The 55,857-nt window shown below is 63.4% G+C and carries 51 protein-coding genes and 3 tRNA genes (1 of these 54 only partly in view); 21 read left to right on the top strand and 33 right to left on the bottom strand.

The features are described 5' to 3' along the window. The 13 genes from ACREB4_RS15460 to ACREB4_RS15400 all read right to left on the bottom strand — a co-directional run. A protein-coding gene (locus ACREB4_RS15460; RefSeq protein ID WP_431589120.1) for a tetratricopeptide repeat protein crosses the window boundary here: on the bottom strand, positions 1–1,779 show its 5' portion. The gene continues 198 nt to the left of window position 1, outside the view; 1,779 of the gene's 1,977 nt are visible here — the first part of the coding sequence; the start codon lies at positions 1,777–1,779; its stop codon lies off the left edge, out of view. Positions 1,780–1,936: 157 nt separating this feature from the next. Then, on the bottom strand, positions 1,937–3,166 hold the full coding sequence (locus ACREB4_RS15455; RefSeq protein ID WP_431589119.1) for a lactonase family protein: 1,230 nt from the start codon (positions 3,164–3,166) through the stop codon (positions 1,937–1,939). A gap of 76 nt (positions 3,167–3,242) precedes the next feature. Further along, positions 3,243–4,625 (bottom strand): TolC family protein, encoded by a 1,383-nt coding sequence (locus ACREB4_RS15450; protein WP_431589118.1) that lies wholly within the window; start codon positions 4,623–4,625, stop codon positions 3,243–3,245. A 2-nt stretch (positions 4,626–4,627) separates the two neighbouring features. After that, a complete protein-coding gene (locus ACREB4_RS15445) occupies positions 4,628–5,860 on the bottom strand; it encodes an HlyD family type I secretion periplasmic adaptor subunit (RefSeq protein WP_431589117.1) in 1,233 nt (410 codons plus the stop codon). Between the two features lie 11 nt (positions 5,861–5,871). After that, the gene (locus tag ACREB4_RS15440; protein WP_431589116.1) at positions 5,872–8,178 is read right to left on the bottom strand and encodes a type I secretion system permease/ATPase; all 2,307 of its coding nucleotides are present in this window, start codon (positions 8,176–8,178) and stop codon (positions 5,872–5,874) included. Positions 8,179–8,278: 100 nt separating this feature from the next. Further along, complete coding sequence (locus ACREB4_RS15435) at positions 8,279–9,577, bottom strand: MSMEG_0569 family flavin-dependent oxidoreductase (protein ID WP_431589115.1); 1,299 nt, start codon at positions 9,575–9,577, stop codon at positions 8,279–8,281. Between the two features lie 27 nt (positions 9,578–9,604). After that, positions 9,605–9,895, bottom strand: a complete 291-nt coding sequence (locus tag ACREB4_RS15430) for an MSMEG_0570 family nitrogen starvation response protein (RefSeq protein ID WP_431589114.1) — start codon at positions 9,893–9,895, stop codon at positions 9,605–9,607. Continuing rightward, the gene (locus tag ACREB4_RS15425; protein WP_431589113.1) at positions 9,861–11,099 is read right to left on the bottom strand and encodes an MSMEG_0565 family glycosyltransferase; all 1,239 of its coding nucleotides are present in this window, start codon (positions 11,097–11,099) and stop codon (positions 9,861–9,863) included. The genes ACREB4_RS15430 and ACREB4_RS15425 overlap by 35 nt, the downstream gene beginning before the upstream one ends. Next, on the bottom strand, positions 11,092–12,075 hold the full coding sequence (locus ACREB4_RS15420; protein ID WP_431589112.1) for a sll0787 family AIR synthase-like protein: 984 nt from the start codon (positions 12,073–12,075) through the stop codon (positions 11,092–11,094). Before ACREB4_RS15420 ends, ACREB4_RS15425 begins: the two co-directional genes overlap by 8 nt. Further along, positions 12,072–12,620 carry an MSMEG_0567/Sll0786 family nitrogen starvation N-acetyltransferase gene (locus ACREB4_RS15415; RefSeq protein ID WP_431589128.1) on the bottom strand — a complete coding sequence of 183 codons (549 nt, stop codon included), beginning with the start codon at positions 12,618–12,620 and terminating at the stop codon, positions 12,072–12,074. The genes ACREB4_RS15420 and ACREB4_RS15415 overlap by 4 nt, the downstream gene beginning before the upstream one ends. A gap of 43 nt (positions 12,621–12,663) precedes the next feature. Continuing rightward, entirely contained in the window at positions 12,664–13,755 is a 1,092-nt protein-coding gene (locus ACREB4_RS15410; protein WP_431589127.1) for an MSMEG_0568 family radical SAM protein, read from the bottom strand. Next, positions 13,718–14,764, bottom strand: a complete 1,047-nt coding sequence (locus ACREB4_RS15405; protein WP_431589111.1) for a Nit6803 family nitrilase — start codon at positions 14,762–14,764, stop codon at positions 13,718–13,720. The genes ACREB4_RS15410 and ACREB4_RS15405 overlap by 38 nt, the downstream gene beginning before the upstream one ends. Then, positions 14,764–15,246: an MSMEG_0572/Sll0783 family nitrogen starvation response protein gene (locus ACREB4_RS15400; protein WP_230182357.1), complete on the bottom strand. Its 483-nt coding sequence runs from the start codon at positions 15,244–15,246 to the stop codon at positions 14,764–14,766. Before ACREB4_RS15400 ends, ACREB4_RS15405 begins: the two co-directional genes overlap by 1 nt. A gap of 354 nt (positions 15,247–15,600) precedes the next feature. Here ACREB4_RS15400 and ACREB4_RS15395 point away from each other — a divergent pair, with 354 nt between their 5' ends. Together ACREB4_RS15395 and ACREB4_RS15390 are read left to right on the top strand one after the other, a co-directional pair. Next, on the top strand, positions 15,601–16,995 hold the full coding sequence (locus ACREB4_RS15395; RefSeq protein WP_431589110.1) for a PLP-dependent aminotransferase family protein: 1,395 nt from the start codon (positions 15,601–15,603) through the stop codon (positions 16,993–16,995). 36 nt (positions 16,996–17,031) lie between these two features. Next, positions 17,032–18,081 (top strand): helix-turn-helix domain-containing protein, encoded by a 1,050-nt coding sequence (locus ACREB4_RS15390; protein ID WP_431589109.1) that lies wholly within the window; start codon positions 17,032–17,034, stop codon positions 18,079–18,081. Between the two features lie 9 nt (positions 18,082–18,090). On the opposite strand, the gene ACREB4_RS15385 is transcribed toward ACREB4_RS15390, so the two are convergent. The 4 genes from ACREB4_RS15385 to ACREB4_RS15370 all read right to left on the bottom strand — a co-directional run bounded on the left by ACREB4_RS15385 (position 18,091) and on the right by ACREB4_RS15370 (position 19,928). Beyond that, the gene (locus tag ACREB4_RS15385; protein WP_431589108.1) at positions 18,091–18,972 is read right to left on the bottom strand and encodes a metal-dependent hydrolase; all 882 of its coding nucleotides are present in this window, start codon (positions 18,970–18,972) and stop codon (positions 18,091–18,093) included. A 35-nt stretch (positions 18,973–19,007) separates the two neighbouring features. Next, a complete protein-coding gene (locus ACREB4_RS15380) occupies positions 19,008–19,457 on the bottom strand; it encodes a DUF2834 domain-containing protein (RefSeq protein ID WP_431589107.1) in 450 nt (149 codons plus the stop codon). Positions 19,458–19,681: 224 nt separating this feature from the next. After that, positions 19,682–19,755, bottom strand: a tRNA-Cys gene (locus ACREB4_RS15375). A gap of 97 nt (positions 19,756–19,852) precedes the next feature. Next, positions 19,853–19,928, bottom strand: a tRNA-Gly gene (locus tag ACREB4_RS15370). A gap of 148 nt (positions 19,929–20,076) precedes the next feature. On the opposite strand from ACREB4_RS15370, the gene ACREB4_RS15365 reads away from it, so the two are divergent. Then, positions 20,077–20,166, top strand: a tRNA-Leu gene (locus ACREB4_RS15365). Positions 20,167–20,194: 28 nt separating this feature from the next. After that, a complete protein-coding gene (locus ACREB4_RS15360; protein ID WP_431589106.1) occupies positions 20,195–20,542 on the top strand; it encodes a YggL family protein in 348 nt (115 codons plus the stop codon). 3 nt (positions 20,543–20,545) lie between these two features. Here the strand turns inward: ACREB4_RS15360 and ACREB4_RS15355 are convergent, their stop codons facing one another. Next, entirely contained in the window at positions 20,546–20,836 is a 291-nt protein-coding gene (locus ACREB4_RS15355; RefSeq protein WP_431589105.1) for a hypothetical protein, read from the bottom strand. 227 nt (positions 20,837–21,063) lie between these two features. Between ACREB4_RS15355 and ACREB4_RS15350 the strand changes: the two genes are divergently transcribed. Beyond that, entirely contained in the window at positions 21,064–21,264 is a 201-nt protein-coding gene (locus ACREB4_RS15350; RefSeq protein WP_431589104.1) for a hypothetical protein, read from the top strand. On the opposite strand, the gene ACREB4_RS15345 is transcribed toward ACREB4_RS15350, so the two are convergent. Then, entirely contained in the window at positions 21,265–22,380 is a 1,116-nt protein-coding gene (locus tag ACREB4_RS15345) for an acyltransferase family protein (protein ID WP_431589103.1), read from the bottom strand. A gap of 171 nt (positions 22,381–22,551) precedes the next feature. On the opposite strand from ACREB4_RS15345, the gene ACREB4_RS15340 reads away from it, so the two are divergent. Then, entirely contained in the window at positions 22,552–23,271 is a 720-nt protein-coding gene (locus tag ACREB4_RS15340; protein WP_431589102.1) for a mobilization protein, read from the top strand. Between the two features lie 6 nt (positions 23,272–23,277). Here ACREB4_RS15340 and fabR read toward each other — a convergent pair whose 3' ends face one another. Beyond that, a complete protein-coding gene (fabR, locus tag ACREB4_RS15335; RefSeq protein WP_431589101.1) occupies positions 23,278–23,967 on the bottom strand; it encodes an HTH-type transcriptional repressor FabR in 690 nt (229 codons plus the stop codon). Positions 23,968–24,075: 108 nt separating this feature from the next. Between fabR and ACREB4_RS15330 the strand changes: the two genes are divergently transcribed. After that, positions 24,076–25,179 carry a ferredoxin reductase gene (locus ACREB4_RS15330; protein WP_431589100.1) on the top strand — a complete coding sequence of 368 codons (1,104 nt, stop codon included), beginning with the start codon at positions 24,076–24,078 and terminating at the stop codon, positions 25,177–25,179. 24 nt (positions 25,180–25,203) lie between these two features. Beyond that, positions 25,204–26,319 carry a fatty acid desaturase family protein gene (locus tag ACREB4_RS15325; RefSeq protein WP_431589099.1) on the top strand — a complete coding sequence of 372 codons (1,116 nt, stop codon included), beginning with the start codon at positions 25,204–25,206 and terminating at the stop codon, positions 26,317–26,319. Between the two features lie 16 nt (positions 26,320–26,335). Here the strand turns inward: ACREB4_RS15325 and ACREB4_RS15320 are convergent, their stop codons facing one another. Together ACREB4_RS15320 and ACREB4_RS15315 are read right to left on the bottom strand one after the other, a co-directional pair. Beyond that, complete coding sequence (locus ACREB4_RS15320; protein ID WP_431589098.1) at positions 26,336–26,758, bottom strand: PRC-barrel domain-containing protein; 423 nt, start codon at positions 26,756–26,758, stop codon at positions 26,336–26,338. A 57-nt stretch (positions 26,759–26,815) separates the two neighbouring features. Continuing rightward, positions 26,816–27,211 (bottom strand): PRC-barrel domain-containing protein, encoded by a 396-nt coding sequence (locus ACREB4_RS15315; protein ID WP_431589097.1) that lies wholly within the window; start codon positions 27,209–27,211, stop codon positions 26,816–26,818. A 117-nt stretch (positions 27,212–27,328) separates the two neighbouring features. On the opposite strand from ACREB4_RS15315, the gene ACREB4_RS15310 reads away from it, so the two are divergent. Continuing rightward, positions 27,329–27,697, top strand: a complete 369-nt coding sequence (locus tag ACREB4_RS15310) for a hypothetical protein (RefSeq protein ID WP_431589096.1) — start codon at positions 27,329–27,331, stop codon at positions 27,695–27,697. A 16-nt stretch (positions 27,698–27,713) separates the two neighbouring features. Here ACREB4_RS15310 and ACREB4_RS15305 read toward each other — a convergent pair whose 3' ends face one another. Both ACREB4_RS15305 and ACREB4_RS15300 read right to left on the bottom strand, forming a co-directional pair. Next, on the bottom strand, positions 27,714–28,481 hold the full coding sequence (locus tag ACREB4_RS15305; protein WP_431589095.1) for a hypothetical protein: 768 nt from the start codon (positions 28,479–28,481) through the stop codon (positions 27,714–27,716). Between the two features lie 129 nt (positions 28,482–28,610). Continuing rightward, complete coding sequence (locus tag ACREB4_RS15300; RefSeq protein ID WP_431589094.1) at positions 28,611–28,988, bottom strand: hypothetical protein; 378 nt, start codon at positions 28,986–28,988, stop codon at positions 28,611–28,613. Positions 28,989–29,146: 158 nt separating this feature from the next. On the opposite strand from ACREB4_RS15300, the gene ACREB4_RS15295 reads away from it, so the two are divergent. After that, positions 29,147–29,434, top strand: coding sequence for a hypothetical protein (locus ACREB4_RS15295; protein WP_431589093.1), 288 nt, complete (start codon positions 29,147–29,149; stop codon positions 29,432–29,434). An 8-nt stretch (positions 29,435–29,442) separates the two neighbouring features. On the opposite strand, the gene ACREB4_RS15290 is transcribed toward ACREB4_RS15295, so the two are convergent. Together ACREB4_RS15290 and ACREB4_RS15285 are read right to left on the bottom strand one after the other, a co-directional pair. Further along, entirely contained in the window at positions 29,443–29,727 is a 285-nt protein-coding gene (locus ACREB4_RS15290; protein WP_431589092.1) for an H-NS family nucleoid-associated regulatory protein, read from the bottom strand. A gap of 76 nt (positions 29,728–29,803) precedes the next feature. Continuing rightward, positions 29,804–32,710, bottom strand: a complete 2,907-nt coding sequence (locus ACREB4_RS15285; RefSeq protein WP_431589091.1) for an ATP-binding protein — start codon at positions 32,708–32,710, stop codon at positions 29,804–29,806. Positions 32,711–32,850: 140 nt separating this feature from the next. On the opposite strand from ACREB4_RS15285, the gene ACREB4_RS15280 reads away from it, so the two are divergent. Both ACREB4_RS15280 and ACREB4_RS15275 read left to right on the top strand, forming a co-directional pair. Next, entirely contained in the window at positions 32,851–33,594 is a 744-nt protein-coding gene (locus tag ACREB4_RS15280; protein WP_431589090.1) for a metallophosphoesterase family protein, read from the top strand. After that, the gene (locus tag ACREB4_RS15275; protein ID WP_431589089.1) at positions 33,584–34,996 is read left to right on the top strand and encodes a protein kinase domain-containing protein; all 1,413 of its coding nucleotides are present in this window, start codon (positions 33,584–33,586) and stop codon (positions 34,994–34,996) included. The genes ACREB4_RS15280 and ACREB4_RS15275 overlap by 11 nt, the downstream gene beginning before the upstream one ends. 17 nt (positions 34,997–35,013) lie before the next feature. Here the strand turns inward: ACREB4_RS15275 and parC are convergent, their stop codons facing one another. Further along, positions 35,014–37,338, bottom strand: a complete 2,325-nt coding sequence (gene parC, locus ACREB4_RS15270) for a DNA topoisomerase IV subunit A (RefSeq protein ID WP_431589088.1) — start codon at positions 37,336–37,338, stop codon at positions 35,014–35,016. A 123-nt stretch (positions 37,339–37,461) separates the two neighbouring features. Here parC and ACREB4_RS15265 point away from each other — a divergent pair, with 123 nt between their 5' ends. Next, the gene (locus ACREB4_RS15265) at positions 37,462–37,680 is read left to right on the top strand and encodes a hypothetical protein (RefSeq protein ID WP_431589087.1); all 219 of its coding nucleotides are present in this window, start codon (positions 37,462–37,464) and stop codon (positions 37,678–37,680) included. Position 37,681: 1 nt separating this feature from the next. Here the strand turns inward: ACREB4_RS15265 and ACREB4_RS15260 are convergent, their stop codons facing one another. Both ACREB4_RS15260 and ACREB4_RS15255 read right to left on the bottom strand, forming a co-directional pair. Next, a complete protein-coding gene (locus ACREB4_RS15260; protein WP_431589086.1) occupies positions 37,682–39,685 on the bottom strand; it encodes a DNA topoisomerase IV subunit B in 2,004 nt (667 codons plus the stop codon). A gap of 18 nt (positions 39,686–39,703) precedes the next feature. Beyond that, positions 39,704–41,038, bottom strand: a complete 1,335-nt coding sequence (locus ACREB4_RS15255) for an alkaline phosphatase family protein (protein ID WP_431589085.1) — start codon at positions 41,036–41,038, stop codon at positions 39,704–39,706. 110 nt (positions 41,039–41,148) lie between these two features. On the opposite strand from ACREB4_RS15255, the gene ACREB4_RS15250 reads away from it, so the two are divergent. The 6 genes from ACREB4_RS15250 (at position 41,149) to ACREB4_RS15225 (ending at position 50,655) form a co-directional block, all read left to right on the top strand. After that, positions 41,149–42,264: a glycine zipper 2TM domain-containing protein gene (locus ACREB4_RS15250; protein ID WP_431589084.1), complete on the top strand. Its 1,116-nt coding sequence runs from the start codon at positions 41,149–41,151 to the stop codon at positions 42,262–42,264. Beyond that, positions 42,261–42,416 (top strand): DUF3096 domain-containing protein, encoded by a 156-nt coding sequence (locus ACREB4_RS15245; protein ID WP_431589083.1) that lies wholly within the window; start codon positions 42,261–42,263, stop codon positions 42,414–42,416. The genes ACREB4_RS15250 and ACREB4_RS15245 overlap by 4 nt, the downstream gene beginning before the upstream one ends. A 390-nt stretch (positions 42,417–42,806) precedes the next feature. Further along, positions 42,807–46,427: a P-loop NTPase fold protein gene (locus ACREB4_RS15240; protein ID WP_431589082.1), complete on the top strand. Its 3,621-nt coding sequence runs from the start codon at positions 42,807–42,809 to the stop codon at positions 46,425–46,427. A gap of 546 nt (positions 46,428–46,973) precedes the next feature. Next, positions 46,974–48,137 (top strand): DUF2235 domain-containing protein, encoded by a 1,164-nt coding sequence (locus tag ACREB4_RS15235; protein WP_431589081.1) that lies wholly within the window; start codon positions 46,974–46,976, stop codon positions 48,135–48,137. 36 nt (positions 48,138–48,173) lie between these two features. After that, positions 48,174–48,944 carry a M15 family metallopeptidase gene (locus ACREB4_RS15230; protein ID WP_431589080.1) on the top strand — a complete coding sequence of 257 codons (771 nt, stop codon included), beginning with the start codon at positions 48,174–48,176 and terminating at the stop codon, positions 48,942–48,944. A gap of 595 nt (positions 48,945–49,539) precedes the next feature. Next, a complete protein-coding gene (locus ACREB4_RS15225; RefSeq protein ID WP_431589079.1) occupies positions 49,540–50,655 on the top strand; it encodes a 3-dehydroquinate synthase family protein in 1,116 nt (371 codons plus the stop codon). Here the strand turns inward: ACREB4_RS15225 and ACREB4_RS15220 are convergent. The 3 genes from ACREB4_RS15220 to ACREB4_RS15210 form a co-directional block, all read right to left on the bottom strand. Continuing rightward, positions 50,652–51,851 (bottom strand): sugar ABC transporter substrate-binding protein, encoded by a 1,200-nt coding sequence (locus ACREB4_RS15220; protein ID WP_431589078.1) that lies wholly within the window; start codon positions 51,849–51,851, stop codon positions 50,652–50,654. The two genes, ACREB4_RS15225 and ACREB4_RS15220, sit on opposite strands and share 4 nt — an antisense overlap. 434 nt (positions 51,852–52,285) lie before the next feature. Continuing rightward, entirely contained in the window at positions 52,286–52,768 is a 483-nt protein-coding gene (locus tag ACREB4_RS15215) for a GreA/GreB family elongation factor (RefSeq protein WP_431589077.1), read from the bottom strand. Between the two features lie 6 nt (positions 52,769–52,774). Beyond that, a complete protein-coding gene (locus tag ACREB4_RS15210; protein ID WP_431589076.1) occupies positions 52,775–54,103 on the bottom strand; it encodes a M16 family metallopeptidase in 1,329 nt (442 codons plus the stop codon). A gap of 313 nt (positions 54,104–54,416) precedes the next feature. On the opposite strand from ACREB4_RS15210, the gene ACREB4_RS15205 reads away from it, so the two are divergent. Further along, positions 54,417–54,869 carry a YciI family protein gene (locus ACREB4_RS15205; protein ID WP_431589075.1) on the top strand — a complete coding sequence of 151 codons (453 nt, stop codon included), beginning with the start codon at positions 54,417–54,419 and terminating at the stop codon, positions 54,867–54,869. After that, a complete protein-coding gene (locus tag ACREB4_RS15200; RefSeq protein WP_431589074.1) occupies positions 54,866–55,522 on the top strand; it encodes a glutathione S-transferase family protein in 657 nt (218 codons plus the stop codon). The genes ACREB4_RS15205 and ACREB4_RS15200 overlap by 4 nt, the downstream gene beginning before the upstream one ends. 16 nt (positions 55,523–55,538) lie before the next feature. Here ACREB4_RS15200 and ACREB4_RS15195 read toward each other — a convergent pair. Continuing rightward, on the bottom strand, positions 55,539–55,857 hold a 319-nt coding region (locus ACREB4_RS15195; protein WP_431589073.1), incomplete at its 5' end, for a flagellar biosynthetic protein FliR.

The raw sequence follows: 55,857 nt of genomic DNA, 5'->3' as shown, positions 1-55,857 counted from the left end.
CGCCAGCGCCTCGTAGCCTTCGGCTGAATCGGCGACCAGTTCGGGCATGCCCACGGCGTGCAACAGACTGCCAGCCACGCGCGCCGGGAAAGCGCCCCCCATGAAGGTCACCACCGGCAAGCCCGCCATCAGGGCATCGGCCGCCGTCGTGTGGGCGTTGTAGGGATGGGTGTCCAGGAAGATGTCGGCTTGGCGGTAGCGCGCCATGTGGTCCTCGACCAGGGGAACCCGACCGGCGAACACCAGGCGCGACGGGTCGATGCCCCGCGCCTGAGCTTCCTTGCGCAAGTTGGCCTGCGAGACCTGGCTTCGCGACATCAGCCACAACACGCTGCCAGGCACCTTGGCCAGCAGGCGCATCCAGATGTCGAACAGGGGCGGGTTGATCTTGTAGTCGTGGCTGAAGGAGCAGAACACCACGCCGGTGTCGGGCAGGCCGCATTCGGCGCGGGTGGGCGTGCGTTCGGAGATCTTCAGGCCGGCGTCGGTGGGCAGGTAGGCGTCGGGCAGGTACAGCACCTTCTCGTTGTAAAAACGCTGGTGTTCGGGCGGGATCACATGCCGGTCGGCAATGATGTAGTCCATGTAGCCGGTGCCCAGGGTGCCGGGATAGCCCAGGAAGTTCGCCTGCGCAGGCACGGGGCGGTTGGCAAAGATGTCGGTGCGCGAATCGGCCGTGTAACCGGCCAAATCGACGGCCACATCGATTTCCATCGAGCGCATCAGCTCGGCGATCTGGCGCGAAGTCATCGCGCGGGCGTCCACGAACTGGTCGAAACAGCCCAGCATGCGCGAACGCAGGCGGCTCTTGTCGTCGATGCCGAGGGAGATCGCCACGGTTTCGAATCGCGATTTGTCGTGGTGCTCGAAAATGCCGCACATCAGGTGGCCGACCGGGTGTTCGCGCAGGTCGGGCGACACGTAGGCCAGGCGGATCTTGCGATGGCGGTAGCGTTCACCGGTCCACAAGGGCTTCTTGGACGGCGGGAAGCGCGCCGCGAAAATCTGGGCGCTGATCTGGTGGTCCGCGCAGTCGTCGGAGAACGCCATCAAGGGCAAGGATTTGCAGGTGCGCTGGCGAACCTTGATGCCGTCAATGATTTTCGCCGAGTTGTCGGCAAAGCCGTGCCAGTCGCAGGCATGCAGGCGCTCATAGGCCAGCAGGCCCAGGCCATAGTCGTAGTTCGGGTTGACCTTCAGCAGGCGCTCGAACATGGCAATGGCCTCTTCGCTGCGCTTGAACTCGGTCAGGATGATGCCGCTGTTGCCCATGGCGGCTTCGTGGTCCGGCTTGATGGCCAGAACGCGCTGGAAACGTTCCAGCGCCTCCAGGTGGCGTTGTTGCTCGCGCAGCAGCACGCCGCTGTTGAGCAGCACCTCGGTGTATTGAGGATTGATTTCCAGGGCCTTGTCGTAGCTGGCCAAGGCCTCGGCCAGCCGGCCGGTCGATTGCAGGGCATTGGCGTAAGCCATCCACAAGGGCGCGAAGGTGGGACAGGCCACCACGCCGCCTGAAAGCAATTCGATGGCCTGGGCGTGGTCGCCACGCTGCAACAGGATCACGGCCAGCGAGTAAAGCGCGGCGCCATCGGCCGGGTGCGTGCCCAGGTAGGTACGGAACAGGGCTTCGGCCTCGGGGATGCGGCCTTGGTTCTGCAGCTCGATGCCCCGGATCAAGGCCGAAGGATCATGGGTGAGCACCGGCGCGGCATCGTCGCCCTGCCCCTTCGCGGGCTGGTTGCGCCGGGGCGCGGTGGCGTGGAATCGATTTCCCATCATTGGAGGCCCTGTGACACGGCGCTATCGCCGCGACATCCAGCTTAGAGGAGGTAAAAATTCACGCTCGGGACAACAAAGCGGTGAAAACCGCCTTGATTCTGCGGCCAGGCTTGGCCTTATTCAAGGCCAGGGTGTTTCTCCCCGGCTTCGCCTTCGATCACTTGGTGATGAGGATGAACCGGCCGTCGCTGGTGGGCGGTGGGCTACCTGTTTCCGTCGCAAACTGGGTGGACATGGGGGTCAAGGCCCCCGTGGTGGCGTTCAGGGTGAAACCAGTGATCTGGTTGGTCGCACTCTGCACGGCGTAGATAAATTTGCCAGAGGGGTCTGCGGCCACCGAATAAGGTGCCCCCCCCGTCAGGGCGGCCGTGGCACTGGCGCCCCCCAAGGCCGTCAAAGCACCAGCATTGCCGACCGCTTGACCGATGCTGAAGGCGGCCACATTGCCCGTGCCTGGCAAGGACAGATTGGTCACGTAGGCGAACTTGCCGTTGGGCTCGACCGCCACGGAAGTGGGTGTCGTGCCACCCGACAGCGCGAGGCCTGGATTGGTCGGTGTCAAGGCGCCATTGGTCGTGTTGACGCTGTAGGCGGTGACGCTGTCATTCCCAAAATTGGCCACATAGGCATAGATGCCCGTCGCAGACGTCACGACGGTGATCGAGTTCGGCGAGTCCACCGTCGTGGTCACCGTGCCTTGGAGGATCAGCGCGCCTGGCACATGCCCGCCCGTGCTGCTGGTGTCGATCGAATAGATCGAGATCGAGGAGGAGGCGAAGTTCGCCACGTACACGAACTTGCCGGTGGGGTCCACCGCGATGCTCCGCGGATTGGTGCCAGTCGAGGCGAACGGCGAGCCGGCAATCGGGGTCAACTGGCCCGTGGTGCTGTTCAAGCTGTAAGCCGAGATGGTGCTGGCGGCGATGTCGCCATTGGCAACGTAGACATAGCGCCCCTGCGGGTCCACGGTCACGGCCGTGGGCTGGGAGCCAGCCGTTGCAGGCAAGCCGTTGGCGGTCAGGGAGCCGTCGCTGTTGATGTTGAACACCGAGACGTTGTTGCTGCCATTGTTGGCCACGTAGGCAAACCTGACCCCGGGATCCACGGCAATGGATTCAGGATTGGTGCCAGTGACCCAGGGCGAACCAGCACCGGCGATCGGCGTCAGCAGGCCCGAGGTTGCGTTGACAGAAAAACCTGACACATTGCTGGTCCCCCGGTTGACCACATAGGCAAATCGAGGCGGGGCAATGCCGGCACCCGGCACATAGACCGGTGGAGTCGGAGACGCGGAGGTCACATAGTTCGGGTTGTTGCCGCCACACGCGGTCACCAGGAGGCTGGCCATCCCGGCCGCCAGCACCCACGCCAAGCTGTGTCTGTTCATAGAACCCCTGCCATGATGTGCAATCGATTATGCGGCTTTCGAAGGGATATCGGCAATTGCAGGGCAGGCTTGATGGTCATGGCTTTTGCTCCGGCATGAGCCAAACGGACAAACCGCTGCCCAGCGAGCGCATCTGGGCACTTGCGGCAAAGCCATCGTGCAGGGCGTTGACGTAGGCAATGCGCAGGCCAAAGTGATCGGCCTCGGAAGACATCACGTCGAACAGGGAACGCTTGCCCAGCTGAGACCACTGCTGGAAGGTGAAGTTGCGGACCTTTTCGCTGTCACGCAACACATCGACATAACGCTTGGCCCGTTCAAGTGACGTGGTCGCGATGTCGTAGACCTCCGCCGTGCGGGCGAATTTCGAGGACAGCAACTCGGCCAGTTGCTGGCGCGCCGATTCGGCACGCTTGTTGGCGGCCATGGACGCGGCCTTGTCCGAGAAGCCATTGAACAGGCTGTACGAGACGCTCACGCCGGCCTGCCAGGAAGACACCTTGGCGGAGCCCGCCAGGCCTTCGGTCTTGGACAGGGCCCAGTTGAGTTGGGGCTTCTGGCCCGCGACGACGGCCTTGGCATAGCTCTCCATGGCATCGGCCTGGGTGCGCAGCTGTTGCGCATCGTTGCCGAATTCGATCTGGCGGTTGATTTCGCCGATCTCAGGCACGGCAGCCAGCGGCACGGTGATGCCTTCGCCCAACGCCAGCTTGTCGCCAATGATCTTGCGCAGGCGGAACTCGATCTGGCGGCTCTGCGCCAAGGCCGCATCGCGTGACAGTTCGGTTTGAGCCTGGGTCTTGCGGGCCTGCACCAGTTCACTGGCCCGCCCCTTGTCCTCGGCCACGATGCCTTCCAGGGCCTCGACCAGGCAACTCATCTTGCGGGCATATTGCTGGTAGACCTGGGCCTGCAGGCGAAACCGGTTCCGCTCGAGCGCCGTGGTGACCGCTTCCAGCACCACTTGCTCTTGCGTCACGGCCGCGCCGTACTTGGCCGACCCGGCCAGTTGGCTGCGCCACTCGGTCAGGCGGTTCAGGCGCCCCCCGTCGTACAGGTTGGACGACACATTCAAGGACACGTTGCTCTGGGTGCCTTTTTGCGTCGTGACACCGTCCACCTGGGTTCTGCCAGGCCCGACCGTGCCGCTGACGCTGACTTGGGGATAGCGTCCGCCCTTGGTCTCTTCCAGGTCGTAATCGGCGGCCTCGGCCAGCAACTTGGCCGCGCCCACTTCGGCGCTGCGGCGCGCGGCTTCGCGGGCAATCAATCGCAACTGCGTCATCGGGTCCAGCGGCGCTTCGGTGTCGGGTGCCGGGGTGGCGGCTGCGGCCTTGGCGCCTGACTTCGGGGGGGGCACCACATCGTCGGTGCAGCGCCCGGCCACCGCCTGACCGCAGAACAGACCTGCCAGGGCGCCCGCCAACAAGCTCAACTTCAGTGTTTCAACAAATTTCATGGCTAACGTTCCCGGAAGGCTTCCTGTGACTTGACGAGCGGCATGAGCAGGTACTCCAGCACCGTGCGTTCGCCGGTGCGCACCTCGACCGATGCCGTCATGCCAGGCATCACCATCAGGGGCTTCTTGCCCTGGTGCAAGGTGGATTGGTCGGACCGGATGAGGGCCCGGTAGTAAGTGGTGTCCTGCGCGGCAGCGGCCTTGGCCTCTTCGCCCAAGGCATCGGGGCTGATGTAATCGATCGTGCCCTTGAGGCCACCGTAGATGTAGTAGTCGTAAGCGGACAGCTTGACCGTGACCGGCAGTCCCACCTTGACGAAGCCGATGTCCGAAGGCTTGATGCGCGCCTCGATCAGCACGCGCGGACCGATGGGCAGGATTTCCATGATCGGCGAGCCGGCCTGGACCACACCACCCACCGTGGCAATGCGGATGTTCTTGACGAGGCCATGCACCGGCGACTTCAAAGTCGTGCGGGTCAGGACGTCCTGCTTGACCACCATCTGCTCTTCGAGCTGCGCCAGTTCCGTGCGGGCCTTGACCAGCTCGGTGCTGGCCTCCTGCCGGAAGCGGTTGATGCGTTCCTGGATCTGCAGCGTCAGGTCATTGCCCTGGCGTTGCAGGCGCATCACCTCGACCTCGGACATCAGGCCCTTGGCCGACATGCGTTGCGCCATGGCCAGTTCGCGGTTGAGCAAAGCCAGGCTGCGGCGGTTCACGGCCACACCCTCTTCCAGCGCCTGGCGGCGCGCGGCATAGGATTCGGATTCGCCCTGCACGATCTGTGGCTGGGCCAGCACTTCGGGCGGGAACAACAGACGTCGTCCGGTGGACTCGGCCACCAGCCGCGACAAAGTCCCCTTCAGGGCCACGAGCTTGGCCTGGCCTTCGTTCTGCTGGGCCTCGAAACGGGTCGGGTCCATCTGCAACAGGTCCTGGCCTTTCTCGACCAGCATGCCTTCGCGAACCAGCATCTTGTGCAGGATGCCGCCTTCAAGGCTGGCGATCACTTGTTCGCGGCCATCGGCCACCACCCGGCCTTCGGCCTTGGTCACCTGATCGACGCGGGCGACGCAAGCCCAGACCACGGCCGTGAGCACGGCGATGAACATCAGGTACAGCGCCCACGACGCACGCGGCGTGGCCTCGGTCAGCTGGGCTTCCTTGACGCCCGACAGGAAACGTTCGTCGCCCCGGAAGTAATGGCCCTGCACCTTGTCAGCGTGTGATGACATGCGCCCTTCCCTTACATCCCACCAGCAGCGCTCAGCTCACGCCGCGCCTGGGGAGCTTCGGCTTGCACCGGTTGGGGCGCCGCGGCGGTGGGCACGGGCTTGCCGGCCAGCAAGGCCAGCACGTGGGCTTTGGGGCCATCGGCCAGGATGCGGCCGGAATCCACCACGATCACGCGGTCGACCACGTCCAGCAAGGCCGGACGGTGCGTGACGACGACCAGGGTCTGGCCATCCACGGCGGTGCGCAGGTGGTTGATGAAACTGGACTCGGCCTGCGCGTCCATGGAACTGGTCGGCTCGTCCATCAGCAGGATCTGCGAGCGCGTCACCAGGCAACGGGCCAAAGCCACCAGCTGGCGTTGGCCGCCCGACAGCAAAGCCCCCATCTCACCCACAGGCAGGTCATAGCCCATGGGGTGGCCGGCGGCGAGCTTGTCCAGCCCCGTCAAGCGGGCCACGTTGATGAAGTGGCTCATGTCCGCGTTGGCGCGGCCCAGCATCACGTTGTCCTTCAAGGTCCCCTGGAAAAGCCTGGGTTCCTGCGACACGAATCCAACGTGGGTGCGGAAATCGGTGGGGTCGATCTGGCGCAGGTCGATGCCATCCACTTCGACGAAACCGTCGGTGGGCTGGTACAGGCCGCCCAGCAAACGCAGGATGGTGGACTTGCCGCTGCCGATCTTGCCCAGGATGGCCACGCGTTCGCCGGGGCGAATCTGCAGACTCACCCCTTTGAGCACGGTGGGCGAATGCTGGTTGTTGCCCTTGGGGTAGGCAAAGCTCACGTCGTGCAGGCCGACCTGGCCAGTCAGCGATGTGCGCGACAGGTAGCGCTTGCCGGGGTCACGCTCGGTCGGCAGGGCCATCAACTGGTTCAGGGCGATCAGGGCGGCCTTGGCCCCCTGGTAACGCCCCGCCAGCGCGACGACCGAGGTCAGGGGCGCGATGGCCCGGCCCGCGAACATCACGGCGCCGATCAAAGCGCCTCCGGAAATCTTGTTGTCTTCGATCAGCAGCACGCCCCAAATCAACATGCTGACCGTGACCAGCGGCTGGATGACCGTGGTGAAGTTGCTGACCCAACTGGCCACGGCGCGCGAGCGCAACGAGGAATGCGCTGCGGCGGCATTGGCCTCTTCGTAGCGCGTCGAGAAATAGCCTTGCGCGCCAGCGGCCCGCACGTCTTCCATGCCCTCGACGGCTTCGACCAGCACGCCTTGCAAATTGGCATGCTGGCTCATGTTGGCCGACATCATGCGGCGCAGGTATTTCTGGATGGCCCAGGACATGCAGAACACCAGCGGAATCGCCACCAGCAAGACGGCGACCAAGGGCCCGGCGATCACGTAGGTCATGATCACGAACAGCAGGATGAAGGGCATGTCCGTGACCACCGAGATGCTGGCCGAGGCCGTGAAATCACGCACCACTTCGATCTGGGACAGGCGGTGCGCGAAGGAGCCCGCCGATTCCGGCCGGTGCTCCAGACGGATGGCCAGCGCCTGGTTGAACAGCATGTTGCCCAGCTTCAGGTCGGCCTTCTTGCCGGCCATGTCGATCAGGTAGCTGCGAAGTTGCCGCGCCACCATGTCGAAGGCGATGCCCAGCAGCGTGCCGGCACCCAACGACCAAAGCGTCACCAGGGCCTTGTTGGGAATGACCTTGTCGTACACCACCGAGGTGAAGAAACCCGTCACCAGCATCAGCACATTGCTGATCAAGGCGGCCAGCATGGCCGAACGGTAGTAAGGCACGTAGTTGCGCAGCGTGGACCACAACCAGTGGGAGTCGGACTCCTCGACCTCGGGGGTGCCATGGCGCATGCCCGCCCGCAAGGCAGCGACCAGGGTGTAGCCCGAATACTCGGGCAGCAATTCTTCTTCGGTGGCGGTGCAGATCTCGTTGTCCGCCCCGGGCATGATCACTTCGTACCGCGCCCCGCCCGCGCGCTTGGAGCGCTCGCCGACACGGCGTGTCACGATGCAGGCGTCGCCGTTCTTGAGCAGCATCACCACCGGCATCAGCAAAGTCAGGATCTTGCTGGGGGGACGGCGCACCACGGTGGCATTGAAGCCTGCCTGGCGCAACAACTGAACCGCCTGCATGGCCGTCATCGGGCCATTCAATTGCAGGCCATTCAGCAGGGAAGCCGGCGTGCGGTCCACGCCATGGTGGCGGCACAGCCAGAGCAATGCTTCCAGCATCGGGTCGCTTGGAGGCGGGCCATCGTAGGAAGAAGGCGCACCCTCGCCTTCCACCAGAGGCTGCTCTAGCGCCTCGTGCGGATCGGCCAAGCCAGGGTCAACTGCGTCTTCCACCTAGGAAACTCCTTCATGTCGTACCTCTGCATGCTAGAGATCGACGCTCAGGACTTAAGGCGCAATAAAACCCCGTTGACCCGTCTATTCCGGGCCTGATTCAGGACAAGAGACTCAGCTCCTCCTCGTTTTGCACCTGGGCCAGGTTTTCCGGACGGCGGGCCTCGATCTGCTGGGCCAGGAACTGGGCATCCCGCGCCACCCCGGAAAATCGACCCGAGCCCCAGGTGTGCAGCCAAGGCAGGCCGATGAAGTACAGGCCCGGCACGGCGGTCACGCCCCTGACGTGGCCAGGGTGGCCCTTGCCGTTGAACACTGGCGCGTCCAGCCAGCTGAAATCCGGCTGGAACCCGATGCACCAGATGACCGAGGTGATGCCGGCCACCCGCAAATCGAGGGTGAGCCGTTCTTCCTTCGGTTGCCAAAGCGGTTGGTAAACCTCGCCGGGTGGGGCCTCGATGCCGGAAGCGGCGATGAACTGGTCGATCGACGCGTTGATGCCGTTGTAGATGCGGTCGGCGTGGTCCAGGTTCTCGCGCAAATCACCCTCGAACTGCAGCACCTGGCCATCCAGTCCTTTGAGCAGACCGAACAGCTCCATCCCCTCAAGGGCGAACTTGCGCAGGTCGATGTCGCGGCCACCATCACGGCCGGTGACGTAGTGGTTGGTGTTGTCGCGCACGCCCTCGCGCAACGGGTGCTCGTTGACGGATTTCTCGTAGTAGCCCATGTCGGCCAGCCAGTCGACCACGTCTTTGCCACGGTAGAAGCGCGCGCAACGGGGCGCGTTGCCCGTGGCCAGGAAAACCTGGCGGCCGCCCAGGTGCAGGTCCTCGGCGATTTGCGCGCCAGACTGCCCGCAGCCCACCACCAGCACCGCGCCTTCGGGCAAGGCTTGCGGGTTGCGGTACTGCTCGGAATGAATCTGCACGATGTGGGCGGGCAGGCGCTCGGCCATGCGCGGGATGATGGGCTGGTGGTAGCCCCCCGAGGCCACAACCACCTGGTCGGCCGTGAAATCGCCTTCGGACGTCGACACCTCGAAGCCACCCTGCCGGCGCGGCGCCACGCGCTTGACGGACACACCTTCGAGCATGGGCGCGTTCACGTGCTGCTTGAAGCCTTCCAGGTAGGCCAGGATCTCGTCCTTCTTCATGAAGCCGTGTGGGTCGCTGCCTTGGTACTCCCAGCCCGGCAGCTTGCACTGCCAGTTCGGCGTGACCAGGCAGAAGGCGTCCCAGCGCTGGGTGCGCCAAGAATGCATGGGCTGGCTTTTTTCGATCACCAGGTGGTCGATGTGGCGCTGCTGCAGGCAGTGGCTGACCGACAGGCCGGCCTGCCCGCCCCCGACGACGATGACGCCATGGTGTGGAATGGATGAAGTGGTGGTCTTGCTCATGGTGATCTCGTTGAAATGGGTCTTGGCTTATTCATCGAATGACAAAACTTGGACTTGGGCCGTGTCCTTGGTGGCGTCAAAGCGCTGCGCCTGCCTTTCGAGGTCGGCCAGTTGGTCCATGGCCGCCGAACAGGCGAAGCCGAACTTCGCGCGGACGCGTTCGGAGGCGATGTTCAAGGCCTCGCGCACCTGGTCCATGAACTGCGGCAAGGGATAGCCGCGGCCGGGCTGGAAGTAATCCTTGATGACCAGCGAAGGCGAATAGCAGCGCGTGACGCTGCCGTCAGGCCAGCGAAGGTGAAAGTGCATGGCGGGCATGGGGCAACTCCCTGAGTGAATGGAAAGCACGGTAGAGCGCGGCATGGCGTTGGGCGCTGGCGGGCCAGCTGAAGCGTCGGCAAACGTCGGGAGGTTCGCGTGCCAGGGTGTCCGCGCTGGCTTTGTGCTTCAGCACCTCGTGCATGGCGCGGGCGATGGACGCCACGCTCATCGGGTCGGCCCAGGTGCAGTCGGTGTCGTCCAGGTATTCGGTGAAAGGGGCGATGCGGGAGACCACCACGGGGGTCCCGCTTGCCAAGGCCTCGAGCACGACCAGGCCAAAGCCTTCGCGCACCGAGGGCATCAGCAAGGCGTCGGCGGCGCGGAACAAGGCGGGCATGTCGCGGTCGGGCACCGCGCCAGTGATGACGACGGCTTGGCCGGGACCGATCGGCAGGCCGCTGGCTTGGAGGGTGGCGCTGAACTGCTGCACGTAGTCGTCGTGGTTGAGCAGGCTGGCGCCGCCCACGATCGCCAGTTGGGCACCAGGCAGGTCGTGCCTGATCTGGATGAAGGCTTCGAGCACGCGCAGGGTGTTCTTGCGCTCTTCCACACCGCCCACCATGAGGAACAGCGGCGCGCCATGGGCCTGTCCTGCCACCAGCCCATGCCGTTGGCGAACCTGCTGGTCGCACGGCTCTGGGACGCGGCTGTAGCGCAGTGTGTCGACCCCGTTGTGAACCAAGGCCGCTTCCAGGCCATGTTCCTGGCGCAACACGCTCTGCCAGAGCCGGCTCACGCACAGCACCTGGCTGGCCGCGAGAAAGCCGCGGGTCTGCCAGGCCATCAGGCGGGGATCGTCGAAATGGTCCAGGTGGTGCACGGTCCGCACAAAGCCGCTGATCAAGCCCCGATCTCGCAGATTGGCCAAGGCATTGGCACCGATCGCATCCTGTGCGTGCAGCACGTCGAAGGCATGGCCAGCCTCCAGCCAACCCAGCACATGCCGCTCGATGGCCTGGATGCGTGCGCCGACCATCTCGGTCATGTCGCGTGAGGCGGGCCCGACCGGGATCAATTCGACGGGGCACGGCAAGGGGCGGAAAAAAGCTTGGCCAGCGGTGGCCGGGGCCATCACCGTCACGCGGTGGCCGGCCTGGTGCAAGGCTTGCGCCAGTTCCAGCGTGTGGACCACTCCACCCCGTGGGTTGACCGAATGGGTCAGCAGGGCGATGCGCAAAGCGCCATGCAGGGCCTCAGACATGGTCGGCCCTGGCGCCAATGAAGGTCTGTTCCGACACGTCCCACAGCAGCGCTTCCTCGCCTTGGCACCTCAGCATGACGCGCGGCGAGGCGGTCACCTCGCCCACTTCCTGGCAGGCCAGGCCGCGGGCCCGGAACCGCGCCGCCACGGCGGCGGCCAGCTCCGGTCTCACGCTCATCACAAAACCATAACTGGGAAACGATTGCAGCCAGCGCAGCATGGGCACGCCGGGCGGCCGGGGAATGGCGTCCAGGTAGATCACCGCCCCCACCTGGGAGCATTCCAGCAGCATCAAGGCCGTGCCCACGGCACCGGCCATGCTGATGTCCTTGGCCGCATCGCACAGGCCTTCCTCGGCCAGGGCGGGCAGCAGTTCCAGGTCGGCTCGAAGGCGCTCGGCCGGGGCGCTGGTCGAGGCGTTCCAGTAAGGGTGAGGTTCTTGATAGCTTCCACGCAGGTCCACCGCCATCAAAAGCCTGTCGCCAGGTCGGGCGTTGAAGCTGGTCAGCAGCTTGCGGGCCCGGCCCAGGATGGCCACGGCCAACTGGCCTCCCTGACAGCGGTTGTTGCTGTGGCCGCCCACGATGGGCACGCCATAGCGTTGGGATGCCTCCGCCAGACCACGCAAGATTTCACCGCCAGGGGACATCCCGTCACTCCACAAGGCGTCGACCACGGCCATGGGCCGGCCGCCCATGGCGTAGATGTCGCTCACGTTGACCATCACGCCGCAGTAACCCGCGAACCAGGGCATGCCTTCGACGAAGTCGGGGGCAAAGCCTTCGATGGCGAACAGCAGGTAACCGTCGCCGTCGGGAATGGCCGCGCAGTCATCGCCCACGGCCACCGCTTGCGACAGGTCGTCGACACCGCCAGGCAAAGCCTTGGCCAGGGCGCCCATCACGTCCCCGATGTCGCGCTTGTGGGCGAATCCTCGGCTCGACTGCAAGGCGGTGGTCAGCTCAGTCAGGTTCATGCGGGGCTCCGGCTTCGGGTGGCGAATCCCCACAAGGGGTCGTGGCAAGGCGGGTGCTGGTCGAGCCGGGCCTGCATCAAGGCGTGCGGCCGGCCATGCAGGGTCTCGGCTTTCAAGCAAGTCCAGTTCAGCTTCTCGAACAAAGGCACGTTCTGTTGCTGCACGTGCGCCAGGAAGAGGTGACAGCCCCGCGCGTGCGCGCTGCACACCGCCAGCCGGATCAGCATGGCGCCCAGGCGTCCGTGGTGCCGGAAGGCGGCATGCACCGCCAGCCTGGAGCCCCACCACAAACCGGGCTCGGCCTCGTGGATGCGCACCGTGCCCACCACCTGGTCGGGCATGCCGCCCACTTGCGACACCGCCACGAGGGCTTGCGCCTGCTGGTCGACCACGTCCAGGTCATCGCCCACGAAGACGCCCTGTTCCACGCAGAACACGGCACGCCTCAGGCGGCGGGCCTGGTCGATCTCCCAGGCGCTGTCGGCCCACTTCACGCGGAACTCGCAAGGCGTGAAGGCGGTGGGCAGTTCGCACATCGCCGCCATCGCAACAGGATTGTTCAAGGTGGCGTCCATGCCTTGTGCCCCGTCAAGCCGTGGCGCCGGTTTCATACACCGACAGCGACGAGCACGCACCGCACTTGCCGCAACCCGCCTTGATGTCACCCGAACGCAAACCCGCCTTGCCCACCATGGCCCCCAACGGCGCGAGGATCGACCTCATGAAATCGGACGATGGCGGCGCGTGGTCTTCCAACGGCGTGCCACTGATGGGCACGAAGGGCACCACGAAGGGGTACACCCCCAGCGACAGCAGCTTTTCAGAAATCGACAGGATGGCTTCGCGCGTGTCGCCCAGCCCGGCCAGGATGTAGGTGCTGACCTGCCCGCGCCCGAACACCTTCACCGAAGCCTCGAAGGCAGCCATGTAGCGACTCAAGGGCACCGAGGCTTTGCCCGGCATGATGCGTTCGCGCACTTCGGGTGTCACGGCCTCCAGGTGCATGCCCAGGGTGTCGATGCCCGCAGCGTGCATGCGCTGGAACCAGCGGTCGTCGTCCGGCGGCTCGCATTGGCCTTGCAGCGGCAAGTTCACGGCGGCCTTGATGGCGAAGGCGCTGTCGCACAGCACCTTGGCACCCCGGTCTGTCGCGTTTGGCGTGCCCGTCGTCATCACCATGTGCTTGACGCCGTCCAGCAGCACGGCGGCGCGCGCCACCTCGGCCAATTGCTCGGGCGTTTTGTGCGCGATGGTGCGGCCTGCGGCCAATGACTGGCCAATGGCGCAGAACTGGCAGGTCTTGCGCCGGCTCGCGTAGCGGATGCATTCCTGCAGGACCGTGGTGGCCAGCACGTCCGATCCGTGCAGGGTCGCGATGTGCGAGTAAGGCACGCCGTCCATGGTCTGCATGGCATAAAAGCGCGGCTGTTTGGGAAAGGCAATGCTCGCGATCGGGATGCTGCCACGCGTCAGCTTGCTCTGCCCCTGCGCATCCGGCGCCTGCGCCACGAAGGGCGAGTTCCAGGCGCTGGACGTGTGCACGGGGACCATGATGGTGTGCCCGTCCACCGTCACCGCCTTGTGGTCCGACGGCCCCGCGCCGCCGCGCCGGCTGGCCACGCCACCATTGGGCGAGCCCGGGTCAGCCAGCCGCAAGCCGAAGGACTGCAGCTCCGTCATCAGTTGCCGGCTGGCCGCCGAGGGCGGAGGAAGGGTTGGGTTGCTGTCCAGCGTGGTCATGGTCTTGGCTCCGTGATGGCATGGGGAAGGCCGTGGTGGCGGGTCGGTCGTTGATGGCCAGGCTCAGCAGTTCTGGCCGCGCGTAGTGGCCCACCGAGTCCATCATCCGTTTGCGCTTGGTGATCAGCGCCATGTCCAGGTCGGCGATGACCATGCCCTCGCCTTCCTTCAAAGGCGGGGCAAGGTGCACGCCTTCGGGCGAGACGATGGCCGTGTTGCAGCCACCTCGCAGCGCCTTCTGCAAGGCCGGGTCGGGCGTGATGGCGGTGATCTGCGCGTCGGTCAGCCAGCCAGTGGCGTTGATGACGAAACAGCCGGCTTCCAACGCGTGGTGGCGGATGGTCGCCTCGATCTGGTCACCGAAGATGGGCCCGACCAGCGAGCCGGGAAACTGCGCGCAGTGGATCTCTTCGTGCTGCGTCATCAGCGCGTAACGGGCCAACGGGTTGTAGTGCTCCCAACAGGCCAGTGCGCCCAGGCGGCCCACGGCGGTGTCCACCACTTTCAGGCCCGCCGCATCGCCCTGCCCCCAGATCATGCGTTCATGGAAGGTGGGCGTGAGCTTGCGGCGCTTGAGCACCAGCTCGCCATTGGCGTCGAAAATCAGCTGCGTGTTGTACAGGCTGCCGTGGTCACGCTCGTTCACGCCCAGCACCACGACGACGCCATGCGCCTTGGCGCGCCCGGCCACCGCCTGGGTGACGGGCCCCGGCACCACCACCGCACGCTCGTACAGCCGCACGTGGTCGGCCCCCGACGCCACGGGCGGCCGCACGAAAGAGAAGTACGGGTAGTACGGCACGAAGGTCTCGGGAAAGACCACGATCTGCACGCCCTTGGCGGCCGCCTGGTCGATGGCCTCGCAGACCTTGTTCAAGGTGCCATCAAGCGACTCGAAGTCGGGCGAGATCTGGACCGCCGCCGCGCGGATGATGCCAGTGGTCGCCATCACAGGGTCCAGGTGTCCAGGATGAAGGCGTTGCTCTTGCGGTGCAGCAGCACGATGTCAAGAACGTCGAGCGGGCTGATCGGCTTGATGCCTTCGATCAGCGCGCCTTCGCCGTGGCCGTACAAGGCTTGCAGGGCGAAGCGGCAGGCGTAGACCTTGCCGCCTTCGGCGATGAACTTCTTGATCTGGTTGTTGAAGTTCTGGTGGCCCGGGAAGGCTTCATCGCCCAGGGTGGGGAAGCCGCGCTGCACACCCAGCGTCACGCCCGGGCCGTACAGCAGGATGGAGGTCTCGAAGCCCTTGCGTTGCAGGCGCGTGGCCTGCAACAGGTTGACGAAACCGATGGAGCCTTCAAAGGCCACGGTGTGGAAGGTGACCAGGGCCTTCTCGCCGGGATCGGCCTTCACGTCTTCAAAAACCTTCTCTTCGTAATCGACCAGGAAATCGCCGGTTTGGTTGGCTGGCTTGGTGACTTTGGGCATGGATCTTCTCCGGTGGTGTGGTCGCCGCAAACGCTGCGTGCGCAACTTGTTTTGCACGGTGTGTGCCACCGGATGGCCCGTGAAAAGCGATCAATCCGCAATCAAGTCCCAACCACGCGCCGTGGCGGCCTGAAAAAAAATCCAAGGGCACTGAGGAGCCGACTGAACCAGCGAACGCCTCCGATCAAGAGCGCACCGAAACAGCGCCGAGCCATGCGATCAATGCCTCCGATCATCGAGTCGCCATGCACCTTGATTGGGATTGATCCCGCTGGGGCAACCCCGCGATCAGGCCCGCTTCATGCAATCAATCAGCCTCAATCCCATGCCATCAATGAATGCGATCAATCCGCCATGAGCAAACCCACCCAGCATTGGCTGCGCCGCCTTGAATCCAGCGGGCAACCCGCCTACACCCTGATCGCCGACCTGATTGCCGAAGACCTGCGCAGCGGTCGCCTCACCGCACGCGATCGCCTGCCCACTTTGCGCGAATTGGCCGACGACCTCAGCCTGAACTACACCACCGTCGCTCGGGCCTACGCCGAGGCCCGCAAGCGCGGCCTGATCGACTCGCGCCCCGGCTACGGCAGCTATGTGCGTGGCAGCAGCCCCTCCCTGCCCTTGCGCGGCGGCAGCGGCGCCGAGATGACCATGAACCTGCCACCCGAGCCGCAAGACGCCGGCCTGCAGGCCCGCATGCACGAAAGTGCCATGGACGTGATGGCCCGCGCCGACCTGTACGACCTGCTGCGCTACCAGGACTTCGGCGGATCACCGCAAGACAAGGACGCCAGCGTGCAGTGGCTGCGCCGGCACCTGCCGGATTGCGATGCCTCGCGCGTGCTGGTCTGCCCCGGCATCCACAGCGCCCTGGCCGCGCTGGTGTCGCAACTGGCTCGCCCCGGCGAGCTCATCTGCGTCGAAGCATTGACCTACCCCGGCATCAAGGCCATCGCCACGCAGCTGGGCATCAAGCTGCACGCCCTGCCGCTGGACGACGATGGCCCCAGTGCCTTCGAGTTCGAACAGGCCTGCAAGACGCTTAAGCCCAAGGCCTTGTACTGCAACCCGACCATGCTGAACCCGACCACGGCCACGGTGACGAAAAGCCGCCGCGAAGCCCTGGCCGACATCGCCCTGCGCTACAGCGTGCCCATCATCGAGGACGATGCCTATGGGATGCTGCCACGGCATGCGCCCACGCCACTGGCCCTGCTCGCCCCTGAATTGACGTACTACGTCACCGGCCTGAGCAAATGCCTGGGCGCTGGCCTGCGCACCGCCTATGTCTGCGCACCAAACGCCCGCAAGGCGCAGACCCTGGCCGGCGCCTTGCGGGCCACGACGGTCATGGCCTCGCCCATCACCAATGCCTTGGCCACGCGCTGGGTCACCGATGGCACGGCCGATGCCATGCTGCACGCCGTGCGCGCCGAATCCATGGCACGGCAAGCCATGGCCGAACACCACCTGGGACAACACCAGTTCCTGGCTCAGCCCGAAGGCTTCCACCTGTGGTTGCCACTGTCATCGCCATGGAGCATGGTGGAGTTCGCGTCCTATCTGCGCACACAGGGCGTGGGCGTGGTCGCCAGCGCGGCCTTTTCGACCGATGGCGATCCACCAGACGCGGTGCGCATCTGCCTGGGAGGGCCCCTGTCACGCGGCGAATGCGAAGAAGCTTTGAGACTGATCGCCGACACGCTGGACCACCCCCTGCACCCCCATGCCACCGTGCGGTCCTGACGCCCAAAACCCACTGAGCTGCCGTCACAATGCAGCATGCTCAGAACGCTCCAATCCGTCCATTTTCCGGTTCAGTACCTTGAGATCACCGAGTCGCTGGTGAAGGCGCGCGGAGGCCGTGTGGCCGAGGTGCGCGAGCGCTGCGGCCTGCCCCCACAAGGCAGCCGGGATGTCCCCCAGCCCACCATGATCGATGGACACCAGTTGCAGACCTCGATGCGGATTGGCCTGGACCACTGCCTGCCCGGTCGCCCGGCTTCCCTGCAAGTGCTCGAGCATTTCCCGTTGACAGCACACGGCATGCTCGGCATGTTGACCATCGCCTCGCAGACCGTGGGCGAGGCCTTGGACATGGCCCTGCAGTACCACGCCCTGGTGATGCCCGTGTTCAGCCTGAGTCGCCAACCTGGCCCGCAGAACAGCGCCGTGGTGAAGTTCGAGCAGGTGGTGGATTTCACGCCTTTCAACGAATTGTTGGCGGAGTTGGTCGTGGGCACCTTCCGCACCGTGGCGCCCTACACCTCGCTGGCACAGCCTGTGATGGGGGTTTGCTTCAAGCACGCCGCGCCGCCTTCAGAGCAGTGGCCCGAGTACGAAGCCTTTTTTGGCATGCCGGTGCGCTTTGATGCGCCCTACCAGGGCTTCACGGTGTCCCACGACTCTTTGCAGAGCCCCTTGATCACCGGCAACCGCGCCACCCGCGACAGCCTGGAGGCCATGCTGCACAAACAGGCGCCCCAAGGCGTGCGCCTGACCCCGTTGACGCAGCGCGTGCGCCAGGCCGTGGGCACAGGCCTGCAGCGCGGCGCGCTGGTGCAGGCCGCGCACATCGCGCATGAACTGGCCTTGTCGCCCCGCAGCTTGAGCCGGCACTTGCAGGACGAAGGCACCACGCTGACCGAGATCATCGAAACCCTGCGCATCGAACACGCCGAGCAATTGCTGACGAGCAGCGCCCGGCCTGTGCAGGAAATCGCAAGGCTGGTGGGTTACGCGGACGCCTCCAGCTTTTCACGAGCGTTCAAGCGGGCCACGGGCCGCACACCCGCCGAGGTGCGCGAGCGAACCGGCGGCCTGGCCCGCTAGACGGCCTTGTCAGGCCGCGCGCACGGCGGCCAACACCCGGTCAGACGCCTCGATCGGATCGCCCGAGCGCTCGAAGGCGTCCATCCACACACCGTGGTGCCCCATCTCTTCATGCTGCCAGGGATGAAAACCAGGCTTGTAATACGACAGGTAGTAGCCCAGCGCGGGCAGGAACACACCGCCCGGTTTGTACAGCCACCACAAGCCACGCGCCCAGATGCCCAGTCGCTTGAAGAAGCCGAAGCCATCGGTCTTGAGCATCTTGTTGACCATGTACATGACCCCGATGGGGTACTCGATGCTGAAATACACCAGCCCGAGGATGCGCGTGAAGTAACCAGCCTTGGCCACCTTGGTCAACACGTCGAAGGCCACCGCCTTGTGCTCGACCTCTTCGATCGAATGCCAGGTGTACAGCGCGCGCATTCGGGGGTCGAAGGGCCCGATGATGTCCTCGCGCTCGATGAAGGTCGTGCACATCATCGCCGTCAGGTGCTCGGCCGCCGCGGTGTAGGACAGGTTGAAAGCCTTGGACCAATGCTTCAGCTGGGTCTTGAACTTCCAGTCCAAGAAGCGCTGCGAGAACGCCACGGCCACGCCCTGGCGCGCCAGCAGTTCATTGAACTGCGTGTGCACCATGCCATGCTGCGCCTCTTGCCGCGTGAAGTCCTTGACCTCCTGCAGCAGTTTCGGGTCGGCCACCTGGTCGCGGTAGTTGCGAACGGCACTGATGAAGTAGCGCTCCCCGAGCGGAAAGGTCAGCGACATCGCATCGAACAAGCGGGTCTTGAACGGATCTCCCCCGTTCCAGAAGCGGGGGATGTCGTCGTCGAGCTGAAAATCGAGCTGCTCGCGCGGCTGGATGGGGCGTTGCCCGTGTGTCGTCGTCATGCGGATCTCCTCGGCATGGCCTGTGTGCGGCCGTCTCAAAACCATCCGAAAGACCTGACCGTGTAGCCCGCCACCACCAGCGCGAGCAGGGCCAGGCCGGCCCAATCCCCGCCCAGCAACCCAGGGTCACCCCGTCCCTCGCCCAGGCGAGCCTTGGCGCGCTCACGCTGGATCAGGAACACCGGCACCGCCACGCTGACCGCGATGAACAACGAGGCCAGCACATACCACCACACGCCACGCAGGCGCAGGCGCCGGGCCTCGGCGATCATCCACACCCAGACCGCGAGGCTGAGCAAAGCGATGTCCACCGTGATGGACATGCTGGCCGGGTTGACCAGCGTGTCCTGCCAGAAGCGCAGGTTGGCGCCCACCAAGCCGAGCGACATGTAGCCCAGGTTGTGGCCCCAGGTGCCCAGCAGCGCCCACAGGGCGATCAAGGCGTAAGCCCAGCACAGCAGTTTTTGTCGTGGGCTCAAGGTCATGTCTTTCTCCATGTGATCATTGAACCGCGGACGCCTTGACATCGGGCGCCAATGCTGTGCCGATCCGGCCAATCTGTGCCTGAAACCCTCCTGCTTGCCGAGCTGTACAGCGCAGCGCAACACTCGTGTCGACGCGCTTGAGCGCCTTGGACAAGCAAGTGGCGCTTTACTGTGTGCTGGGGGGGATGCGTTGCCAAAGAAGCGGCAAGCCCAATGATGATGAGTGGAGGCGCGGTCCGGAGTCGAACCGGACTAACCGGATTTGCAATCCGGGGCATAACCGCTTTGCTACCGCGCCCTACAAAACCTGCGTGATTTTGTACAAAAAAAGGAAGCCAGTGGTTTCACGGGGCTTCCCTCTTGGTGACCCGCCGTTGGTGGGCAGATCGAAAGACTGGAGCGGGAAACGAGACTCGAACTCGCGACCTCAACCTTGGCAAGGTTGCGCTCTACCAACTGAGCTATTCCCGCATTGTTTGCAACTGCTCATTTTTTTAATTCGCAGTCATCAACCAAGACCGCAACTATACACTTTTTTTGGGCACGTTGGCAAACATGGCATCAAAGCGACGCGGCTGCGTCCATCAGTGCCTGGGGTGGGCCTTACACTCTGGGCCGTGCCCCGGTGGTGAAATTGGTAGACACTGCAGACTTAAAATCTGCCGCCTGCGCAAGCGGCGTACCGGTTCGATTCCGGTCCGGGGCACCACCGCTTTGGAACCCCTCTGAAAGACAACATGTCAAAGACAAGAAGCCGCCGCCTGCGCAAAAAGTTGCACGTCGGTGAATTCCAGCAACTGGGATTTCTGTTCGAAGCCGAACTGACCAAGAATGCAGACGACGAAGCCCTTGTTGACTCATTCCTGAGCGAGGTCATCGCCACGCGCAACTTGAGCTTTGGGGGTTGGGCCACCGGTGGCGCCATTGACAAGCTTGGCCGTCAAAGCGTCACAGAAGACGATCGCTCGGCGGTGTTGGCGTGGCTCGCTGCCAGGACTGAAGTGATCTCGTTGTCGGCCACAGGCCTGGTCGACATGTGGTACTCCACGCCAGAAGCCCAACAGCGGACCCAGCTCAAAGGCTGAAAATCACCATTGGTTTTCCAGCCTGGCTTGCAAGGACTCGTTGACGAACGCCTTGCACCCGTCGATCACCCTTTGATCGTCACTCAAGGGACGGCAGTCAGCCATGTCATAGATGGCCTGCCTGCTGGCCGACTGCCATCCATGCGCGCAGGCTGCGGAACGGCATGCGCTGTCACGCTTGCTTCCCGCGATCACCGATGCTGCCTGCAACTCCGCGGGCTCTTCTGCCGGCTGTACCGTCGCGGCCAACGAAGCCAGGGAGATGACACCAGCATAGAGTCCGAGGGCATTCATGGCGTTCAAGCTCCTGTGCAAGGGGACGAATCAGCAATGGAATCATTGTTGATCTGGAACACCATGCTGGCCGTCAGACGCCCGATGCTTTGGCTGTAGGACAAGGCTGATGTCCACGCCCGCGACGCCTGAACCGGACCGACATCTTGTTGCAAAGCCCCACGCACAAACGGAGACAATCGGGCCTTTCAAAAACCCAACAGGCCATCTCAACGATGGAATCACGCATGAGCCAAGAGCAACACAAATCGCCGGACAAGCTGTCTGGCTGGGACACCACCGTCGAGACCGGCAAAGGCGTCAAGCTGCGCTTCCTCAGCCCCGGGACGAGGCCCGGTCAATACGAATCCGGCCCCTGGGTGACACTCACCGCCAAGCAATGCCAAGCCCTGGCCGAAGAGCTCCTGCAAGAGTCCAAGAAGGTCTAGCTAACCCTGGGCAGGCTGGTTCACCGTGCTGACCGCCTTGCCAGTCGGCGGCTTCAGCCAGCGTGCTTGCCGCCCCAGCCGGATTGCCGGCAGCTCCACGCACCGGTGCAACAGCACCGATGCGCCCACCGTGGCCGGCAGTGCCACCAGCACGGCCACCGCCACCGTGGGCAACCAGCCCAACTGCAGCGGCTTGACGCACACCCAGGTCACCCCTTGCAGAATGGGCATGTGGATCAGGTAGGTCGCGTAGGAATGATCACCCAGCCAGCGCGCCGGCCGTGATTCAAAGCCCCATGCAAAGACCTGGCGCACCCAGCGGCTGACCACGTCGGGCGGACGCCCCTCCAGCAAGAGCATGGACACGAAAGCCACCCAGGCCAGCACCGGGCCCAGGCCCGAGGTTTTCATCAGCAAGCCCGCCGCCAGCATCAACAAGGCCAGTGGATACGATCGCAAACCCGTGCCCGCCTTGAGCAGCAGGCGCGTGGCAATGCCCACCCCAAAGTAAAGCGCCGCCCCTGGCAACACGCTGGGCAGCATGAATTCGCCGAACACGCCGCGGGAGTACAGCGAGTAAGCCCACAGCGCCGAGCCCGCCAGCAGCACCTGCCCCGCGCGGTGCGTGGCCAGCGCCACCACCAGGGGCGCCACCAGGTAGAACTGCCATTCCAGCGACAAGCTCCAGGCCGGCCCCAGGAACATGTACTGCGACTCGTAGAGCACCTGGCTTGAAATGGCCCCATGCAGCATCGACAGGTGTGCCGCCAGGTGCCAGAACCCATCGCCACTGGCCAAACTTTCCGACTGCCTGAGCATGCGGTCCGTGGCCGGTGACCACTCGTCCCACGGCGGCACCAGGAAAGCATCGAAGGCCAAGCAGGTGCCCGCGATGCCGGCCAGCAGCGCCACGAAGTAGACCGGGTAGATCCGCAGGAAGCGCCGCACGATGTAGGGCCCATAGGGCTCGCGGCGCTCCAGGATCAGGTGGGTGATGACGAAGCCGCTGAGGATGGTGAACACCATGACGGCGCCATCCGCCAACTGGCCCAGCGGCTTGGCCAGCCAGGGCAGCAGTTGTCCCAGGCCCGTGAACGAGGCGAGGTGACTGAACACCACCGTCCACGCCAGCCAGGCCCTGAGCCCTTCCAGTCCGCCAAACCGCCGCATCGTCCTGCCCTCTGGCCAAAAGGTCCGAGTCTAAAGTCAGCGGCTCGGCCCGATCTTTGCAGATTCGGGTTTACCATGACCCCACCTCTGTCCCCCGCATCAACCTCGGTTCACCCCATGCACGACACCAGCCCAGCCAAGCCGCCTCTCTCCAGAATCCATTTGATCGGAGGCGAGAAAGGCGGGGTCGGCAAGTCGATGGTCTCGCGCCTGCTGGCCCAGTACTTCATCGACCAGCAGTGGCCCTTCGTGGGCTTCGACACCGACCGCTCCCATGGCGCCCTGCTTCGCTTCTACGCCGGCTTTGCCTCCCCGGTGCTGATCGACCGCTACGAGGCCCTGGACCACATCGTCGAAGCCGCCATCGAGCAGCCTGGCCAACGGGTGCTGGTGGACCTGGCCGCGCAAACCCACGAACCCCTGGTCAAATGGATGGAAGAGTCGGGCGTGCTGGACATGGCCGCCGATTCCGGTTTCGCGCTCACGTACTGGCACGTGATGGATTCGGGCCGCGACTCGGTCGATCTGCTGACCCGCCTGCTCGACCGCTTCGGCGACCGGCTGAACTACGTGCTGGTGCGCAACCAGTTGCGGGGCGATGACTTCGGCCAGCTCGAAAAATCAGGCCAGCAGGACCGCGCACTGGCCCTGGGCGCCAAGGTGATCTCGGTCAAGCACCTGCACGACAACGTGGCGCAGAAAATTGACGCGAACAACGTCAGCTTCTGGGCCGCCAAGCATGGTGGTGACGCCAGTGGATTGGGCCTGATGGAACGCCAGCGCCTGAAGACCTGGCTGCAACACGCCTACGCCGAGTTGGCCAAAGCCGAGGCCTGAAAAAAATCAGGCCGGCTTGATCTGGGCCGCCGCCATGGTCTGCGTGCCCACGATGATCATGCGCACCATGGTCACGAGTTGCGCGGTCAACTCGCCGTGCTTCTCAGCCGGGATGTCCAGGGCCGACGCGCCCATGGCGAACACCAAGCGCGTGATGGCCTTGGCCGTGAGCGCAGGCTCGAACAACGCCGTCTTGTTGGCCACCGACAAGCGGATCAGGTCCAGGCGAAGCTCGTCCTCGAAAAAGCTCAGTTCGCGTTCGACCGCCTGCTTGTAAGCATCGGAGCCCACCGTGCCCTCGCACAGCAGGATGTGCAGCAGCTTGTCGTCCGAGCGCAGTTGCTCCATGAAGGCATGGATCGAGCCGGCGACCACGCTTTGCTCGGAGGTGGCCCGGTGCCTCGCCTCGCCGATGATCTGACGCAGCGAACGGCCCGCCCGGTCGATCAAGGCCACGGCCAACTCGTCCATGTCCCGGAACTGCCGGTAGAAGCTGTTGGGGGCAATGCCCGCCTCGCGCGCCACCTCGCGCAGGCTCAAGGTCGACACGCTGCGGTGCGGCCCGATCAACTTGAGCGCCGCCGCGATGATGTCCTCGCGCGAAATCACGGCCTTTCGCCCCAGATGAACAGCGGAAGAAGGCAGGACGCCAGCAGGGTCGTTCAACAGGTCAAGGGTGGAGTCCACAGGGGTCATCACGCGTTGCAGGGGTTGCCCATCATAGGGGAAACATTAATATACACTCGTATAGACAAATGTTCCAGAATAAATACAATGCAGGCAGACCCTGTTTTTGGAGACCCTGTGAGCGCCCGTTCCCAAGACAACCCCCTCGGCCGACTGATCGCCCCCCTGGTCAAACCTTCGGTGTTTGACTTCTGGGCCGGCCACATCAACTCCGCCTGGTCATGGGAACGTCCCTTGGCGCGGGTCGTGGCTCGGCGCATCGAAGCCCAAGGCACCGTCACACTCGACTTGAAGGCCAACCGCCATTGCGGCGCCATCCAGCCCGGGCAGCACGTCAACATCAGCGCGGAGGTCAATGGACGCCGCGTCACCCGCAGCTACAGCCCCACCCATGTTTCCCGCTCTGGCAAGCGTCTTTCGATCACCGTCAAGCAAGTCGAGGGCGGCAAGCTCAGCAACCACCTGGGCCACCATGCCCGGGTGGGCGACGCGCTCGAAATCGGCCCGGCTTTTGGGGAGATGGGCCTGAAGAACGGCCCGGCAGCGCAAGACGGCCCTTTGCTGTTCCTGGCGGCCGGCAGCGGCATCACGCCCTTGATCTGCTTGACCCGCGCCCTCGACCAGGCAGGCTTTCCGCAATCGCTCACCCTCGTCTACTGGGCCCGCACCCGTGCCGAGCTGTGTTTCATGGCCGAACTGCGTGCCCTGGCCGCACGCCAGCCCCGCTTCCAGGTGCATTTCGTGCTCACACAAGAAACGCAGCGCCTGAGCGGCGAACACGCCGAACGCCTGAACGCCGAGTTGCTGACCACCCTGGTGCCCGATCTGGCTCAACGCCGTGTTCACGCCTGCGGTCCCGCCGGTTTCGTCGACACCGCCCGGCGTTTGAGCCTGGGCCAGGCCCGCGCCTTCTTGGGCGAGGCTTTTACCCCGCCACCCGCCTTGGCCACCAGCGACGCCACCGGCACCGTGCAGATCAAACTGGCACTCAGCGGTCGCACTCTGGAAGTGCCCGCCGGCGAGGCCTTGCTGCCCGCCCTGGAAGCCCAGGGCTTGCGCCTGCCTTCGGGTTGCCGCATGGGCATCTGCAACACCTGCTCTTGCCCCAAGCAAAGCGGCACCACGCAAAACCTGCACACGGGCGACCGGGAGGACGTGCCCACTTCGGCCTTGCGCCTGTGCGTCAGCCGTGCCTGCACCGACCTCACGCTCGACCTCTGAATTCACCTTGAAGCACCGATCAGCATGACTTCCAGCACATCCCTCAGCCGCCAACTCAATGACGAAGAACTGGCCCATTTCGGCGCCGAGATCGATGCCCTGCGCGCCCGCACCGCGGCCGACCTGGGCGAGCGTGACGCGCGCTACATCCGCCGCGTGGTCAAGCTGGTCAACTACCTGGAAGCCGCAGGCCGCATCACGCTGATGGCTGGCTTGTTCCCACCCGCTTTCGTGCTGGGCACACTGATGCTCGGTGTGTCCAAGATCATCGAGAACATGGAAGTGGGCCACAACGTCATGCATGGCCAGTACGACTGGATGGGCGATCCGAGCCTGACGGGCAAGACCTACGAGTGGGACATCGTCGGCACCTCCGACAACTGGCGCAAGACGCACAACTTCCGCCACCACACCTACACCAATGTGCACGGCATGGACGATGACATCGGCTACGGCCTGTTGCGCCTGTTCCCCGAGCAGAAGTGGAGCCCCTTCTTCCTGTTCCAGCCCTTGATCGCGGTGATCTTCGCACTGCTGTTCCAGTGGGGCGTGGCCATCCAGGACTTGCGCCTGGGCCGCTACTTCAAGGGCAAGATGACGGGCCAGCAACTGGGCGAAAACTTCAAACCCGTGGGCAAGAAGATGCGTTACCAGCTGCTCAAGGATTTCGTGATCTTCCCGCTGCTGGCGGGTCCCTTCTTCTTGCCGGTGATCTTGGGCAACCTGATCGCCAACGGCATGCGCAATGTGTGGACCTACACCATCATCTTCTGCGGCCACTTCACCACCGATGTGGAAACTTTTCCACGCAGCATCGTGAAGAACGAAACACGTGGCCACTGGTATGCGCGCCAGATCAAGGGCTCGTCCAACCTCAAGGGTGGCAAGTTGCTGAACCTGATGTCGGGCAACCTGAGCTTCCAGATCGAGCACCACCTGTTTCCCGACCTGCCCGCCAACCGCTATGCCGAGATGGCGCCTGAAGTCCAGGCCATCTGTGCGCGTTATGGCCAGCACTACAACACGGGCTCATTGCCGCGCCACATGGGCCAGGTGGCATGGCGCATCCTGCGCCATGCATGGCCCAGCCGCCCCAAGCAGGCCTTGCCCCATGGCGAACTCGCCATTGAACAGGCCTGAAGGGACGAACGGGACCTCAATCCCAGTAATTGCGAGAGTTCCAATAGCTGTGGATCTGCTCGCCAAGCCCGTCGAACTCCGCATTCGAGGGCCAATGGTCGTGGTCAAAGCCAGGCGCATTCTTGAAACGCTCGGCCGACGCGTCCATCACGAAGCATTCACGCTGTGGGTCAAGCGTCAAGGCCGACCAGGGCAAGGCGAACAGTTTTTCGCCCAGGCCAAGAAAGCCACCTGAAGCCATGACGGCATAAGCGATTCGCCCCCGGGGAACGTCCAGCATGATGTCGGCGACTTTGCCGAGGGTTTCGCCTTGCAGGTTGATGACGCGGTCGCCCGTGAGCGTGTCGGCCGTCATCAGCCGGGGGCCTGGGCCACTGCCCGCCGAATAGGTGGGGCTGGCATTCGTGGTTTGGGTGCGGGGTGATGAGATGGGGTTCATGAGAATCTCCTTCAGGAAAAAAGTTTGTAATTTTTGCCAAGCCAACATGCTTGGCCATCAAAGCGGTGGAGCACCGAAATACGAGTGCAGGTCCTCCACCCATTGAGGATCGGCCCCTTGTTGAGGCCACTGCCCTTGGTCGAGCGATGGCGCCTGGGCCAATTTGTCCAGCGACATGTCCATCACGAAACACTTGCGCACGGGATCCAAGGTCAAGGACGGCCAAGGAACGACGAACAAACGGTCGGGCACGCCGAACATGCCCCCGTTGGCCATCAGCACATGCGCAATCTGGCCTGTTCTCACATCCACCGTGATGTCCTGGACAGTGCCCAGCAACTGGTTCTGGAGGTTGACCACCTTGTCGCCTTCCAGCGTGGCCGCCGTCATGAGGCGGGGCCCGGGGCCAGCGTGGTGCGAGGAAGAAGAGGACGTTGAGGCGGAGGTGAACATGGCAGTGCTTCGAGGTTGTGACCTCTTTGGGGCGGCAAGCCCCATGCCCAAAGTCAGCAGGACTGACCGGTATCCCGTTTGCTGGGATGAAGGTGAATATTTCTTCAGGAGATCGCCATGAACATCCCAGACCGACTCTGGCCAGCCGGCCCGGTGGACCTGCCACCTGAAGCCGGCAACCTCACCGCCTCGCGTTACGAGCCCGATGACAACTGGCTGCGTCAAGCCAATGCCGAGTACCAGAAAGCAGCGCTCTGGCGCTGGTTCGCCACGCATTTGGAAGATCCACGCGATGCGGTGCCTCACAGCACTGGCAGCGACGACTACCTGTGGGGCGACGACGAACCGGTGTTGGCCGACCAAGCCTTGAACGAACGCTTCGCCTCAGTGGTGCCACCCGCCGTGGTCCGCGAAGTATTGGGGGCCATTCAAAGCGAAGTGGGCAATGAATGGGCCAACAAACGGCTGGACAAGGCGGGCGGCTGACCTCAAAGGGCGAGGCTCACTTGCCGCCCTTGGACGATCCGCTGGATTTGCCTTGATCGCTCAAGTCTCCACCGACCTCACTGCCGGCAGCGGCCCCGGACGATGCGCGGATGTCGCCATTGCCCTGGCCCTGCCCCTGGCGTCGCGAACGCCAGTCGTTGAAATCGTTGGAGAAGTTTTGGTACCGCTCCTGGTGCCACTGACGGTAGTCTTCATCGAAGCTGCGAAGCTGCTCTTCGCGCCATTGCTGGTAATGCGGGTCGTGGTGTGGCTGGTTGAACTGGGGGTTCGAACGCGACCCCACCTCAAAGGCCCCCAGGCCCGAATAGTCGCCGCTGCCAAAGCCGGTTGCGCCGAAGCCACGGGCCCCATAGCGATGGCGTCCCTGGTGCTCCGACGGGTCCCAGCCTTGCTGATTCTGGAAATAAGCAGTGCTGCGGTACGGGTCTCCAGCAGCACCATGGTGGTCGGTGAACTGGCGTTCGTAGTAGTCGCTCCCGCCTGGCAGGCGGTTTTGGTTCGAGTCGGGCCCCCATTGGCGCTCAGGTACCTGCTGGCCAAAGCGCTGCCCCTGGTCCTGGGGGTACTGATTGCCGTAAGGGTTGCCCAATGATCCACCAGATGGCGCCGAGCCATATTGGGAGCCGCCGCCGCTGTATTGGCTGTGCTGGTCTTGACGACCAACCTGCTGGTCCCAATTGGACCGGCCACCCACTTGCTGCTGGCCATCAGAGCCAAAGCTCTGGTTTCGGAAACCTTCGTCGTTGCGTCGTTGCTGAGTCATGGTCTTGTCCTTTCGTTCCTCTGCTGGTTTGGAAGCAACCGACCTGGCTCTTGGAGGGCGGAAGGCCGGCCAGAAAATCCGGCAATCCCTGTTCCCGCAGAAGCAAGCGACCTTGGTCCCCAGTGCGACTCATCGTGGCTGAGCTGGTCCTTTTCCAGTGCCGGGCAACAACCCATCCTTGCCAGAAGTTTGGGAGGTCTTGGAAGGGATGGGTGGCCGCTTGCCCGTGGTCGGCTCCTGCGTCGCATCGATTTCGGTGAGGTTCGAATCAGGCGCGCCGGTGCCGCGGTCAACCGCGGTGCCATCGTTGTTCTTCACACCCGGGCCGTGGCCCACGCTGACCGAACCGCCAAAGTGGATGCCGCCAGCGGGCAACTCGCCAAGCGGCTTGTCCGGGCAACGCAAAGGCTTGCGCCTGGGCAAGCGCAGCGCAGGGGTGTCCAAGGCTGGCAACGGCGGGAAAGCCGGTGCGTGGGGAACGAAGGAAATCGAAGAGGACGTGTTCATGAAGGCAACCCCGTGCATGGCGTGAAGGAGCTGAATTTCAGCAATGCACGTTCCCACCGTGGCTTGGCGCCACGCCTTCATCCAGTCACTTCCTTCAGGAATGCCGTTTGCAGCGTGGTTGTATCCCTCGCACGACGAGCACCCACGAAAGGATCGCCATGAAGAACACCCACGCGCAACAAAGGGAATCGGCCAGGCTGGATGGCAAGAACGCCAAGCCTCACGAGAAGGTTCCCACTTACCAGGAGTTGCTTGACGAAGCACTCGATGAAACATTCCCGGCCAGCGACCCCATTTCGCCCAGCGCCGCCATGTCGGCGGAAAAGAGGATCGCCAAAGGCACCGAGGACGTGGACTGGCATCTTCAGCCAGGGGCCTGTCAGCCGCCCGTGTGCAAGGACGACAAGGCGCCCCCCGCGAAGAGGCCGGCCTCGCCCAAGCATTGAGGGCTTTTTCAGGACACCTGCTCGGGCGCTGGCGTGGACAGGCGCAGCTCGTCGACGGTGTAGCCCTCCTTGGTCAGCGCCTCGCGGATCCATGGAGGCTGGGAGCCTTCGCCATTCCAGGTTTCACCCGTGCGGGGATGCTGGTATTTGGGCCCCGCCGGAGGTGGGGGTGGCTCTGCTTTGCGAACGATCGTGGTGGACTCTTCGATGCCCAATTCGTCGGGCGATATTTGCCAGAAATCGAGGAGTTTTTTGATCGAGCGCAGTACTGCTTCTTGTTCTGCGGTCAACATGGTTTTCTCAGGATGGAATCACGTCTATGGTGTTCTCTGGGTATTCAAACATCGAATTGAAAATCGATCCGGGTAATTATTCACGCAGTTTCAGCAAGCGGTCAATTTCAGCAAATAACTGAACCACGTTCAGGGGTTTGGTCAAGTAAACATCGAAGCCGGCCCGCAACGCACGGGCCACGTCGCTGGGCATGGCATTGGCGCTCAGTGCGACCAGGGGAATGTGCTGGGTCGCGGGATCGTTCTTCAAGCGCCGGCACAGCTCAATCCCGTCGATGCCCGGCAAATTGATGTCGATCACCGCCAGATCGGGAGGCTGGGCCTTCGCCATGGCCAGGCCTTGCAGTCCGTCGGTGGCCACCTCGACGCGGTAGCCTTCGCGCAAGGCCATCACGCCTGTGAACAACTCGACGTTGGACGGATTATCCTCGACGTACAGCAAATGGCTTTCGGCCATCACCCCTGGCAAGGAAAGGGATTGCCCATCGACCATGGCGAGGCTCTCGGACACGCCCGCCGGTGGAACGGCGGCCTGGAGGTGCACCCGGAACATGGAGCCCTGTCCCGGGGCCGATTCCACCGTCATGGTGCCACCCATCAGCTCGACCAACCGGCGTGTGATCACCAGCCCAATGCCCGTGCCCTGAATCACCTCACCGTCGGTTTCGAAACGCGTGAAAGGCTGGAACAGTCGCTCCAGTTGCTGCGGTGTGAGCCCCCGCCCGGTGTCGCTCACCACCAGCACCACCTGCCCTGCCGCCTTGCCTTGCTCCAGGGTGACCGTCACCGAGCCCTGGTAACGGTTGTACTTGACCCCGTTGGACAGCAGGTTGCTCAACACCTGCTTGAGCCGTTTGCGGTCGGCCAGCACCCAGCTGGCCTGGACATGGGTGCACCGATTGAGCAGCGCCACGTTGCGCTCCTCGGCCACGGGCCTGACCATTTCCAGGGTCTCTTCGATCACCAGGTTAAGGTCGATGGACTCCATCGAAGTTCCGACCGCGCCCGCCTCGATGCTGGCCAGGTCCAGCACCTCGTTGATCAGTTCCAGCAGGTGCCAGCCCGCGGCCTCGATCTGACGCACCTTGTGCAGGTCGGCCTCGCTCAACATCGGCCTGGCCAGGGTCAGCAACTGGGCAAAGCCCAGGATGGCGTTCAGGGGCGTTCGCAACTCATGGCTCATGCCGGACAGGAACTCGCTTTTGGCACGGCTGGCGTGCTCGGCGTCTTCCTTGGCCTGTTGCAGCTCGGTGGTGCGCAGTTGCACGCGCCGCTCCAACTCTTCGTTGGCGGCCCGCAATTCCTGCTCGGCAGAGATGTAGCGGGTGACGTCGTTGATGACGGTCATGCCCGCGTAAGGGGCATCCTCACCTTCGCGGAACAAGGGTGAGACATTCACCGAACCCCAGATGCTCGTGCCATCGCTGCGCAGGATGCGGATCAGTTCGCCGCGCACGGGCTCGCCAGTGGCCATCATGCGCTGGAAAGGCAACTCGTTGGGGCCGTATTCGCTGCCGTCGGGCCGGAACTGCCGGATGCCATAGCGCACCGGGTCGCCAGAGGCGGTGACGGCCGTGGCCTGCTCTCGGGTCACGCCATACAAGGCCAAGGCTGAGTCATTGAAGTCGAGCAGTTGCAGGTTGCGCGCGCGCACCACCATGCCTTCGGCCAGGGTGTCGATCAACAAGCGCAGGTAGGATTCCTTTTCCTTCAAGGACTTGACCTGGCCTCGCACCGCCTGGGCCATGAGGTTGAAGCTGTCGGACAACTGGCCCAGTTCATCGTCCCGGCGCTTGGACAGCGTGCGCGGCGCATCGCCCGCCTCGATGGCGGCCGTCGCCATCCGCAAATGCCGCAACGGCCGGGTGATCTGGCGCCGCACGATCCAGGCCAGCAACAGCAATTCGGCCATCAGGGCCAATGCGCCCAGCAGAACCACGTTGCGCGCCGCGTTGGTGGCCACCTTGTCCACCACCTCGCGGGGGTACACGGTCACCGTGTACCAATTGGGCCCGTTGATGCGCGCGATGCCCAGCACCATCGGCGGATCGACCGACTCCTTCACGACGGGCCCTTTGTCCACCTGCCGGACCTGGCGGTAGATTTCCGTCAGCACCGGGTCCTGCAAGGCATTGACCTGGAGTTCGCCATGCGATGCCTTGATCTTGTCCATCAGCCGAGGGTGCGCGATGAGTTCACCACGCGAGGTCAGGATCATGCTGTAGGCCCCCTCGGTAGACGGCCGGATGGTTCGGGCGATCAACTCGTCGATGACCAGGTCCTGGCTGGCCAGGCCGACCCATTGGCCATCCAGGTCGATCGGGGTCACGGCCGACACCATCCAGGCGCGGGCCTTGTCGTCGAAGTAGAGGTCCGTCCAGGTGCTGAGACGCCTGGGGTTGTGCTCCGGCATCGCGACACGCGTGGGCGGGTAGTTGAAATCGCTGGTGTCCTTGTCCACCAGCTTGCCCCAGTTCACGCTGGGCGAGTACATGATGATGCCCTGGCCCGGCAAGGTGATGTAGGCCGAGTAATAGCGCTGTGTCAGCAAGGGGCCCCATTCGCGCAGCAACTCGAAAGAGGTGAGCACCTGGCGACGCAAGGCGGCATCCTCCCGGGCCCCGACCAGCAAGCCCACGCTGGGCAGGTGCCGGTGGTCATCGCGGTCTGCGCGGATGCGGGTGACGCCATCGTCGCCTTTCACGAACCACGCATCGAACTCGCTTTTCGGGTCGGTCTGGCCCATCGTCCGCAGACGCCCAAGCCAGGCATCGCGCAGACGCAGGGTGTTGTCTTGTGCGAGCTGAAAAGGCTGGGCGTCGAGTTCGGCACGCGCCGCCACCACCTGTTGCAGGTTCCTCGAGGTGGACTCGCGAACATCGCGCACGGTGGCCCGGTGAATGAGGGCGGTCGTCAGGCCCGTGGCGGCGGCCATCAACAGTCCCACCTGCAACAGCACCCGACTCGAAAGACTCAAGCTCATGTCGATCCGACGCTCCGACTGAAGGTCATCCCCATGTCATCCCGACGCCATCAAACGCTTCGGCGGCCGAAAATGTGAGTGGGGAAGACCCTTAAACCCCATCCGGTCTAGACTCGTTGGATGGACACGATTGCCTCGCCATGAAGCTCGCACTGCTGTCAGACCTGCATGCCAACCGCCAAGCCACCGAGGCCGTGTGGGCGCACGCCCAGGAACAAGGCATCGACCAGCTCGTGTTCCTGGGCGACTATGTGGACTATGGGGCCGACCCTGCCTGGACGGTGGACTTCATCCGAGAGCGGATCAGCCAAGGAGCAATCGCCGTGCGTGGCAACCACGACGATGCGATCGACGGCCACGGCAGCGCCGACCTGGCAGGCCACGTCATGCCCTCGCTCGCATGGACACGCCAACAGCTGAGTCCGGACCAGCACGTTTTCCTGGCCTGCCTGCCACTCACCGCCACCGTGGAAGATTGCCTGATGACGCACGCCAATGCGCACGATCCGGTGAACTGGGGCTACATCCACAACCGCGTGGAAGCGGCGCGCAGCTTGTTTTCCACCGAACACCGCTTTGTGTTTTGCGGCCACATGCACCAACCCTGCCTTTACCACCTGACCAACACCGGCAAGGCCGGCGAGTTCAGCCCCGTGGCAGCCGTGCCCATCGAACTCTCGCCCGCGCGCCGCTGGCTGGCCATCCCTGGTTCGGTCGGGCAACCGCGCGATGGCAACCCGGCCGCGTGCTACGCCTTGTTCGACACCGAGACCGACACGCTGACCTTCCAGCGCGTGCCCTACGACCACGAAGAGGCCGCCAGGCGCATCATCGCCGCCGGCCTGCCCAGCCACCATGCAGAAAGACTCAAGCATGGCCACTGAGCCGACGCGCCTCGAGGCCGGCCAGGTCATCGATGGCTTCAGGCTCGATGAAAGGCTGCACCAGGGCGGCATGGCCCACCTGTGGTCGGTGAGTTCGCTGGAGATGGCGATCGATGTGCCGTTGATCATGAAAGTGCCACGCATCAAAGGTGGCGAGGATCCGGCCTCCATCGTCGGCTTTGAAGTCGAGCGCATGCTGATGCCGCGCCTGAGCGGACCCCATGTGCCCCGCTTCGTGGCCCGCGGCGACTTCACGCGCCAGCCCTACATCGTCATGGAGCGCATCCAGGGCGACACCCTGAGGCCACGCTTGCAGCAAGCGCCCTTGCCTTTGGAGGAGATCATCGCCTTGGGTGCCAGCGTGGCCCAGGCCCTGCACGCCCTGCATTGCCAGCACGTGGTGCACCTGGACATCAAGCCCAGCAACATCATGTTCCGCGCATCGGGCGAAGCGGTGTTGGTGGACTTCGGCCTCTCGCGCCACGACCAGCTGCCCGACCTGCTCGAAGAGGAGTTCACGCTGCCCATGGGCACGTCGCCCTACATGTCGCCCGAGCAGGTGCAGTTCGTGCGCACCGACCCCCGCAGTGACCTGTTCGCGCTGGGCGTGATGATGTACCACCTGGCCACGGGCGAACGGCCCTTCGGCCAGCCCACCACCGTGGTTGGCCTGCGCAAGCGCCTGTACACCGAGCCCATGCCACCCCGGGCGCTGCGCCCCGAATTGCCGGCCTGGTTCCAGGAGGTCGTGCTGCGTTGCCTTGAAGTGCAGCCCGAGAGCCGCTACCAGAGCGCCGCACAACTCGTGTTCGACCTGCAAAACCCCGACCAGATCGCCTTGACGGGCCGCGCCGAGAAGCTGATCAAGGCCGGTCCCATCACCACCTTCGGCCGTTGGTTCAAGGCCATTGGCGCCGAGCCCAAGGGCGACATCACCGCCACGGAACAGATCGACCGCAGCCCCATCATCATGGTGGCCATCGGCTTGAAATCGAGCACGCCGGAGTTGCAGCAGAAGCTGCTGACCACCGTGGGCCGCATCCTTCAGATCGAGCCCAATGCGCGCCTGGCCTGCGTCAGCATCATGAAGACCAACCGGGTCGGCATGGACAAGCTCACCGACGATGCGGGCAACAGCCTGCACGTGCAACAGCTGGTGGGCATCAAGCACTGGGCCAGGCCGCTGCAGCAATCACTGAAGATGGAAGACCAACGGTTGACCTTCCACGTGCTGGAGGCGCCGGACACGGCCGCGGCCATCGTCGAGTTCGCCACCCGCAACCAGGTGGCGCACATCGTCATGGGCGCGCGTGGGAATTCGGCCTTGCGGCGCTACCTGGGCAGCGTGTCGGCCCAAGTGGTGGCCGAGGCGGAATGCTCGGTCACCGTGGTCCGGGTGTAGGCCGTTGGCGAGCCGCTTTAAAGCGGCAGCACTCTCAACACCTTCTGCAGGCCTTCGACGGCCTTGCCCTTGCGGGCACGCTTGCCGATGTGGGCGGTGTAGCCCGAGTTGCGCACGTCCTCTTCCTTGTCCTTGCCGCCACGGCCCGATCCGATCACCTTGACGCCGTTGTGCGCCGTGGCCACCGAGATCAGTGGGTCCTTCTTGGCATCGACCTCCATCAGGGTCAGGCCACGTCCGCCATTGGACTGCAGCTTGAGCTCGTCCAGCGCGAACACCAGCATGCGCCCGCCTTGCGCCAGGCAGGCCACCTGCGTGTGCCCCGGCTGTACCAGCACCGGTGGCAGCACGAAATCACCATCGTCCAAGGTCAGGAAGCCCTTGCCGCCCTTTTGCCGCGTGATGAGGTCGCCCATCTTGGCCAGCAGGCCAAAGCCGCCAGTGTTGGCCAGCAGCAGGGTTTGGTCCACGGCGCCGGCCAGGTAGTGCACGGGCTGCGTGCCCGATTCGAGTTCGATCATGCTGGTGATGGGCGAGCCATCGCCACGCGCGCCCGGCAAGGCACTGACCTGCAGGCTGTAGACGCGGCCATTGCTGCCGATCACGATCATCGGGTCGACGGTGCGGCACTCCATGGTGCCGTACAGGCCATCCCCCGCCTTGAAGGCGAAGCTGGCCGGGTCGTGGCCATGGCCGGTGCGCGCACGCACCCAGCCCTTTTGGCTGACCACCACCGTCACGGGCTCGTCGATGACCTTGACTTCGGCCACGGCGCGCTTCTCGGCCTGGATCAGGGTGCGGCGTTCGTCGCCGAACTGCTTGGTGTCGGCTTCGATTTCCTTGATCACCGTGCGCTTGAGCACGCTGGGGTTGTCGAGGATGTCGCGCAGCTTGGCTTCCTCGGTGCGCAGCTCGGCCAGCTCCTGCTCGATCTTGATGGCTTCGAGGCGGGCCAGCTGGCGCAGGCGGATGTCGAGGATGTCGTCGGCCTGGCGCTCGCTGAGCTTGAAGCGCTCGATCAGCGCGGCCTTGGGCTCGTCGCTCTCGCGGATGATGCGGATCACCTCGTCGATGTTCAGCAGGACGAGCTGGCGGCCTTCCAGGATGTGGATCCGGTCGAGCACCTTGCCCAGGCGGTGGCGGGTGCGGCGGGTCACGGTCTCCATGCGGAAACCGATCCACTCGCTCAGCATCTGGCGCAGGCTCTTCTGCGTGGGCCGGCCATCGGCGCCCACCATCGTCATGTTGATGGACGACGAAGTTTCCAGGCTGGTGTGCGCCAGCAAGGTGGTGATCAGTTCCTGCTGGCTGATCGTGCGCGTCTTGGGCTCGAACACCAGGCGCACGGCCGCGTCCTTGCTGGACTCGTCGCGCACGGTGTCCAGCACCGACAACATGGTGGTCTTGAGCTGGGTCTGATCGGCGGTCAAGGCCTTCTTGCCGGTCTTGACCTTGGGGTTGGTCAGCTCTTCGATCTCTTCCAGCACCTTTTGCGAGCTGGTACCGTGCGGCAACTCGGTGACGACCAGTTGCCATTGGCCACGCGCGAGCTCTTCGATCTTCCAGCGCGCGCGCACCTTCAGGCTGCCGCGGCCACTGCGGTAGGCGTCCTGGATGTCCTGCGGGCTGGAGATGATCTGGCCGCCGCCCGGGAAGTCAGGCCCCTGGATGTGGCCAAACAGTTCTTCGTCGGGCAGCTTGTCGTTGCGGATCAGGGCGATGGTGGCGTTGGCCACTTCCCGCAGGTTGTGGCTGGGGATCTCGGTGGCCAGGCCCACGGCGATGCCGCTGGCGCCGTTGAGCAGCACGAAAGGCAGGCGCGCGGGCAACTGCCTGGGCTCTTCGAACGAGCCGTCGTAGGTGGGGATGAAGTCCACCGTGCCCATGTCGATCTCATCGAGCAGCAGGCGCGAGATGGGCGCCAGGCGCGCTTCGGTGTAGCGCATCGCGGCGGCACCGTCGCCGTCACGGCTGCCGAAGTTGCCCTGACCGTCGATCAGCGGGTAGCGCAGCGCGAAGTCTTGCGCCATGCGCACCATGGCGTCGTAGGCGGCGCTGTCGCCGTGCGGGTGGTACTTGCCCAGCACATCGCCCACCACGCGGGCGCTCTTGACGGGCTTGGCGCCCGTGTTGCCCGAGAAGCTCAGGCCCATGCGCTCCATCGCGTACAGGATGCGGCGCTGCACGGGCTTCTGGCCGTCGCACACGTCGGGCAAGGCCCGGCCCTTGACCACGCTCAGCGCGTATTCCAGGTAGGCGCGCTCGGCATAGTGGGCCAGGGTCAGCGCATCGCCACCATCGGAAGGCGGCGGCGTGGTGAAGTCAATGGATTCTTGGGTCATCGTGTGGTCTAAAACTCAATGTGTCGGACAACGCTGACAGGCAAAGCAGACAAGGCCGATGGCTTGATCACTGGTTTGCGGTCACAGTCGAAACGTCATCACATGCATTAACAGGGTACTGACATGAACAGCATCAAAATCCTCGCCGTGGCCATCATCGTCGCCGGCGTCCTGGGTCTCACCTATGGCGGCTTCACCTACACCAAGGACACCTCGGCCGTGAAGCTGGGACCGCTGGAGTTGAACGTCAAGGAAAAGCAAACGGTCAACATTCCTTTGTGGGCTGGCGTGGGCGCGATCGTGGTGGGCGGCTTGTTGCTGGTCGGCGGTCGCAAAACCTGAATCAAATGTCGACTTCCACCTCGTCGCCGTGCAGCTCCATCAGCTCGCGGCGCGAAGCGGCTTCCCCCTTGCCCATCAGCTTGTTGAACGAACCTTCGGTGGATTCGAAACCGGGCTCTCCATAGGCCACCTGCATCAAGCGGCGCGTTTCCGGATTGAGCGTGGTGTCCCACAACTGCTCGGCGTTCATCTCGCCCAAGCCCTTGAAGCGGCTGATGCTCCACGAGCCTTCGCGGGCGCCTTCCTTGCGCAGCTTGTCCAGCGTGGCGTGCAGCTCGCCTTCGTCCAGGGCGTAGATCTTGGCGGCGGGCTTCTTGCCGCGCGCGGGCGCATCGATGCGGAACAGCGGTGGCTTGGCCACGTAGATGTGCCCGGTCTCGATCAATTTAGGGAAGTGACGGAAGAACAGCGTCAGCAACAGCACTTGGATGTGCGAACCGTCCACGTCGGCGTCCGAGAGGATGCAGACCTTGCCGTAGCGCAGGCCGCTCAAATCGGGTGAATCGTTGGGGCCGTGCGGGTCCACGCCCATGGCGACGGCGATGTCGTGGATCTCGTTGTTCTTGAAGAGCAGATCGCGCTCGACCTCCCAGGCGTTGAGCACCTTGCCACGCAAGGGCAGGATGGCTTGCGTCTCTTTGTCGCGGCCCATCTTGGCGCTGCCACCGGCCGAATCACCTTCCACCAGAAACACTTCGTTCAGGCTGATGTCGCGGCTTTCGCAATCGGTGAGCTTGCCAGGCAGCACGGCCACGCCGGAGCCCTTCTTCTTCTCGACCTTCTGGCCGGCACGTTGGCGGGCCTGGGCCTGCTTGATGACCAGTTCGGCCAGCTTCTTCCCGTAATCCACGTGCTGGTTCAGCCACAACTCCAGGCTCGGCTTGACGTAGGTGCTGACGAGGCGCAAGGCATCGCGGCTGTTCAGGCGCTCTTTCGTCTGGCCCTGGAACTGCGGGTCCAGCACCTTGGCTGAGAGCACGAAGCTGGCGCGCGAGAACACGTCGTCGGGCATGAGCTTGACGCCCTTGGGCATGAGGCTGTGCATCTCGATGAAGCCCTTGATGGCGGTGAACAGGCCTTCCTTCAAGCCCGATTCGTGCGTGCCGCCAGCCACCGTGGGGATCAGGTTGACATAGCTTTCGCGCATGGCCGCGCCTTCTTCGGTGAAGGCCACGCACCAGGCGGCGCCCTCGCCTTCCGCGAAATTCTCGGTCTCGCTGCCGGTGGCGAACTGCTCGCCTTCGAACAGCGGGATGATGGGGTCGGTGTTCATCGCCTGCGTCAAGTAATCGCGCAGGCCGCCCTTGTAGAGCCAGGTCAGCGTTTCACCGGTCTTCTCGGTGGTCAGCGTGATGGTCACGCCTGGCATCAGCACGGCCTTGCTGCGCAGCATGTGCACCAGCTCGCCCTTGGGCAGCTCGGCGCTTTCAAAGTATTTGGGGTCGGGCCAGGCGCGGGCCGTGGTGCCGTTCTTGCGTTCGCCCGAGGCCAGCGGGCGCACGGTCAAAGGTTCGATCACATCGCCGCCGCTGAAGCACAGTTGGGCGGTTTGCTTTTCGCGGTGCACGGTGACTTGCAGGCGAGTCGACAGCGCATTGGTGACGCTGACGCCCACCCCGTGCAGCCCCCCGGAGAAGCTGTAGGCGCCGCCCGAGCCCTTGTCGAACTTGCCGCCGGCGTGCAGGCGGGTGAACACGATTTCGACCACGGGCACCTGCTCTTCCGGGTGCAGGCCGAAGGGGATGCCGCGGCCGTCGTCCTCGACACTGATCGAGCCATCGGTGTGCAGGGTGACGGCGATGCGCTTGCCAAAACCGGCCAGGGCCTCGTCGGCGGCGTTGTCGATCACCTCTTGGATGATGTGCAGCGGGTTGTCGGTGCGGGTGTACATGCCCGGGCGCTGCTTGACAGGCTCCAGGCCCTTGAGCACGCGGATCGACGATTCGCCGTAGCTGTTGTCAGGTTTTGCGGACGGTGTGGAAGCGGGGGACGGTTTCGATGACATGGGCGCGATTCTACGAACTTAAGGGGCGCGGAAGATTTCGGTGACGGGGCGCAGATTGAGCCATTCCTGCTCGGCCTCCGACCCCGAACCATCGACCACCCGGTGAAATTGCCGGAAATCGGACTTGAAACGGTCCAGGGCGCCATTGAGCCACAAGACGGTGGCCAGAACGTTGAGGTGGTCCACGCGGCCAGCGAAATCGCCCTGTTTCACGCCCGCGCCATAGAACAAGGTCGGGATGCGGCCCTTGCCGGTGATGTAGGGGTTGCCCTGGCTGGCATCGGTGCTCCCGTCTTCGTCGAAGGTGACGATCAGCAGGCTGTTGTGGGCCTTGGCCCAGGCGGCGTAGGCGCCGATGTTCTGGCGCAGCCACTGGTCGGCCACTTGCGCAGAGTCGCTGTGGGCATCGTGCTGCTCGTTGGGCACCACGATGGACACGTGCGGCAACTGATCGAATGCCAAAGGCTTGCCTTCGGCATCGCGGTCGAAGCCCCGGAAGGATGTCTTCAGCACCGGGTCCTTGGTGGGCGCGAAGCCCAGGTTGGCGCTGACCGGCAGCACATGGTGCGCCAGGTCGCCCTGGAGGCCACGGGCGCTGGTCGGGGCGGTCTGGTCCGTCCAGTTGACGGTGGGGTTGTGCTTGCGCCGGTAGTCGTCGGACGGGGCCTGGGCGACCGCGCAAGCCACCGTGCGGTCATCGGTGCCGCAGTTCCAGCTGGGGTAAGGCAGCGATTCGCAGAAGCTGGCAAAGCTGCGCCCCGATTGCATCAGGGCCGCGCCCAGGTTGGGCGAGGTCAGTGGCAACCAGGCGTCGGGCAGGTTGGCATTGGCGACGCCCACCATGCACTGCCGTGGCTTCGGCAGCAGCTGGCCCTGGCGGTCGTGCATGGCTTGCCCGGGATAAGGCGAGCGGCTGTCTTCGAACCAGGCGGGCAGCACGCCCTGGTGGTGCCCGGAAAACAAGAACAGGTAGTTGGGTTGGCTGGGGCGCGTAGGCAAGGCCGAGCCGTAAGGCGTGCTCGTGAAATGCGCGTTGGTGAAGCGGGCGCCCTGGCTGGCCAGCTCGTTCAGGTAGCGCCAGTTCGAGGTGCTGGCGAAGACGGGGCCGTCGCCTCTTTTGAGCTGGGCTTTGGTGGCTTCGAAGGCCGAGAGGTTTTCCAGGATGACGATGACCGTGTGATCGGGGCGCCAGCCTGGAACGGGCTCGTTTGACGTGGGCGCCGGCTCGGCTTTGGCTGAGGGTTTGCGGCGAGCGGCGGCCAGGCCGGACAAAGGGCCGGCGCTGAGCAAAGTGGCGAGAAGGCGGCGAAGGATGGTGCGGCGCGTGATGGCGGCGGGGCGGCGAGGCTTCATGGGGGCGTAGGTTAGCCTACGCCAACTATCTTTTTCTGTTCTGTCGGCCACGACGGCCCGTGCCGCGTTAAACCAGGGTACGTGCCCGTTTCGCGGCACGCTGGAACCCCATGATGAACCTGCCCTCACGCCTGTCCGTGCTCATTCTCGCGCTGGCGGCTGCCTTGCCGCTGACCGTGGCCACCTCTGCCTATGCACAGACGACCGCGAGCGTCACCGCCGACAGCTTCAGCGTCGAACCGGTGCGCGCCTTGACACCCGGCACCGAGTTGGCCTTCAGGCTCACGGCCACGCCGGGGTCCGAGGTCACGCTGCAAATTGGCGGCGCGACCTCCGGCGTGCGCATGAACGAGGTCCGGCCGGGCGTCTACGAAGGCGACTACACCGTCCGCACGCGTGACCGGCTCACGGCGACCAGCCTGGTGACAGCCCGCATCGCGCGCGATGGCCGGGTGATGAATGCCACGCTCGACCAGTCACTGCTGCGCGGCGCGCCCAGCCCTGTCCAGACGGCACGCATCGGGGCCTTCACGGTCAATGCGCCGGATCGCATCCGCGCTGGCGACGAACTGAAGTTCTCCCTCTCGGGTGTGCCCGGCGGCACCGCCCGCGTGGCCGTCGAGGGCATCGCCAATGCCATGCCCCTGACCGAGGTCAGCCGCGGCTTGTACGAAGGAAGCTACACCGTGTCCCGCAAGGACCGCCTGCGCGGCAAGCTGGTGGCCACTGGCTTCTTGAAGCTTGGGCAGAAGGAGACGAGCCAGCGCTTCGTGCGTGACCAGGTGGCAAACACAGACGCCAACACCAACAACGCCCCTGGCTGCGACCGCCGTGACGGCCGCGATGCCCGCCGCGCCGACATGGCCGGTGCCACCACTTGCGGCGTCGTGACAGCGGTCGGCAAGGCCGAGATCGAAGATGAAAATTCGCACAATGTGCTGGGCACCGTCGCTGGTGGCGTGATCGGCGCTGTGCTCGGCAACCAGGTGGGCGGCGGTTCGGGCAAGGACATCGCCCGCATCGTCGGAGCCATCGGCGGCGCTTATGCAGGCAACCGCATCCAGAACGCCAGGGAGAAGACCACGGTCTACCGCGTCACGGTCCAGCTGGAAGATGGCAGCACCAAGACCTTTGACCATGCGGTGGACCCAGTGCTGATGGTCGGTACGCGCGTGAAGATCGTCGATGGCGCCATCGTGAGCCGCTCAACAGGAGGCTCGCAATGAATCTGCACCTAAGCCTGACGCCGCTGATTTCGCTGCTGGCGGGCATCCTCATCTTGGTGATGCCGCGCTTGCTTAATTACATCGTTGCGATCTACCTGATCGCGATTGGGCTGATCGGGCTGCTGGGGGCTGGTGGCCTGCGGCTTGGGTGATGATTGGATGCACACGGCGAGGAAATGCTGCCTCCACGCGCTGTGGGTGCCTTGCATGTGGCCATCACTGACGGCAAGTCCCCGACTACTGCATCCGGCTACGGCGGCTTTGCAGCGGCTGCGGTCCTTCGACTTGCAAGACTCAACACCATAAAGCTGCCGTTCAACGTAGAGGCTGAGACGCAGGCCGCAGCTTGCCGACGCGGGGCTGTTCGAGCGACTGGTTTGGCCATGCTGCGGCCTTCATTGCTCGCTTTCCACTGCCGCACAGATCTCGCGGACGACCGGCTCAACGCTATTCGCTCCTCTTCGTTGCAGTTTGGTTGATACTGACGCCCGGCCACCCAAGCGCCTCGACGCCTCCTCTCTGAGGCAAACGAGCCAGAATGCATGGCCATCTACGGGGAGAGAATCAGGATGGAGCCGTCGAGTACCTACCACGCGTGGCTATATCAGTTCAAGCCATCCAAAGACGCGGCGTGGCTTAAAGAGCTGCGGGACACGCGGCGCATTGAATGGCAGATCATTCGCTGGGTCGGAGAGACGAAGGTTGGAGACCTTATCCTCTTCTGGGAGTCCGGTGATGAGGGCGGCCTTCGCGGCTGGGGCCGTGTAGCGGCGGAGGGACGTCCGCAGCCTGCCGTCGTTGGCAAAAAGGCGCGATGGCGTGTGCCTGTCCAGGTTTCAGGGTGGCTGAATCGCCCAATCTCCCGCCAGGCTGTCGTGAACGCACGGGCGTTCATGGCGAGCAATCTCTTTGTGAGCGTATCCCAGGGCGCGAACTTTCCACTTGAGCCTCAGGAGGTCAGCAACCTTCTGAGTTTGATGCCCAGCGATGCAGGGAGGCCAGACAACCCGGGCGGGCTAGCTCCTCACCCTCCGTCAGTACCTTCAGCCCTGAATCGCAGCGCCGGCGCGCCTCTGCCTATAGACGAACCTGACGAGGCGTTTTCGGGCGAGAAGGACGAGAAGGACGAGAAGGACGAGAAGGACGAGATCATCGCCGCGGGTTCCGACGACAACTCGTTTTCTTCGACGCTATCACGGTTGCTTGGAATTCGGCTCACTACTGCAGCCGAGGGCATCCTCAGGGCCGCGGACTACAGGCCGCTAGGAATTCAAGGGCCGATCTCGACAACGCGGCTATTCCTTGCTGCGTTCACGTCAAACCGTCGAGTGAGCGCATCGCCAAAGAAAAAAGGCGAGTCGGTCGCGATAGAAATCCTTTCTGAAGTGTCCAACCAGATAGCAGACCAACTGGCGCGCGTCGAGAAAGGCTACCGCAGCGAGCAGAGACAAGGTGCCCCAACAGATCTACTAAGGGTCACTGAGAACGTAGTCAATTTGATCGAACGCGCCTGGGACCTCAACTTCACCAGCTCGCCGAACAGCACCGAGCTCTCTGCCGACTTCATAGTTGCCTCACTTCTGACCTTTAAAGACGGAAAGGTGGTTGAACGACTGGAGCGCGTCGGCCTCTCGTTGCTCGACATTCAAATTCGTGTACTGCGAGTCGTGGAGGACCGCTACCCGGCGCTCCTCGAGTTCTGGCAGGTGGCATTCCGGGTGCGAAACAGCGCGGTCGCCGTATCTCCACTGACCGGCGGGATGCCCGTTGCGGTCGTCGGAAACGACAACGCGCTGAGAAAGGGAGTCAAGGACTCCTTGGGCGCAGACAGGGAGGCCCAGGCCTTCGCGGGCTTGACCCTCTCAAAGCATTTCGTCCCACCACTGGCAGTGGGAGTCTTCGGGGAGTGGGGGTCGGGAAAGTCCTTCTTCATGAAGCTTGTCCACGAGCATATCGAGCGGCTAAGCAACGAGGCTGGAAAGGCCAACGGCCCCCAGGAGCTACTGAACCATGTAGTTCAGATTAGGTTCAACGCCTGGCACTACGTCGATACCAACCTTTGGGCAAGTCTCGTCGATCACATATTCACGGAGCTGGACAGGTCGACCAACAAAGAGAAGCGCGAAGCCTCAGAGGTCCTTTTCGAGCAGCTATCGACCGCGCGTGAACTAACGATTGACTCAGCGGAGAGGCTCATCCAAAGGCGAAAAGAACAGGCGGGAGCTGCTAAATCGGTCGCTGAGGCAGAGCGAAAGCTTCTGCAGAAGCAGTCGAGCATAGGAACATCGTCGCAGGTCTACTGGGAGGCGGTGAAGTCGCAGTTCCTGGGGCAACTCGACGATAGGGAAAACAAGAGCCTAAAGAATGCGGCCGACCGCCTCGCCATCCCCGGTCTCCTCGAAGACGGCAAGGTTCTGAACGAGGCGATTGAGCAACTGGAAGTTCAACGTGGACGTGCCAATCTGCTAGCCGTCGGCCTGCGTAGTCAGCTTGGCTCCTGGGTGAATGTCGGGTTGTTCCTCGGTGTATTCCTGCTCATCGGCGTTGTTCTGTATTACCTTCGAAAAGCTGCCGCGATGTATCTGGATGAGGCGATCGTCAAGGATATTCTGACGCCAGCAGCGATGACGACCTCAAGCGTCATCGCCGCAATCGCCTCAGTTTTTGCGAAGGCAACGAGCCAGGTGAAGGGCGCGTTGAACTCCCTCCAGTCCTTCCGAGCGAAGTTCAGCAAGGCTGCAGAGGCAGCGCTCGCAACGCCAACCGATGATGTGAAGGCAAAGCAGCAAGAGCTTGCTCGGTTGACCGCAGAAGTTGAGGAAGGCCGTGCTCGACTGGCTGCCAGCACCGAACGACTCGGGGAGGCCGCTCGTGACTACAACGCTGGCACCGGCAAAGGACGTTTGCTGAACTTTGTCAGGTCCCGCGCGGCCAACAAGGACTACGCGAAGCATCTCGGCCTTGTGGCCAATATCCGGAAGGATTTTGAGGAGCTGTCGGATCTCATCGCGACAGCATCGACGCCAAAGACCTACAGGTCAGAGCCGGAGCTTGTGCGGGACCGTGAGGCGTATGCCGATCGGGTGGAAAAGTTGCTGGAGCTCGCGAAACCGGAGAACGGTAGCCTTTTGACTGAAGCCGAGCGAGAGAAGCTCTCTGCAAGCAAAGAGATCAAGGCGCCAAGCAGCGCCGTCGGGTTGAACCGTATCGTCCTGTACGTGGACGACCTGGACCGGTGCAAACCTGAGAAGGTCGCAGAGGTTCTCCAGGCTGTTCACCTGCTGCTGTCCTTTAGGCTTTTCGTGGTGTTCGTGGCAGTTGACGTAAGATGGGTCTCACGAGCACTCCGCACCAACTACCCTACCCTGCTGTCGAAGGCGTCTGATGCTGGAAGCGCGTCAGGGGCCACGGCTCACGATTATCTGGAGAAGATCTTCCAGATCCCATATTGGGTCAGACCCATGACGGACCAGAGCAGCGAGGACTTCATGACTGACCGTTTAACGGGTCAGCAGACGAGTCTCGCGGAGATGCTCAAGTCGCTTGAGGAGACGAAGACCAACGTCGAGCCGAATGAGGAAGATGAAGGCTCAGGGAACGCTGCCGACTTCACCATTAATGAGGCTGATCGCACCACCGCCGATGCGAAGGCTGCGGAGGATGTTGCCGACACACCAGGGCAGCGTCAGACCGTTCCTCACGTGGATCTGGACCCGGACGAAGTGAAGTTCATGAAGGAGCTTGCCAGGTGGGCCGGGAACTCTCCGCGCCGGCTGCTTCGATTTATGAACGTCTACCAGGTCATTAAGGCAAGCCTGTCCGTGGAGGATGCTGCGGCCAATAGCCGAGGCGGTTCGTACGAGCTGATTGCGCAAGTGGCCATCGCCACAGCCATTCCCCACACGTTCGATGATTGGCTGAAGCTTCTCAAGCAGGAGGCGCCCGGCGAGACGATATCCGCCGCGCTCCAGAGTTGGCGGGCTGGTTCCTCTGCAGGCCAACCTGTCCTCGAGACTCACCTAGACAGCATCCTGGACGTGTTGGCACGCAGGCGGCCCCAGACCAAGGTTGGAGACGTAAAGTGGGCGGCGCTGCTCACCAAGCGTTTTAGCTTCGGTGCGGAGCCGATTGATCTAGGCCCCGACGTGACTCAGCAGTCATAGGTTGCCGCCCAGGCAGCGGCGGCTTGCGCCGCTGGCCACCGCGCCACCTCTGATAGCGTCGTCGTGCCGGTCGGAGAAGTGCCTCGAAGCGGCCGCTGGTGAACTTCCGCTATCAGCTAGGCCGTCATAGCCGGACGCCTACCGGAGCGGCTGGGATGCTCGTCGCGGCAGCGAATTCGAAGCTCCTTGATTTGTTAGAGATCCCGAAGGGCCTTATTCCAAGCGTGTAGGTCACAAGGCGTGGAATGAGCGGGCTCGACGGATATCTGCGCTTTCAAAACTGTGGACTTTTTCCTGGAAAGAGCCCGACAGACCTTTATCCAGCAGATCCCCTGCACGTGATTTCTCGGTTTGCGGCACTGTTGGGAGGACCCCGCCAATCGCCAACTACGAAGCCAGTACCTCGTCTCGGAAGGACTGGCCGTTTTTGCTTGTGTGCACGCCTTGGCCACGCTACACCCTTGCAATCGTCAATGTTAGGGATAGCTCTATCGTTGATTCTTGTCAGAATGGGGCCATATATGTGAAGCAAGCGGAGGCTGCCCCATGAAGTACATCGTGTTCTGTGCAGACGGCACTTGGAATGGGCAGAACGTCGACGAAGACGACGACGGCGTGCCTGACGCAACCAACGTCCTGAAAGCCTTCCACCTGCTGCAGGGCGACACCACACTGGAGAGTCGTCGCCTAAAGGATGAAAGCGAGAAAGTCCTGGGGGACCCCGATCAGCCGCAACTGGTAGCCAAGTACCTGCATGGAGTGGGCGATTCCGACAATCGCATCTTGAAGGTACTCGGTGGTGCATTCGGGGCGGGCATGATCGGACGGATCGTCCGGGGCTACACCTTCATCAGTCGCCACTATCAGGCCGGGGATCGCATCGTCATCCTGGGCTTTAGTCGCGGGGCTTACACAGCACGCGCGCTGGCCGGCATGATCAGCAGTGTGGGCCTGCTGGATTCGAACGCCATGAACCAGGCGTCTGCCGACGAGGATGGCGCGAGCCCCAAAGAGCAGGCGTACCGCATGGGCGTTTCCGCCTGGCTCCGATACCGCGAGGACGCTAAGGCCAAACAGCCGAACCTGACGTTGCGTCAACGTCTTGCCGAGCTGATAACCTCAGTGCCGCTGAAGGCGAGGACTGCGCCGCTACCCGACACCATGGTGGCTGCACCCATCCACGCTGTGGCCGTGTGGGACACAGTGGGGGCTCTGGGTATTCCCAACCTGGGCAGCTCTGCTGAAGAGGCCGACGCCTTCCGGTTTGCGAATGACCAACTGTCGGCCAACGTAACGCATGGCCTTCATGCGGTCAGCTTCGATGAACAACGGGCCAGCTTTGCGCCCACCCTGTGGCGGTTGGATGGCGAGCGAATCCAGCAAAAATGGTTTGGAGGTGCCCATGCCGACGTGGGCGGCGGCTATCCCGAGCGTGAGAGCGGCCTATCCAACATCGCACTGAAGTGGATCGTGGACGAGCTTTCCAAACTGGGCGTGCCCTTTAAACCGCTACCGGAGGCGTGGCTGCTGGATATCTACGGGGCGGGGCATGAGCCGTGGAAGATCGGCCTGTTCGCGGCCTTTGCCCCGCAGCCACGGGATTGGGGCGACCACCCGGTGGTCGAGCACGAGACGCTCATCACCCGCCGCCAATGGATACTTGCAGGCATGCCCAGCCCGGTGCAGCCTGGTGCCACCGCGTTGGCTTGAGTCGCCAAGGTCCGGGAGAACCTGATGAGGTTGGACATGAGTTTCTTAGACAAAGTCTTCGTCGTGGAGGACCCGGACGCGCGCGTTCGCAACCCTGAAGACTTTATGTCTTTCGTGCGCGCAGCCGATGGTGGCTTTCAGCGTATCCCCGCGGGCTATCAGGTCCGCATTGATTGGATCAAGTTGGTGGAGGCTGGCAGCCAGTCCTTCAAGTTGTTTGGCCATGCCGTCAAGGCCGACGACCTCACGCCGCTCGGTTGGACTTCCACGGCGAACTTCGTCGGCAAGTTCCGCAACGAGACGATCGGTAGCATGCCGCCCGAACCTGGTGCCAGTCGTTTTGATCGCAATGCGGCCTGGTCCAATGGCCAGTACCTGGGTCAGGTCGAACTGGTGGCCATCGTGGACGAACGGCTCGAGATCGAATACCTAGCCGCCGCATCGATTCGCGCCTACGCCACTATGGTGTCCGCAGCCGCCCGCGATGGCATCACCATCACGCTCAACAGCGGATTTCGGTCCTACCACGAACAGAAGTACCTGAGGGACGGCTACGACCGGCGCCTGCCCGGATTCAACACGGCGGCGAAGCCTGGCTACTCGAAGCACCAGAACGGCACCGCGTTCGACCTGGTCGTTCCGGGCGGCGACGGGAACCCGACCTACGAGTGGCTGAAGCGGCACGGACCTGCCTTCGGCTTCGTGAGGACGGTCAATAAGGAACCGTGGCACTGGGAACTGGACCCACCTCGGGCAGAAGTGGCTTTGGCCAGCAACACATGCAAGATCCCATCGGTGATGGTCTGATGCTCCAGAAAGGTCAACGGGCGCGCAAAGCGGGGCTCATTGACCTTGTATCTCGGGCAACCTGATTTCCCAAATTCTGCACGGAGTCGCAAAGCAGCTTCAGCGGACTGTTAGTTGCGGAATGGCAGCGTTGCAGCGGTTGCTGGCGATGGTGCCCACACGCCCAATTCGCGATCTGGGCCTATCCCTACCGTCGGGCCAACGCCCTTGAAGCAACGGAGATGACCGGTATTGAGGGCACTGCCGACACAGTCACTGTCGGCGCTTACCTTGCGCCGCTCCTATTGATCCAAAGGCTGCTCTTCAAGGCATCGAACTCACGCCTACAACCCTTCCAAGACTTTCGTATCCTCCCATTTGTCACCGAAAATCGGCGTGCTATGGCTGCACTTTCCGGCCACACTGACTACCGGAGACTACCATTGCCGAAGATTTGCAGCGCGGGCCGTTGCACCATATAGGCGGAGTTCCCGAAAAGCAAAATTCGACGGCGTGTCGAATTGGCTCTGATATTTCTCGCCACTGGGGTCATCGATAATCTCGGAGCTATCGCGGGCGGGTATACGCGCTCCGGAAGAACGAAGAGGGGAACTATATGCAGGCTCGCACGTATGACATTCCCGGCGTGGGCCGGGCGGCGACTACCCAGGTGCACGTCGACACTGAACCGGGCTTCGTCGCCGAACAACTGCACGCTGGCAACGCGATCGTGCTGCTCGACCCGGCGCTGCTGGCCAACCCCGGCGTGCGCCGCCTGTTAGCGGTAAGCGACCCGACTATTTTGGTCGTATTGCTCGATTCCAGCGAGGCCACCAAATCGATTGAGACACTGCAACGCTTCAACATCGATGTCTTGGACACGAAGTCCGCCGGCTGGGTCATTGGCGGCGGGTCATTGATCAACTTTGCTTACTACGCCTTCGCTCGACGCCGAGAAGCCGACCCGGGGTTCCGTGTCGTTTGCCTGCCGAGTAACACGATGGCGATGTGCGACGTCGCCATCGGAAGTCTGGGCCTCCTGAACGACGATCACTCAGGCCGCAAAAACGCGGTGCGCCGGACCTGCGATCCCGATGACATCTTCTTGTGTCGGTGGCTGTTAGCCACCGGCGACTTGGCGATGCAGCAAGAAGGAATTATTGAGGTCGTCAAGCACGCGCTTTTCCAAGACCCCGCCAGTTTGCCGCAGCTGGCGCAAACTTTCTGCGCCGATGTGCCAGATATAGACGACCTGTTTGAGTGTGCTGTCGCTGGACTTGTTTTAAAGGCTGGCGTAATGCGGGTTCTGGCCCGTGATCCGAGACATGTCGCGGCCAGGGTTCTGTCCTACGGCCACCTGCACGCCACGGCTTTGGAAGAGGCGCTGAGCTTCGAGCCGCGCCATGCTTGGGCTGTCCTCTTCGGATTGCTCGTCGATCTGCATCTCGAAGGCCTCGATCACCCACGCGATGTGCTGATTTCACAGGTGACGCGCTGGTCGCGTGGCCAAGACTTCGGCGCTTTCTGGCAGCCCGAGACGGTTGCTTCGGTCGTCGATAAACTGCGCGGCGCAGCCCTGACAGTGCTGTCACCTCGTAGAACGCTGCGCGCGCCCGCTACGACCCTCGACGAGCTTGACACCACCGATCTGAGGTTGCTGTCCATCGACGCGATTGAGCACGCCATTGTCGAGGTAGGCGGCCTGCTGGCCGGCGACGCCGAAGCGCGTTAGAAGCGAATCAACGTCGGTTCTAGGATCACGCGGCGGCGCTTCTCGTTGTTGATCCGACGGTAGTGTTCGTCGACAAATCTCGCCGCTATAGCACCAATCTCGCCCACCTTCTGGTCGACCGTCGCCACGACGTAGGGCAGGTTGCGCACCAGCAGCGTGCCCGACGAATCTCGCAGGCCGTCGTAGCCATACAGCCGCCATCGCTTACCGTAGCGGTCAAGGTTTGTGTAGAGCTCGTTCGACAGCATCCGGCAAATCTCGTCGTTGGCGCAGAACATTGATCGCGGGCGGTCGACAGCCAGCAGCGGTGCGATCTCCGACTGGAAGACTCCGCAAACCTCATCCGGATTCCAGGAAGTTATTGCGACCTCATGTATCGATGGTGTCACCACCGACCGGCGCAGCGCTGTCAGCACTGCTTGCGCACGCGCGCGACCTGGCGCCGACATCGAAGGCCCGCTGAGAACGACGAATAACTCGTCTTCGGCGCAATTCTCACCCATCGCCTCGCCGATGAGTCGGCCACCGATGCCACAATCCGATCCGACGAAGGCTGGCGGAAACAGGCTACGTTCAAAGAAATGTCTGTTGTTCGGCTTGATGTCGCAGCATACGACGTAGACGCCACGAGACACTAGCGAAGCAATCTCGACCGCAATAATCTCATCCGACGATGAAGGGATCACGATTAGCGCGTCGAGCTCGCGAATCCCCGGCGACCGCAACAGTTGCACCTGATGCTCGACCGATTCGGCTAAAGGTGCTACAGCGTCAATTGTGGATGCCTTGACGTCAAAATTGCTGGTCGTCTTCAGCCCTCTACTCGCTGCTTCGCCGAGCGCCTGGACGAAGTTGCTCCTGGACTTAAGGACAATGCCGACCGAGCGATTTTTGAAGAAGCGTTCGTAACGGAATAGGATCGCCATTAGCAGCGACATCACCCCGAACATCACGCCGAGTGCATAGCTCGCGTCGCGCTTGGTGGTGTAGATCAACATCGTCACAACGAAAGTCAGGATCGAGCAGGTCAGGGCTACGGTCCAGAAATTGATCCCACTATTGCGTAGGCGGTCCCTCCTCGCCGCGAGCTGCGCAAAGTACAGAATGCCGATAATCAAAAGCATCGCCACCATCAACCCAGCAAGCGTCAGCGAGAACTCGATCACATCGTGGGGGGTGGCTGCGGTTGGCTTCATCGCGATCACCTTGCTTTGTCGGACATGGGAGAAGGTTATCACCAGTATGCGCAGACCTGGCCAGCGCTCAATGCCGACACCGCAACGACGACTTCAGATGATGCCGACGACACCGTCACTGACAGTCTTTTTTGATCGGGCCTGTGGGTTTTGGGACCATTCGCCCTATCGTCTGCATGTGGCCGGTACTGTGAGTCCGTTGTTCGCAAGAGCAGCCGCTGACACGTGCGCTGCGTTGGGCCCCGACCGTCCCAAACTCGATTTCGGCCGCAGGTCCGGTTCCGGTAGGTGCAGCAGTCACTCAGCCATCGAACGGTCCAATGACAGGCGCTGCAAGCAGCAGTCGTGGGCAGCCAAAACTCAGCGGCAGCAAACAGCCTAAAGGGGTCGGAGCAAGTAATTTCCGATCGATTCGGCGTGAACTTGCTTGCGGCCTAATGAACCCGCAGCACCTCAAACTGCTGCCGGATTGGAGCGACCTGTATCGACACCTCGTCACCCTCGCATTTGCCGAGCAAGGCCCTGCCCAACGGGGCTTCGCTGCTGATGACCTGAACGAGCTGAGCGTCGCTGACCAACTTCATGCTGCCCCCGTCCGGGCCAAGAAAGAGCTGTTGCTGCTTGTCGTCGGAATCGACCAGGCAGACCAGCGCACCGAGCTGTATACCTTTGCTGGCGTCGTAGGGGCGCGGGCGGAATTGGCGCCAGTTGGCCATCGCCTGGCGGATGGCTTCGGCGCGACGGGCTTGGCCGGTGGCCAGGTAGGCGGCTTCGAGTCCCAAGGTGTCGTACTTGTTTTCGGCGATGTTTTCTTCGTGAGTCGCCGTTTCATGAGCCGCCCGCGCTGCCTGTTCGGCTTGCAGCAGGTCTTCGGCGAGCCGTTCCAGCACCTGCTGCTGCAGCAAGAATTTATCCATGCTCTCCTACGGTTTCTGAAGAGCGCTGGCTGCCAAAGAGCCCGCCAGCTGCCGCGCAGACTTGGCGCTGACGCCCTTGCCGGTGATCGACAACGCCGGGGGATGGGCGAGCATCCGCGCAAAGACGTCCCGTACTTCTTCCGAGCAGATGTCGTCGATCAGGGCCGTTGTCTCGGCCAGCAGCGTCACGCTCCCGCTGGCCCAGAGTTCCTCGACGGCCCGCTCCATCGTGGCGAAGGGCCGTTCACTGGCGCGCACGTACGAGACGGTCAACTGGTTTTTCGCCCGCTCCAGATGGACAGGGTCGATGCTGGTCGTCTGGGCATGCAGCAGCTCGCCCGTCGCTTGGACCAGCGCCTCGATCTTGTCCGGGGTGGTCACGGCATGCACCACGAAATTGACCCAGTTGTCTCCGCTGTCGAGGTTGGCATCTGCCGTGTAGGCCAGGCCGAGCCGCTCCCGAACCGTGTCGACCAAAGGGGCCGACATCCCGCCGCCGAACAGATTGGCCGCGAGCGCAGCGGCCAGGCGCAAGCGCCGCGATGGCATGCCGTCCGGGCCCATGGGCAACAGCGGATAGGCGATGTTCAGGAACACCTGCGACACTTGCGTGAAGCGCCGAGCCACCGCCTGGCTGGCATACGCCGCAGGGGTTGGAGGATGCGACCTGCCACTGTCGGGCGATGCGGGCATCGCCGTGAACAGATCCTCGGCGCGGCTCATCCAGGCGTCGACGTCGAAGTGGCCAGCCGCGACGACGACAGTGTTGTTTGCAACGTAATGCTGCTGCACATGGCGAACCAGATCGTCGCGTGTGAAGCCCTCGATGTTCTCGACCGTGCCGATCACGGGCATGCCCATGGGATGGGTACCCCAGAGGGCGCGGTCGAGCAGGTCGTTGGAACTGTCGTCGGGATCTTCGTCGTACTCGATGGCTTCCTGGCGGATCACCTCCAGTTCGCGCTGCAGTTCGATCTCGGGAAATGTGCTGTGGAGAACGATGTCGGCCGTCATGCCGAGCAGTTGCTGCGCGTGCGCTCCCAGGCCGGTCATGAAGTAGCCAGTGCTGTCTTTGCCGGTGTAGGCGTTGACTTCAGCGCCCAGCCGCTCCGCATCCAGATTGATCGCCTGCACAGAGCGCGTGGTGGTGCCCTTGAAGGCCATGTGCTCCAGGACATGGCTGATGCCGTTGGTGGCGGGCGTCTCGTCGCGAGAGCCGACGCGCAGGAACACGCCCACGCTGACGCTCCGCACGTGCGGCATGGGAAGGGCCAGCAGCCGGACACCGTTAGGCAGCGTACGGAGAAGCGGCCGGGTACCAGTTTCTTGTTCCATGCCCTATTGTCGCCTCGACCTTGGCATCGAGACGAGTCGGAGGCAAGGGCTCTGGCTTGGACCGTCCACTTCAAACGCAAGCGCGCGCCGCTTAAAAGTCGGCGCCTACCGCCTGAACCCCGGCCCACAAGGCACCCAAACCCCACTCCCCCATCCTCAAGCGCCACGCTTTTTGCCTGGCGGCCCGGGTTCAGAAGGCGAACTTGTTCGCCAAAGTGCCAACAGCTGTCGATTTCGGGCAAGCTGGTTCGTCGTCATCATGTCGGGGCCTCTGGGCCCTCAAACCCCCTCAACCCACCCAAGGAGAACAATCATGCGTGTCATGGTCATGGTGAAAGCAACCTACCAATCGGAAGCGGGCGAAATGCCCCGCACGGAGCTGATGGCGGCCATGGGCCAATTCAACGAAGAGCTCGTCAAAGCCGGCATCCTGCTGGCGGGCGAAGGCCTGCACCCCAGCGCCAAGGGCAAGCGGGTGCTGTTTTCCGGCGCCCAGCGCACGGTGACCGACGGCCCCTTCGCCGAGACCAAGGAGCTGGTCGCCGGCTTCTGGCTGTGGCAAGTCAAGTCCATGGACGAGGCCCTTGAATGGGTCAAACGCTGTCCCAACCCCATGGATGACGACTCCGAGATCGAAATCCGCCCGCTGTACGAGGCCGCCGACTTCGGCGAAGCGTTCACCCCCGAGCTGCAAGCCCAGGAAGAACGCCTGCGTGCCGAGCTCGAGCAAAGAGCAGCCGATCGCCAAAAAGGAAGCACCCCATGAGCTTGAGCCTCTACGCCCACCCCTTCTCGTCTTACTGCCAGAAGGTGCTGACCGCCCTGTACGAGAACGCCACGCCCCACACCTTCCGCATGCTCGATGGGAGCGGCACGGCGGGCGAGGAGTTTGCGACCTTGTGGCCCATCAAGCGCATGCCCTTGCTGATCGATGGCGAGCGCACCGTCGCGGAAGCCAGCATCATCATCGAGCACCTGGGCCTGCACCACGCCGGCCCGGTGCGCCTGATCCCGCAAGATGCAGACGCCGCCCTCGACGTGCGCTTCATGGACCGATTCTTCGACAACTACGTGATGACGCCCATGCAGCGCATCGTGGCCGACTTCATCCGCCCGCCTGAGCAGCGCGATGCGCGCACCGTGTCGGAGGCCAAGGCCTTGCTGGACGACGCCTACCAGTGGCTGGACCAGCGCATGGCCGACCGCGAATGGGCTTGTGCCACCGGCTTCAGCCTGGCCGATTGCGCGGCGGCGCCATCCTTGTTCTACGCGGACTGGGTGCACCCCATGGACGAGCAGCGCCCACATGCGCAGGCCTACCGCCGCCGCTTGCTGGCCCGGCCCTCGTTTGCACGTGCGGTGGACGAAGCCCGGCCCTTCCGACACTTCTTCCCGCCGGGTGCACCCGACCGGGATTGAACGACGAAGGCCAACGCTACTGAAAGTAGCCCAGCATGCGCTCGATCGCCATGGTCAGTGGCACCTGCATCATCGGCAAGGTCAGCCACAGCCCGGTCAGGCCCACGCCCAGGGTCACCGGGAAACCGATGGAGAAGATGTTCATCTGCGGGGCCACGCGCGAGATCAAGCCCATCACCAAGTTGACCAACGACAGCATGGCCACCACCGGCAGCGACACCCACAGGCCCAGCTTGAAGATTTCGGCCCCCCAGACCTGGGGTTGGACCACGCTCAAGAAGGCCAGCGGCTGGGCCGACACCGGAAAGGTGTCGAAGCTGTGGATCACCGCCGCC

This window comes from Aquabacterium sp. (genome assembly GCF_050725395.1).
Classification (GTDB): Bacteria; Pseudomonadota; Gammaproteobacteria; order Burkholderiales; family Burkholderiaceae_C; genus Aquabacterium.
This window is presented reverse-complemented; position numbering and strand designations above follow the sequence as displayed.

Coding starts and splice junctions, on each gene's coding strand:
- ACREB4_RS15385 (WP_431589108.1), bottom strand. CDS start 18,972: ATGACGACGACACACGGGCAACGCCCCATCCAGCCGCGCGAGCAGCTC.
- ACREB4_RS15410 (WP_431589127.1), bottom strand. CDS start 13,755: ATGACGGAGCTGCAGTCCTTCGGCTTGCGGCTGGCTGACCCGGGCTCG.
- ACREB4_RS15235 (WP_431589081.1), top strand. CDS start 46,974: ATGAAGTACATCGTGTTCTGTGCAGACGGCACTTGGAATGGGCAGAAC.
- ACREB4_RS15285 (WP_431589091.1), bottom strand. CDS start 32,710: ATGAGCTTGAGTCTTTCGAGTCGGGTGCTGTTGCAGGTGGGACTGTTG.
- ACREB4_RS15425 (WP_431589113.1), bottom strand. CDS start 11,099: ATGTCTGAGGCCCTGCATGGCGCTTTGCGCATCGCCCTGCTGACCCAT.
- ACREB4_RS15300 (WP_431589094.1), bottom strand. CDS start 28,988: ATGAACACGTCCTCTTCGATTTCCTTCGTTCCCCACGCACCGGCTTTC.
- ACREB4_RS15405 (WP_431589111.1), bottom strand. CDS start 14,764: ATGGCGACCACTGGCATCATCCGCGCGGCGGCGGTCCAGATCTCGCCC.
- ACREB4_RS15305 (WP_431589095.1), bottom strand. CDS start 28,481: ATGACTCAGCAACGACGCAACGACGAAGGTTTCCGAAACCAGAGCTTT.
- ACREB4_RS15245 (WP_431589083.1), top strand. CDS start 42,261: ATGAATCTGCACCTAAGCCTGACGCCGCTGATTTCGCTGCTGGCGGGC.
- ACREB4_RS15400 (WP_230182357.1), bottom strand. CDS start 15,246: ATGCCCAAAGTCACCAAGCCAGCCAACCAAACCGGCGATTTCCTGGTC.
- ACREB4_RS15265 (WP_431589087.1), top strand. CDS start 37,462: ATGAACAGCATCAAAATCCTCGCCGTGGCCATCATCGTCGCCGGCGTC.
- ACREB4_RS15380 (WP_431589107.1), bottom strand. CDS start 19,457: ATGACCTTGAGCCCACGACAAAAACTGCTGTGCTGGGCTTACGCCTTG.
- ACREB4_RS15395 (WP_431589110.1), top strand. CDS start 15,601: ATGAGCAAACCCACCCAGCATTGGCTGCGCCGCCTTGAATCCAGCGGG.
- ACREB4_RS15275 (WP_431589089.1), top strand. CDS start 33,584: ATGGCCACTGAGCCGACGCGCCTCGAGGCCGGCCAGGTCATCGATGGC.
- ACREB4_RS15430 (WP_431589114.1), bottom strand. CDS start 9,895: ATGCCCGCCATGCACTTTCACCTTCGCTGGCCTGACGGCAGCGTCACG.
- ACREB4_RS15210 (WP_431589076.1), bottom strand. CDS start 54,103: ATGGAACAAGAAACTGGTACCCGGCCGCTTCTCCGTACGCTGCCTAAC.
- ACREB4_RS15255 (WP_431589085.1), bottom strand. CDS start 41,038: ATGAAGCCTCGCCGCCCCGCCGCCATCACGCGCCGCACCATCCTTCGC.
- ACREB4_RS15225 (WP_431589079.1), top strand. CDS start 49,540: ATGCAGGCTCGCACGTATGACATTCCCGGCGTGGGCCGGGCGGCGACT.
- ACREB4_RS15320 (WP_431589098.1), bottom strand. CDS start 26,758: ATGAACCCCATCTCATCACCCCGCACCCAAACCACGAATGCCAGCCCC.
- ACREB4_RS15350 (WP_431589104.1), top strand. CDS start 21,064: ATGAGCCAAGAGCAACACAAATCGCCGGACAAGCTGTCTGGCTGGGAC.
- ACREB4_RS15390 (WP_431589109.1), top strand. CDS start 17,032: ATGCTCAGAACGCTCCAATCCGTCCATTTTCCGGTTCAGTACCTTGAG.
- ACREB4_RS15240 (WP_431589082.1), top strand. CDS start 42,807: ATGGCCATCTACGGGGAGAGAATCAGGATGGAGCCGTCGAGTACCTAC.
- ACREB4_RS15200 (WP_431589074.1), top strand. CDS start 54,866: ATGAGCTTGAGCCTCTACGCCCACCCCTTCTCGTCTTACTGCCAGAAG.
- ACREB4_RS15215 (WP_431589077.1), bottom strand. CDS start 52,768: ATGGATAAATTCTTGCTGCAGCAGCAGGTGCTGGAACGGCTCGCCGAA.
- ACREB4_RS15280 (WP_431589090.1), top strand. CDS start 32,851: ATGAAGCTCGCACTGCTGTCAGACCTGCATGCCAACCGCCAAGCCACC.
- fabR (WP_431589101.1), bottom strand. CDS start 23,967: ATGACCCCTGTGGACTCCACCCTTGACCTGTTGAACGACCCTGCTGGC.
- ACREB4_RS15220 (WP_431589078.1), bottom strand. CDS start 51,851: ATGAAGCCAACCGCAGCCACCCCCCACGATGTGATCGAGTTCTCGCTG.
- ACREB4_RS15230 (WP_431589080.1), top strand. CDS start 48,174: ATGAGTTTCTTAGACAAAGTCTTCGTCGTGGAGGACCCGGACGCGCGC.
- parC (WP_431589088.1), bottom strand. CDS start 37,338: ATGACCCAAGAATCCATTGACTTCACCACGCCGCCGCCTTCCGATGGT.
- ACREB4_RS15355 (WP_431589105.1), bottom strand. CDS start 20,836: ATGAATGCCCTCGGACTCTATGCTGGTGTCATCTCCCTGGCTTCGTTG.
- ACREB4_RS15260 (WP_431589086.1), bottom strand. CDS start 39,685: ATGTCATCGAAACCGTCCCCCGCTTCCACACCGTCCGCAAAACCTGAC.
- ACREB4_RS15445 (WP_431589117.1), bottom strand. CDS start 5,860: ATGTCATCACACGCTGACAAGGTGCAGGGCCATTACTTCCGGGGCGAC.
- ACREB4_RS15340 (WP_431589102.1), top strand. CDS start 22,552: ATGCACGACACCAGCCCAGCCAAGCCGCCTCTCTCCAGAATCCATTTG.
- ACREB4_RS15290 (WP_431589092.1), bottom strand. CDS start 29,727: ATGTTGACCGCAGAACAAGAAGCAGTACTGCGCTCGATCAAAAAACTC.
- ACREB4_RS15455 (WP_431589119.1), bottom strand. CDS start 3,166: ATGAACAGACACAGCTTGGCGTGGGTGCTGGCGGCCGGGATGGCCAGC.
- ACREB4_RS15420 (WP_431589112.1), bottom strand. CDS start 12,075: ATGAACCTGACTGAGCTGACCACCGCCTTGCAGTCGAGCCGAGGATTC.
- ACREB4_RS15325 (WP_431589099.1), top strand. CDS start 25,204: ATGACTTCCAGCACATCCCTCAGCCGCCAACTCAATGACGAAGAACTG.
- ACREB4_RS15435 (WP_431589115.1), bottom strand. CDS start 9,577: ATGAGCAAGACCACCACTTCATCCATTCCACACCATGGCGTCATCGTC.
- ACREB4_RS15315 (WP_431589097.1), bottom strand. CDS start 27,211: ATGTTCACCTCCGCCTCAACGTCCTCTTCTTCCTCGCACCACGCTGGC.
- ACREB4_RS15310 (WP_431589096.1), top strand. CDS start 27,329: ATGAACATCCCAGACCGACTCTGGCCAGCCGGCCCGGTGGACCTGCCA.
- ACREB4_RS15295 (WP_431589093.1), top strand. CDS start 29,147: ATGAAGAACACCCACGCGCAACAAAGGGAATCGGCCAGGCTGGATGGC.
- ACREB4_RS15450 (WP_431589118.1), bottom strand. CDS start 4,625: ATGAAATTTGTTGAAACACTGAAGTTGAGCTTGTTGGCGGGCGCCCTG.
- ACREB4_RS15360 (WP_431589106.1), top strand. CDS start 20,195: ATGTCAAAGACAAGAAGCCGCCGCCTGCGCAAAAAGTTGCACGTCGGT.
- ACREB4_RS15415 (WP_431589128.1), bottom strand. CDS start 12,620: ATGGCGGCGATGTGCGAACTGCCCACCGCCTTCACGCCTTGCGAGTTC.
- ACREB4_RS15205 (WP_431589075.1), top strand. CDS start 54,417: ATGCGTGTCATGGTCATGGTGAAAGCAACCTACCAATCGGAAGCGGGC.
- ACREB4_RS15250 (WP_431589084.1), top strand. CDS start 41,149: ATGATGAACCTGCCCTCACGCCTGTCCGTGCTCATTCTCGCGCTGGCG.